This is a genomic window from Miniimonas arenae (assembly GCF_006351005.1).
Lineage (GTDB): Bacteria > Actinomycetota > Actinomycetes > Actinomycetales > Beutenbergiaceae > Miniimonas > Miniimonas arenae.
In genome coordinates this window covers 1-53119 of the sequence record NZ_VENP01000021.1, presented here as the reverse complement: position 1 = coordinate 53119, position 53119 = coordinate 1, and the positions used below count along the sequence as shown (strand labels likewise).

Sequence of the window (53119 nt, the reverse complement as noted above, 5' to 3'; positions counted from 1 at the left end):
TTCCTGGCCATGATTCTCGGATCATCTCGCTTCCCCAGCACCAGGTGCCGGATTCAGCGTGTCCAAGATCCGGGGTCAGGCCCCGACGACGCGCCGATCTACATCGGCGACCGTGTCATGTTCGGGCCGCCCGTCACGATCACCACGGCAGGCCATCCGGTGCTGCCCGAGCTTCGTGGGCTCGGCGCGCAGTTCAACCTTTCCGGTCACGATCGGCAGCAAAGTGTGGATCGGTTCGGGAGCGACCGTCATGCCGAGGTGTCGATCGGGGGAGCTCGGTGATCGGCGCCGGCAGCATCGTCACCAGAGACATCCCCGCGAACGTCGTGGCCGTGGGAGCGCGGTGTCGCGTCCTCCGTGGGATCGGCGAGCACGACGCCGAGTTCCACTGGCGCGATCGGCGAGCACGACGCCGAGTTCTACTGGCGCGATCGGCGTATCGACATCGACGCTGAGCAGTTCCGGCTGGCGAGGCCTGACCAGGCATAGCACTCCGTTCACCGCGCGGCGCGACGTCAGGGGAGTCGACACCGCCATGCCGATCTCGGCGCCCCTGCGCGCGTCAGAGGCCGGGGCAGGGGCGCCGCGAAAGCCCGGAACCTACGCCTTGGGCGCCTTGCGCGCCACTTCGATGTACGGCTGAAGGAGCTCGAGGAACGCGTGCGCCTCGCTGTCGGTGAGGTCGATCTCGTACCGGGCCGATCCCACGCCGAACGTGACGAGCCGGTCCGCCTTCTGGCCGCTGAGGTCGGACAGCGTCTCCACGATCGTGCGAGTACCCATGGAGCGGGAGCCTACGGGGCGCGCGGACCCTGGCGATAGCGGGACAGCACCGCAGATCCGGAGCGCGCGACGACCGCATCGACCTCAGCGGCTCCACGTCTCGCCCGCAGTTCCAGTCTTTACCCCACGGGGGGTCTTGCCGCAAGACCCCCCTGTCAGGGAAGGATCGCCGGCTCGAGGGCGAATGCTGCACCGCGCAGCACCCCAGCCCTCGCCGATCTGGGGGAGCACATGCCATTCACGTTCGACCTGCCCAACCGTCTGCGGGCCAAGGCGGCCCCGGAGCTCGTCGTCGACGACGAGTCGCACTTCGCGAGGATCGCTCGCAGCCTCGAGGAGCAGAAGACGCAGCTCCAGACCCGGCTGGATGCGGCGCGGGCGCGGCCCGCCGGAACCGGTCAGTCGGCGATGGACCGGGACACGGAGGTCCACCGGCTCAGCGCGCGACTGCGCACGCTCAGCCGCTACAGCCTCGACCTGTGCCTGGGGCGCATGGTGACCGACTCGGGCGACACGGTCTACATCGGCCGGCTCGGCCTGCTGGACGCGAGCGACGAGCGCCTGCTCGTCGACTGGCGCTCGCCTGCCGCCGAGCCGTTCTTCGCCGCCACGCACCAGGACCCCCGCGGCCTGGTCAGCCGACGCCGCTACCGCTGGGAGGGCGGACGCGTCATCGACTACTGGGACGAGGTGTACGTCGGCACTGACGAGGCGAACCCGGCCGCTCTCGACGACCAGTCCGCCTTCATCGCCTCGCTCGGCGCCAGTCGCTCCGCGCAGATGCGTTACGTGCTGGGCACCATCGCCGCCGACCAGGACGCCATCGTCCGGGCCCCCGCGCGCGGGGCGCTCGTCGTCGACGGCGGTCCCGGCACCGGCAAGACGGTCGTCGCGCTGCACCGCACGGCCTACCTCCTGTACGCCGACGCCCAGGTGGGCCGACGCGCGGGAGGCGTGCTCGTCGTCGGGCCGCACGCCCCGTACCTCGCGTACGTCGCCGACGTTCTGCCGAGCCTCGGCGAGGAGGGCGTGCGGACGTGCACCCTGCGCGAGATGGTCCCGGGCGCCGAGGCATTCCCGGACGAGCCCGAGCCGGACGTCGCGAAGCTCAAGGCCGACGTGCGGATGGTGGCCGCGATCGAGCCGGCGGTCGCGTTCTACGAGGAGGCGCCGACCGAGGGCATGGAGATCGCCCTGCCCGAGGGAACAGTACGGGTGAGCCCGGGCGACTGGGCGGAGGCGATCGCGTCGGTGGAACCCGGCACGCCGCACAACGACGCTCGCGACCGCGTGTGGTCAGCGCTGCTCGAGATCCTCGCCGACAAGCGGGTGTCCGACGGCGAGGGTCAGGATCCGCTCGACGCCTGGGGCGACGAGGGGGGCGAGGGCGTGGAGGACGAGGGCGAGGCGGAGTTCGACGCCTACGGACTCGACCGGGACGACGGCGCGGCCGACAGGCGTGCGCTGGAGTCCAGCGCGGAGCTCGCTGACGCGTTCGGGCGGGTGTGGCCACGGCTGAGGGCGCAGGACGTCGTGGGTGACCTGTGGGAGGTGCCGGCGTACCTGCGCCGGTGCGCGCCGTGGCTCACGCCGTCGGAGGCCGCCAAGCTGCGGCGGAGGCGATCGCACGCGTGGACGACGGCGGACCTCCCGCTGCTCGACGCCGCCCGGCGCCGGCTCGGCGACCCCGACGCATGGCGTCGCAGGCAGCGGCAGCAGGCCGAGGCGAGGGCCGAGGCACGCGACCGCGCCGACGTGACCGCGCAGCTCATCGCCACCGACGACTCCGAGCTGCACGTGATGTCCATGCTGCGCGGGCAGGACTTGCGCCACGCGCTGCAGGCGGACGTGGCATTGTCCGACGCCGACCCCCTGGCCGGGCCGTTCGCGCACATCGTGGTCGACGAGGCCCAGGAGCTCACCGACGCGGAGTGGCAGATGCTGCTGAGCCGGTGCCCGCAGGGGAACTTGACGATCGTCGGCGACCGCGCGCAGGCCCGGCACGGGTTCACCGAGTCGTGGACCGACCGCCTGGCACGGGTCGGCCTGAGTCGTGTCGCGGTGCGGACGCTGAGCGTGAACTACCGCACGCCGTCGGAGGTGATGGCCGAGGCCGAACCGGTCATCCGCGCGGCGATCCCCAACGTGACCGTGCCCACCTCGATCCGCGCGTCGGGGGTGCCGGTCACCCACGCGTCCGTCGACGAGCTGGACGACCTCCTGGCCGGCTGGCTGGCCGAGCACGAAGAGGGGACCGCCTGCACCATCAGCACGCGGCTCGGGCAGGAGGAGACCCACGGTCGGGTGCGACGCCTGCGGCCCGAGCACGCCAAGGGGCTGGAGTTCGACCTCGTGGTGCTCGTCGACCCCGACACCTTCGGCGGCGGCATCACGGGGGCGGTGGACCGGTACGTCGCGATGACCCGTGCCACGCAGCAGCTGGTGGTCCTCAGGTCATGAGACGACCTGAGCGGTGGATCGTCCATACCAGCCTCGCCAACCTCCATTCCCGCACCGGCCGTCTGCTGCCTACGGTCGACCCATGACTGTGCCGTCGCTTGAGGTCGTGCCCGACGCATCTGCGCAGGACCGCTGGCACCTCAGCCTCGCCGGGGAGTGGACGTGCGCGCTCGACCCCGACGGAGTGGGGGAGCGGGAGGCGTGGTTCCGCCACGGTGTGGCGAACGGTGCGGCGTCCGCCGCTGGGATGGCCACGACCCCCGTGACCCTGCCCGGCTCGATCCAGCACCAGGGACTCGGCGACGAGATCGCCCTCGACACGCCCTGGACCGGCAGCATCGTCGACCGCTCGTTCTTCACCGACGAGCGCTACGCGCCCTACCGGCGGCCCGGCAACATCGCGGTGCCGTTCTGGCTCCAGCCGCGGCGCTACTACCGCGGCGCCGCGTGGTTCACGCGCACCGTCGCGATCCCGCCGGAGTGGGCGGGCCGGCGCGTGCGCCTGTCGCTCGAGCGCGTGCACTGGGAGTCCACGGTGTGGCTCGACGGCGAGCGCGCCGGCTGCGCCGACAGCCTCTGCACGCCGCACGAGGTCGACCTCGCACCTCTCGCGCCGGGCCCGCACGTGCTCACCGTGCGGATCGACAACCGCACCGTCGTCGACGTCGGCCCGAACGCGCACAGCGTCTCCGACCACACGCAGGGGAACTGGAACGGCGCGATCGGCGCGCTCACGCTCACGGCGTTGCCCGACGTCGTCATCTCGCGCGTGCGCACGTTCCCCGACGTCGCCGCGCGCCGCGTCGAGGTCCGTGTCGATCTCGCGGGCACGACGGCGGGCACCGGCCGCGGCGTCGTGCGCGCCACCGCGCGCCTCGTGTCCCCGGGCGCGCCTCCTGAGGCAGGCGCGCCCTCCGCGAACGCTCCCGACGGCGAGGCGTCACCTTCCGCGAGCACGCCCCCGAGCACGCCCGGCTCGCCGTCGGCCGACGGCGCCACCGCCGCCGCGCCGTCGGCCACGACCGCGACCACCCCGACCGCGACTGCCGAGGCGTCCTTCGACGAGGTCTACGAGGTCGACCTGCGCGAGCGCGGCCTCACCGCCTCGCGCGCCGGCGTCGACCTCGTGCTCGACCTCGGCCCCGACGCCCGCACCTGGGACGAGTTCGACCCGGCGCTGTACGAGCTGACGGTCGAACTCAGCACGCGGGTGGACGACGTCGAGCACACTGACACCCACCGCACCCGGTTCGGCCTGCGCGAGATCGCGGTCCGCGAGGGCCGCCTGGAGATCAACGGCCGCCCGGCGTTCTTCCGCGGCACGCTCGAGTGCGCCGTCTTCCCCCTCACCGGCTTCCCGCCCACGGACGTCGCCGCCTGGCGCCGCATCGTCGAGGTCTGCCGCGCGCACGGCCTCAACCTCGTCCGGTTCCACTCGTGGTGCCCGCCCGAGGCGGCGTTCGTCGCGGCCGACGAGGCGGGCATGTACCTGCAGGTCGAGGGCCCGCTGTGGGCGAACCAGGGCGCCGCGATCGGCGAGGGCCGGCCCGTCGACGCGTTCCTGCACGCCGAGACCCGCCGCATCCTCGACACGTTCGGCAACCACCCCTCGTTCGTCGTGATGGCGCACGGCAACGAGCCCGCGGGTCGCGACGCGGAGCTCCTCGGCGGCTGGCTGCGCTGGTGCCAGCGCCTGGACCCGCGCCGCCTCTACACGAGCGCCGCGGGCTGGCCCGCGATCGAGGAGAACGACCTCGACAACGTCCCGGCCCCCCGCGCCCACCAGTGGGGCGACGGCCTGGCCTCACGGCTCAACGCCCTGCCGCCGGAGACGCGGACGGACTACCGCGACGCCGTCGCGGCCTCGCCCCGACCGGTGGTGAGCCACGAGATCGGCCAGTGGTGCGCCTACCCGGACCTCACCGAACGCGCGCGCTACACCGGCCTCATGCAGCCGCGGAACTTCGACGTGTTCGCGGACTTCCTCGCCTGGGCCGGCCTCGCCGACCTCGCCCCGGACCTGCTGCGCGTCTCCGGCCGGCTGCAGACCCTCTGCTACAAGGAGGAGGTCGAGTCGGCGCTGCGCACCGAGGGCTTCGGCGGCTTCCACCTGCTCGGGCTCAGCGACTTCCCGGGCCAGGGCACCGCCACCGTCGGGGTGCTCAACGCGTTCTGGGAGTCCAAGGGCTACTGCAGCCCCGAGGAGTTCTCCCGGTTCTGCGGGCCCACGGTGCCGCTCGCGCTCCTGCCCCAGCGGGTCTGGACGGCGGGGGAGGACCTCACGTTCGACGTCGTGATCGCGCACTTCGGCGCGGCGCCGCTGCGCGCGCGAGTCACGTGGAGCCTGCGGGACGACGCAGGCGGGGTGGTGCACGACGGCGAGGTGGCCGACGGCGTGCACGTCGCCCTGGGCAACGGGAACCGGCTGGGCCCGGTGACCGTGCCGATCGCGGCTCGCGCGCGGGCCGAGCGGCTCACGCTGTGGCTCACCGTGACCGCCGACGACGGGTCGGTGCACGAGAACGACTGGCCGCTGTGGTTCCTGCCGGCGCCGACCGCGACCGCCGCGCTGCCGGCGACGTCCGCGCTGCCGGCGACGCCCGCGCTGCCCGTGACGCCGGGCTCGCCCGAGGCGTCCGGGTCCGCAGGTCCCGGCGGCGCGACCCCCGCCCTGCCGCCGGCCGAGCGCGCGACCCGGGCTGCGCCGTCGTGCGTGGTGGGTACCCACGAGGTGACCGAGGCGATCGCAGCCGCGGAGGCGGGCGCTGCGGTGCTGCTCGAGCTGCCGAGCGCAAGCATCGGCAACGACGTGGCGCTGGGGTTCACGCCGGTGTTCTGGAACACGGCGTGGACGTCGGGGCAGGCGCCGCACACGCTCGGCCTGCTGATCGACGCCACGCACCCGGTATTCGAGGACTTCCCGACGCAGGACCACACCGACTGGCTGTGGTGGGACCTGCTGCACGGCGCACGCGCGATGCTCGCCGACGGTCTGCCGTCGGCCCTCACCCCGATCGTCCGGCCGATCGACACGTGGTTCTCCGCGCGTCGGCTCACCGCGCTGTTCGAGGCGCGCCTCGGAGCGGGGCGGATCATCGTGACGTCGCTGGCGCTCGGCGCGGACCGGCCGGCGCCGGCGCACCTGCGCCGGGGCGTGCTCGCGCACCTGGGTCGCGCGGATCGGGTGCCCGCGGCGCGGATCACGGCGCAGGAGCTGCGCAGCGTGCTGCGCTGATCCGCGCGAGGGCACGCCGCTAGGCTCGGCACCGATCCTGGTGACGCAGCTGCCGGCACTCGTGGTGACGCTGCGGTCGGGAGGGGCCGGAAGGCGAACGAGGCTCCGGCGGCGAGGCCGGCCCGCGGCTAGGGTTCTTCGGGTGACTCGCCCGCCACATCTTCGCCCCGGGGCCCGCACGACGCGCAACGCCGCGCTGCGCTCCGCCGACCTCACGACCGCCGCGGCAGCGTTCGCCGGCCCGCCGTCGGACGCCCGCCCCATGGTCCGGTGGTGGTGGTTCGGCCCCGCACAGACCGAGGCGATGATCGACCACGACCTGACCGCGATGTCCGCGGCCGGCCTCGCCGGAGCCGAGCTCGCCGTCGTGTATCCCTTGGCCGACGGCGCGGGCGAGCCCGAGACGTACTCCTTCGGATCCCCGGAGCTGCTCGCGCGCGTCGGGTACGCGGCCGAGCAGGCACACGCGCTCGGGCTGCGGCTCGACCTCACGCTGAGCGGCGGGTGGTCCTACGGCGGGCCGCACATCACGCGCGAGCGCGGGGCCAAGCGGCTGCGCTGGGAGACCACCGAGCTCGCGCCGACCGAGCGGTCGTTCGCGGTGCCGGCGGCGACCCCGGGCGAGACGCTCGTGGCCGCCTACCTCGGGCCGGGCACGCTCGAGTCGTTCCCGCCCGACCTGCCGGTGCTCGACGGCGCAGCGCCGGGTCGGGTGATCGACCTCCCGCCGCACCCGGGGCCGCGCGTGCTCGCGCTCGCGTGGTGCACCCCGACGGGGCAGACCGTGAAGCGCGCTCCGCTGGGCGGCGAGGGCTACGTGCTGGACCACTACGACGCCGAGGCCACCCGGCTGCACCTCGACGCGGTGGCCGTCCCCCTGCTCGACGCCGCGCAGGCCGGCGGACCCGACCGCGTGACGGCCGTGTTCTGCGACAGCCTCGAGGTGCACGGTGCGGACTGGACGCCGGACCTGCCCGCCCAGGTCGAGCAGCGCTGCGGGTACGACCCCGTGCCCCTGCTGCCACGGCTCTTCCGGGCGCAGCGGCACCCCTGGTCGACGGACGAGGAGGTGCGCCGGCTGCGCCGGGACCTCGGCCGCACCCTCACCGCGCTGTACGAGGAGCGGTTCGTGGGGCCGCTGCACGCGTTCGCCGCCGAGCGCGACGTGCTGCTGCGCCTGCAGGGGTACGGCAAGCCGCCCGCGGCGATGCGCAGCTACGCCGACGCCGACCTCGTCGAGGGGGAGTCCTGGGGCTGGGACGAGCTGCCGCCCACCCGGTGGGCCTCGTCCGCGGCGCACGCGCTGGGCGAGAACGTCGTCTCCGCCGAGGCGTGGACGTGGGTCGCCTCGCCGTCCTACGGCGCGACACCGCTGGACCTGCAGGCCGAGGCCGTGGAGCACCTCTCGCTCGGCGTCACGCAGCTGATCGGGCACGGCTGGCCCTCGAGCCCGCCCGCCGTGCCGGACCCGGGCTGGATCTTCTACGCTGCGGGCGCCCTCACCGACCGCAACCCGTGGTGGCCCGTGATGCCCGCGCTCACCACGTGGCTCGCGCGGCTGGGAGCGGTGGCCCGCCTCGGTGAGGCGGTCCGGCCGGTCGGCGTGCACGTCGCCGACGGAGTCGCGTACGCCGCCCTGCGGCCCGCCTCGGGCGAGCTGATCGCGCCCGTGGATCTGTGGCGAGCCACGCACGAGCTGGTCGGGGCGGACGTGCTCGGGGCGCTGCGCTCCGCAGGCCTGGACCTCTCGGTGCTCGACGACGCCGCGCTCGCGACGGCGCACGAGCGGCACCGGGTGGTGGTGCGGGTCGGGGGTGCGGGCTCGGTTGCGGGTGCGGATGCGGGGCTCGGCGAGGGTGACGGGCTTGGCGCGGGTGGGGGGCTTGGTGCGGGCGGCGGGCTTGGTGCGGGCGACGCGGCGCTGCGCGCGCACGGCGTGAGGCTCGTCCCTGCCGAGGCGAGTGACCTCGTGGAGCGGGTGCTCGCCGTCGTGCGTCCGGTGGTCGAGACCGACGCGCCGACGCTGCTGCCGGTGCACCGCCGGCTCGCCGACGGCGAGCTCGTGCTGCTGATCAACGTCGCGTCCGAGCCGGCGACGGCGCGGGTGGCCGCGGGCGAGGACGGCTGGCAGGTGTGGGACCCGCGCGACGGCTCGCGAGCGGCGCTCGCGGGCGACGTCACGGTGCCGCCGCACGGCGCGCTCGTGCTGGCGACCGGGTCGGGGCTGCCCGCGCCCGAGGGCGGGGCGGGTGTGGTCGAGCCGGCGGGGTGTGTGTCGGGGCCGATGCCGGTGCCGGTCGAGTGGCGGGACGAGGACGGCGCCGTCGCGGCGTTCCCGCTGCTCGCGGACTGGCGCACGCCGCCCGGCTCGCGCACGGTGCGCGCGGAGGTGGACGTGCCCGACGGCGTCGCGCGTCTCGAGGTCGACCTCGGCGACGGCGTGAGCACCGGTCCGGTGACGCGGTCCGGGGACGGCGGCGGCCCGGCCTATCGCACGCCCTACCGGCCGCCGGCGGGGACGGCGGTGGTGCTCGCCGTCGACGGCGCGCCTGTCGGCGCTCTGTGGGCGCCGCCGTACCGGATCGCGGTGCCCGTGTCGCCCGGCCGGCACACGGTCGAGGTGAGGAGCCTCGGAAGCCTGGTGGGCGCCGTCGTCGGCAACGCGGAGCTGGTCGCGCGGCAGGAGGCGCTGACCGAGCGCTACGGGCAGCGGTTCGTACTGCAGGAGGTCGACCGCGGACCGACGGATCTGGTGCTCGGCCTGCGCACGGAGCCGGTGCTCCGCCTCCCCTGAAGTCGCGAGAGGTTCTTCGTCCTTTCGCGAGAGGATGTCCGTCCTTTCGCGAGAGGATCTCGAGGGCGCGGCCCGCTCGGCTCGGCTCAACCGTTCGCGACGGCGAGCGTGCGCATCAGCTCCTCGGCCGCGGCGGCGTCCGTGTACTCGCCGAACTCCTTCTCGTCCAGCGAGTTCACCTCGAGCACGACGGCTGCGAGCGCGTCCTCGTCGACGTAGAGCGCCTCGACCTTGCCCGCGGGCTCGCCGTTGATTGCGGTGCGCGTGACCGAGACCGAGGCGCCGTGCGACGTCTGGTCGCTGTGCGTCACGGTGTTGGTGCTGCTCGACGCGCCCACGAAGTCGGCGACCAGTCCGTCGAGCGCCGCGGCATCGCCCGCCTGGTACAGGCGCAGCGAGCCGGCGTAGAGGTCGGGCGCCCAGAACCGGCAGTCGTAGCCGTAGGAGTCGGGGTCGGTGGCGTCCCCGAGCGTCAGGAAGCCGACGTCGGTCGTCTCCGGCCCGGCGTCGAGCGGGTTCGGTGGGTCGCCGAGGAGGCACGTGTCGCGCGCGTACACGGGGATGCTCGAGCCGAACGAGTCGGAGTCCGGCCAGGCCTTCGCGGTGCTCGTCCGCCAGTCGTCCGGGACACCGGTGACATCGGCGTCCGGATCACCGCCCGACGGCGAGCACCCCGTCAGCGCGCACGTCGCCACCACGAGGGCGGCGGTCGCGAGGGCGGGTGCCGGGGTCGGACGGAGGCGGGGGTGCCGTGCTCGGAGCCGATCGGTGCGCATGTCTCTCCCTCGGACGAGTGCGGCCACGGTACCCGGCGCCCGCCGACGCTCCGGGTGACCCCCGCCGTCGTGCGGGAGGCGGGGCTCGCCGTCTTGCGCGGGCCGGGAGTCTCTCGCGAAAGGACCGAGAACCTCTCGCGAAAGGACGGAAACCCTCTCGCGAAAGGACCGAGAACCTCTCGCGAAAGGACCGAGAACCTCTCGCGAAAGGACGGAAACCCTCTCGCGAAAGGACGGAAACCCTCTCGCGAAAGGACGGAAACCCTCTCGCGAACGGGGCGGAAGGGCAGACAGGGGGTCAGGCGCCCTCGGCCACGCCCTCGCGCCAGTAGCCCATGAACGCCACGGTGCGGCGGTCCACGCCCAGATCACCCACGAGCGCGCGGCGCAGCGTGCGGATCGAGCCCGCCTCACCGGCCATCCACGCGTACATCGTGGTCGAGCGCAGCGCGGCGCCACCGCGCGCCCGGCGCGGCACCTCCCAGATGAGCTCGTCGGCGGGGATCTCCTCGACCGTGTGGGGCTCGCCCGCGGGTGCGAGCTCGCGCGCCGCGCGCACGCCCTCCTCGACCAGGTGCCGCCCGCGCTCGCCGGCCGCGCGCGCGAAGACCCGCACCTCGAACCCCGGGTGCTCGGGCAGGTAGGCGGCGTCGGCGAGGCTCGGCAGCTCGAGCACCGCGATGCCGCGCGCCGTGGCGGGCAGGTGCTCCAGCATCACGGCGATCGCGGGCGCCGCGGTCTCGTCGCCCACCAGCAGGTGGCACGAGGTCTGCGCGGGCGGCAGGAAGTCGACTCCGCCGGACTCGCCCTCGGTCCACTCGGCGTTCGGCCCGAGCACCACGACCTCGTCACCGGCCCTCGCCTGCGCGATCCACGCCGAGGCGGGGCCGAGCACGGGCTGGTGCACCACCATGTCGATGTCGATCGAGGCCTCCGCGCCGTCCCGCGCCGGCCGCACCGCGCGCGTCGTGTAGGTGCGGAACTCGTGCCGCTCTGCGGCGTCGCGCTCGCGCCACCGCTGGTACCAGTCGTTCCCGCGGGGGAGCGCGCCGAAGTCGAGCGTGGGGTGCGGCAGCACCACCTTGATCCGCTGGTCCCAGCCCGGGTCGGCGAACAGGTGCGCCTCCGGACCGGTCAGCGTCACGCGCCGGAACGACGGCGTGAGGTCGGTGACGCGCTCGACGCGCAGGTCGAAGAAGCGGAAGGGGGAGACCGCCGGGGGAGTCAGGGTGCTCATGGGCGCTCCAGGACGTCGGAGGTGGGGGAGAGGGCGGAGGAGAGAGCGGGGGCGAGCGAGGCGGCGGCCGAGCTCGGGTCAGCGACGCCGTCGAGAGCCCCACCGGGCGCGATCCCCACGTGGTGCCGCCCGCGCGGCAGCACCATCGGCGCGCCCGAGACGGGGTCGGGCACCACGAGGGAGTCCAGCGCGAACACCTCGCGCACGAGCTCGGCGGTCACGACGGCGTGCGGCGGCCCGTCCGCGACGACGCGCCCCGCGCGCAGCGCGACCATGTGGTCGGCGTAGCGCGCGGCGAGGTTGATGTCGTGCAGCACCATGACGATCGTCGTGCCGCGCGTGCGGTTGAGGTCGGTGAGCAGGTCGAGCACCTCGATCTGGTGGGACACGTCGAGGAAAGTGGTCGGCTCGTCGAGCAGCAGGACGTCGGTCGACTGCGCGAGCGCCATCGCGATCCAGACCCGCTGACGCTGCCCGCCGGACAGCTCGTCGACGGCGCGGTCGGCGAGGTCGAGCACGCCCGCCGCGGCCATCGCGCTCGTCACGGCCTGGTCGTCCGCGGTGGTCCACGGCCGGAACAGCTTCTGGTGCGGGTGCCGCCCGCGCCCCACGAGGTCGGTGACCACGATCCCCTCGGGTGCCACGGGCTGCTGCGGGAGCAGGCCGAGCGTGCGCGCCAGCTCCTTCGTCGGGATGGTGTCGATGCGCCGCCCGTCGAGCACCACGGCGCCGTCCTGCGCGGGCAGGAGCCGCGCGATCGTCTTGAGCAGCGTCGACTTCCCGCACGCGTTCGCCCCAACGATCACGCTGATCCGACCCGAGGGGACCACGAGGTCGACGCCGTCGACGACGACCCTCGCGCCGTACCCGGACCGCAGCTGCTCGGTGCGGATCTCGTGCTGTGCGCTCATGCGGAACCCCCGCGGCGGCTCGTGCGGACAAGGAGGTAGATGAGGTATGGCGCACCGAGGATCCCCGTGATGACGCCGACCGGGAACTTCGTGTCGAACGCGAACTGGCCGAGCAGGTCGGCGGCGAGCACGAGGCACGCGCCGGTCAGTGCGGCGGGCAGCACCACCGACGAGCCCGGCCCGACGATCCGGGCCGCGATCGGCCCGGCAAGGAAGGCGACGAACGCGATCGGACCGGTGGTCGCCGTCGCGACGCACGCGAGGGCGACGGCGGCGACGACGAGCAGCACGCGGGTGCGGTCCACCCGCACGCCGAGGGCGGTGGCCCACGAGTCGCCCAGCTCGAGCGCGCCGAGGTCGCGCGCGAGGAACAGCACGATCGGCACGAGCACGACGACGGCGATCGCCAGCGGGAGGATGTCCTCCATCCGCGACCCGTTGAGGCTGCCCGTCATCCACCGGGTCGCGACCGCGAGGTCCCACACGGCGGCCTTGAGCAGCAGGTAGGCGACGACGGAGTCGAGCATCGCGCCGACCCCGATGCCGATGAGGATGAGGCGCCCGCCCGTGGAGTCGCCGCCGCGCGCCGCGAGGTAGATGACGAGCGCCGTGAGGATGCCCACCGCCAGCGACAGTCCCATCGTGGCGGTGCCGGACCACTTGAGCACGACGATCGACAGCACCGCCGCGGCGCTCGCGCCCGACGTGATGCCGATGACGTCGGGGCTGGCCAGGGGGTTGCGCAGCATCGTCTGGAACGTCGAGCCGGCCACGCCGAACGCGGCGCCCGCGAGCACCGCCGTGAGCGCGCGAGGCAGGCGCAGGGTCCCGACGGCGAACGAGGCTCCCGAGACGTCCTCGCCGCGGAGCACCGCGAGGACGTCGGAGACCGGGTAGATCGTGTTCCCGAGCATGAGCATCGCGGCGAACAGTGCGACGGCGAGCACCGACAGCACGACGAGCGCCACGGTCCGCCGACGCGAGCGACGGCGGCGACCCGCGCGGACGCGCTCGACATCGGCGTCGGAGACGGCGGGCAGGGAGTCCAGGAGCGCGGCCATCACAGGGCCTTCATTCGGGTGCGGCGGGCGATGGCGATGAGCACGGGCGCTCCGAGGAACGCGGTGATGATGCCGGCCTCGACCTCGCCGGGGGAGCCGATGACGCGCCCGATCGTGTCCGCGAGCGTGAGCAGCACGGCCCCGCCGAGCGCCGACAGCGGCAGCAGCCAGCGCTGGTCCGTGCCGGCCACCAGCCGCACGGCATGCGGCACCATCAGCCCGACGAACCCGATGGGGCCGGCGATCGCGGTGACGGCCGCGCACAGCCCGACTCCGGCCACGGCGGCCACCACTCGGATCCGGCCGACGTGCACGCCGAGCCCGACGGCGACGTCGTCGCCCAGAGCGAGCGCGTTGAGCGCGGAGGCGCACAGCAGCGCGACGATCGTGCCGATCACGAGCACGGGCAGCACGACGCCGAGGGAGCCCCAGTCCGCGCGGCCCACGTTGCCGACCTGCCAGTAGCGGAACTCGTCCATCACGGCCTGACGCGGCAGGAGGATCGCGGCGACGAGCGAGGAGAGCGCGGCCGTCGTGGCGGCGCCGGCGAGCGCGAGCTTGATCGGCGTCGTGCCGCCGGGCCCGACCGAGCCCACGAAGTACACGAAGAACGCCGTGACGAACGCGCCGATCAGCGCGAGGACGAGGTAGCCGGCCGCGCTCGACAGTCCGAAGAACGCGATGCCGATCACGACGGCGAGCGCGGCTCCCGTGTTCACCCCGAGGATCCCGGGGTCGGCCAGGGGGTTGCGGGTGATCGCCTGCATGAGCGCGCCGGACAGCGCGAGCGCGCTCCCGGCGAGCAGTGCGACCACCGTGCGGGGGATGCGGCTCTGCACCGCGATCGCGCCGATGTCGGTGGGCGTCTCGCCCCGCAGCCAGGTCGTGATGCCCTCGACGACCTGGTCGACCGTCACCGGGCGCGACCCGAACGCGAGCGAGAGCAGCACCGCGAGGAGCACCGCGACGACGGCGACCACCAGCGCGACGACGCGACGCCGCGCGCCCGCTGAGGCAGCGGGCGCGCGGCGCGGTGTCGCGAGGGTGGCGGTCACGACGGGGTCACTGGGCCTTCGCGGCGGCGTCGGTGAGCGCGGCGACGTAGTCGTCGAGCACCCACGGGATCGACAGCGCGGTCGGGGTGACCGCAGCGCTGAACGCGTCGCCCTCGCCGACGGCCACGACTGCGCCGTTCTGGACGGCCGGCAGCGTGCTCCACAGCGGGTCGGCCTGCATCGCGGCCAGCAGCGTGTCGTCGCCGTAGCTGACGATCACGTCGACGTCGGCGAGCTGGTCGGCGTTCTCGGCGCTGAAGTCCTGGTAGAACGCGTCCTGCTCCGCGAGGTCGGTGGCGACCTGCGGCAGGTCGAAGCCGAGGTCCTGCAGGAACGCGGTGCGCGCGTCGCCCGCGCTGTACAGCGAGATCGTCGAGAGGTCGGTGGGGCTGGCGTAGAGGAACGCCGCGGTCTTGCCTTCGAAGCCGGCGTCGGCCGTGGCGGCGGCGATCTGGTCCTCGAGGTCCGCGACGAGCGCCTCACCCTCGGACTTCAGCCCGAGCGCCTCGGCGTTGATCGTGATCTGGTCGCGCCACGGCGTGAACCACGGCACCGTCGGGTAGGCGACGGTGGGCGCGATGTCGCTGAGCGTCGCGTAGTCCTCCGCGCTCATGCCCGACTGCGCGGCGAGGATGACATCGGGCGTCGTGTCGGAGATGGCCTCGAAGTCGATGCCGTCGGTCACGTCGAACAGGACCGGCATGTCCGCGCCGAGCTCGTCGAGCTTCTCGCTCGTCCAGTCGTAGACGCCCGGCTCGGCGGCGCCGGTCCAGGCCCAGACCTGCGAGTCCATCCCGACGGGCACGACGCCGAGCGCCAGCGCGACGTCCTGGTTGCCCCAGGAGATGGTGGCCACGCGCTCGGGCTTGGCCTCGATGGTGGTGTCGCCGTGGGCGTTGGTGATCGTGACCGGGAACGCGTCCGCGTCGCCCCCGGCGCCTCCGTCCGTGGCGGTGGTGGCGTCCGCGGAGTCGTCGGCCGTGGCGTCGTCGGACGCGTCGTCGGACGAGGCGCACGCGGCGAGGCCGAGGGTGAGGGCAAGGGCGGTGGGCAGGGCAAGGGCGCGTCGGAGTCGCACGGGGCAACCTTCCTGTGGCGGGTGCGGGGGGAGACGGCAGTTCCGCCGTCGTCCGAGGGGTAAGCGTAGGCGATCCTTACCTGTGCCGGGACGGCGTGGACCGGACGAGTTTCGCGTCGGGGAGTGGCGTGCCTCACGTCACGGCCGCAGTCCGTGCCACGCTGGGCCCATGTCGAGCACGAAGCGCTGGGTGGTCCGACTGGTCGCGCTCACCCTGTTCAACATCGCGGTGGTCCTCGCGATCGTCCTGATCGTCCCGCAGGTCACCGGCGGCGTCCTGGCGATGATCGGCGCCGGCGTCGTGCTGGCGCTCGCGACGGTGTGGATCCGCCCCGCGCTCTCGCGCTACGCCACGCGAAAGGCGCAGGCGGGAGCCCCGCGGCGCAGCCCCGGTACGCAGCGCCTGGTGGCAGCGCTCGCGGTGTTCGCCGTCGCGGTGGTGATCTGGGTGCTCGTGGTGCTGCTGACCGACATCGACGTGCACGGCTGGTTCTGGGGCTACGTGGTGCCGCCGCTGGTGCTGCTGGTCGCCTGGTGGATTTACGCGCAGGTGGTGGACTCCCTCGAGGCGAAGGTGGCCAGCGCGTACGACGCTGCGGACCGCAAACTCACCTGACGCCTGACGCCTGACGCCTGACGCCTGACGCCTGACGCCTGACGCCCCGCCGAGTGCCGACGTCACGGCGCGGCGAGCGCCGCCTCGACCGCCGCCCGCAGCGTCTCCCGCGCCCGACCGGCCGCCGCGAGCACGGTGTCCGCGTCCACCGGGGCGGTGGCGAAGGAGAGGTCCGAGACGACGCTGAGCCCGGCCACCCGCAGGCCGAGCGCCCGCGCCACGAGCGCCTCGTGCACGGTCGACATGCCCACCACCTCCACGCCCGACGCCGCGAGCAGCCGCGTCTCGGCCATTGTCTGGTACTCCGGCCCGCGCAGCTGCGCGTAGACGGCCTCGCCGCGCACGCCGACGATCGCCCCGACCGCCGAGCGCAGCCCGGTGTCCCACGTGTCGCGCGGGTCCAGGAACACCGTGCCGTCGAACGGCGAGGATCCGGTGAGGTTGGCGTGGTCGCCGATCGCGACGACGTCGCCGAGTGCGCGCTCGACGAGGCAGCCGTTGGCGTTCGTGAGCACCACGCGCCCGACCCCCGCGGCCGCGGCGACGCGCACCAGTGCGGTCACCGCGCGCCGCGGGACGCCCTCGTACAGGTGCGTGCGGCCGAGCGTCACGAGCGTGCGACGGCCGCCGACGGCGAGCGAGAGCCAGCGGTCGACGTGACCGTCCGCGGTGGGCGCCAGCACCCCGGGCAGGTCCGAGAGCCGACCCGAGCTCGCGGTCGGGTCCGCCTGCGCCCAGGCGTCGGCGAGCGGGGCGACGCCCGACCCGAGCACGACGAGCGCGTCGTGCCGGGCCGTGCCCGTGGCGGCGGCGAGGTGCTCCGCTGCGGCGCGATCCTCGCCGTCGAGCAGGGCGTCGCGGAACTGCTCGGGCGTCATCGCGGGGAGGATGCGGTGTCGGCAGCGCCCGCCGGGCCCGCGGTGCCCGCAGTGCCGAACGACACGAGCGACCCGGTCTCCTCCTGGTGCCGGACACGGCCGCGGCACAGCAGCAGGTAGCCGACGAAGCCGATGACCAGCGCGAACAGCACGCCGAGGTTGGCCCACGCCCAGTCGCCCTCCTTACCGCCGACGGCGCCCAGCAGGTAGCCCTGCCAGCCCAGCCAGCCGGCGTAGGTGTTGACCACGAAGCCCCAGCCCACGACGGTCGCGACCGCGAGGACGGCCATCGCGCGGCCGTTGACGGCGCCGTAGACGCCGCGCGTGGTGAACAGGTCGGCCTCGGCGTAGTCGCGCCGGCGCAGCGCGATGTCGGCCAGCATGATGCCGGCCCAGCCGGCGATGACCACGCCGAGCGTGATGAGGAAGCCCTGGAACGGCACGAAGAAGCTGTCGGTGAAGAAGACGATGACGATCGTGCCGAGCGTCATGATCGTGCCGTCGATCGCCGTCGCGACCGGGCGCGCGACGGGCAGGCCGGTCGCGAGCAGCGAGAGGCCGGAGGAGTAGATGTCGAGGATGATCCCGCCGATCAGGCCGAGGATCGCGACGACGGCGAACGGCACGAGGAACCAGGTGGGCAGGATCGTGGTGAGGGCGCCGATCGGGTCGCTCTGGATCGCAGCGCCGAGGTCGGGGTCGGAGCCGACGAGCAGGAGCCCGAACACGACCAGGGCGACGCACGGCAGCGCCGAGCCGAACGTCGTCCAGCCGACCACCCCGCGCGTGGAGGCGGACCGGGGCAGGTAGCGGGAGTAGTCGGCGCCCGCGTTCACCCAGCCGAGGCCGAAGCCCGTGAGCACCATGACGAACGCGCCGACCACCGCCGTCGCGCTGCCCGCCGGGAGGGCGGTGACGACGTCGAGGTCGATCCGTGGGAGGACGAGGACGAGGTAGACGATCGTGAGCGCGGCCGTGATCCACGTGATCCAGGTCTGCACCTTCATGAGCGTGTCGAACCCGAGTACGCCGGCGCCGCCCGCGACGAGCACCACGACGACGAGCGCGACCACCTGTGCCGCGGTGTGGTTGCCGAACCCGAGCGCCTCCATGACGGTCGCGGCCGCGAGCGTCGCCATGACGCACAGGAACGTCTCCCAGCCGACCGTGAGGATCCACGAGATCGCCGCGGACACGCGGTTGCCGTTGTAGCCGAACGCCGCGCGCGAGAGCACGAGCGTGGGCGCGGACCCGCGCTTGCCCGCGATCGCGATGAGGCCGACGAGCACGAAGCTCGCGACGACGCCGACCACCGAGGCGAGCACCGCCTGCCAGAACGAGATCCCGAAGCCGAGCACGAACGCGCCCCAGGAGATCCCGAACACCGAGATGTTCGCCGCGAACCACGGCATGAACAGGTCCGCGGGCTTTCCCTTGCGCTCGGACTCCGGGATGACGTCGGTGCCCGCCATCTCGACGGTGAGCGTGCGGGCGGCCGGCTCGGGGCCGGGAGCGGGGGGCGGTGCCGGCGAGGCAGCGGGGGTGGCCATGGCGCTCAACCTAGGCAGCGCGTCGGGACGTGTCGAGGAACACCGCCGCCGCTCGCCCGCCCAGGCTCGCCGAGCCCTTGTCTGGGTCCAACGTCGCACGGGGGCCCACCCCCCGACCCGCCATGATGGGCCCATGATCATCGGAGTCCCTCGCGCGACGGTGCACGGGGCCAGCACCGTCGCCGCGACCCCCACGACGGTGCGCGCGCTGCGCGCGCTGGGCTACGACGTCGCCGTCGAGCACGACGCCGGCGCCCGCGCCAGCCTGCTGGACCCGGACTACGAGGCGGCCGGCGCGCGCCTCGTCGGTCCCGAGGAGGCGTGGCAGGCCGACGTCGTGATCCTCGTCCACACCCCGACGCTCTCCGACGTGGCGCGCGTGCGGCCCGGCGCGGTGCTCGTCTCGATGGTCGCCCCCGCGCAGCATCCCGACCTCGTACAGGCGCTCGCCGAGCGCGGTGTGACCTCGCTCGCGCTGGACGCGGTGCCGCGGCTGTCGCGCGCGCAGGCGCTCGACGTGCTGTCCACGCAGTCGAACATCGCCGGGTACCGCGCCGTCATCGAGGCCGCCGAGGAGTACGGCGGGATGTTCTCCGGCCAGGTCACCGCGGCCGGCAAGACCGACCCCGCCACCGTCTTCGTGATCGGCGCGGGCGTCGCGGGGCTCGCGGCGATCGGCGCCGCGTCCAGCCTCGGCGCCCGGGTGCGCGCGTTCGACGTGCGTCCGGAGGCCGGCGAGCAGATCGCGTCGATGGGCGGGACGCCCGTCGTGGCCCCGCAGGCGCAGCAGGAGATCGCGGCCGACGGCTACGCCAAGCCGCTCACGCCCGAGCAGCAGGCCGCCGCGATGGACGTGTACGCCGTCGAGACCGAGCTGGCCGACGTCGTCATCACCACCGCGCTCGTGCGCGGCACGGCTCCCACGACGATCTCCCACGCGATGGTCGCCGCGATGCGGCCCGGCAGCGTGATCGTCGACCTCGCCGCGTCCGGCGGCGGGAACTGCGAGGACACCGTGCCGGGGGAGCGCGTCGTCACCGCGAACGGCGTCTCGGTGCTCGGCGAGACCGACCTCACCGCGCGCATGCCGCGGCACACCTCCCAGCTGCTCGGCACCAACATCGTCAACTTGCTCCAGCTGCTCACGCCGGGCAAGGACGGCACGCTCGTGCTCGACCTCGACGATGTCGTGCAGCGCGGCATGACCGTCGCGCACGCCGGGCAGATCCTCTGGCCGCCGCCGCCCGTGCAGGTGTCCGCGGCGCCCGCCGCGCCGGCCGGGCCGCCCGCACCGCCGCCGCCCACCCCGGCGGAGGTCGCCGCGCGTGCGGCGGCCGCCGCGGAGGAGGCACGACGGCGCGGCACCCGTCGCGTCGTCGGCTACGCCCTGGGTGCGGTGCTCCTCGGCCTGGCCCTAACCCTCGCACCCGTCGCGTTCCTGGGTCACATGACCGTGTTCGCGCTCGCCGTCGTGATCGGGTTCTACGTCATCTCGAACGTGAGCCACGCGCTGCACACACCGCTCATGGCGCAGACCAACGCCATCTCGGGGATCATCCTGGTCGGCGCGATGCTGCAGCTCGGCAGCTCCGACTGGCTCGTGACCGGGCTCGCGTTCGTCGCAGCGGCCGTGGCCAGCATCAACATCTTCGGTGGCTTCCTCGTGACCCACCGCATGATCGGCATGTTCCAGAAGGGCGCTGACGCATGAGGATCCAGATGACCACGCTCGCGCAGGTCGCCTACCTCGCGGCGGCGATCCTCTTCATCCTCTCCCTCGCGGGCCTGTCCAAGCAGACGACGGCGCGGCGGGGCACCGTGCTCGGCATGGTCGGCATGGGCCTCGCGCTCGCCGCGACGATCGTGCTGTCGCTCGAGGGCTCCGAGCGCAACGTGCTCGTCACGGGGCTGCTCATCGCGCTCGTGCTGCTCATCGGCATCGTGGTGGGGACGTGGCGCGCCCGCACGGTCGAGATGACCCAGATGCCCGAGCTCATCGCGATCCTGCACTCCTTCGTGGGCCTCGCGGCGGTGCTCGTGGGCTACAACTCCTTCCTCACCGAGGAGCCGGACGCGGTGCACCTCGTGGAGGTGTTCCTCGGCGTCTTCATCGGTGCGCTGACGTTCACCGGCTCGATCGTCGCCTACCTCAAGCTGTCCGCCCGGATCCCCTCCAAGGCCCTGCGGCTGCCGGGCAAGCAGGTCCTCAACGTCGCGATCCTCGTGGCCTCGGTGGCCCTGGGGGTCTGGTTCGTCGACGGCCACTCGATCTTGCCGCTGCTGGGGATGACGCTGCTGTCGCTCGCGCTCGGCTGGCACCTCGTCGCCTCGATCGGCGGCGGGGACATGCCGGTCGTGGTGTCGATGCTCAACTCCTACTCGGGCTGGGCGGCGGCCGCGGCGGGCTTCATGCTCGGCAACGACCTGCTCATCGTCACCGGTGCGCTCGTCGGCTCCTCCGGTGCGATCCTGTCCTACCTCATGTGCAAGGCCATGAACCGCTCGTTCGTCTCGGTCATCCTCGGCGGCTTCGGCGAGGGGTCGCCGGCCGCAGCGGCTGGCGCCGGGCCGGCGGGGGAGCACCGCGAGACGACGGCGCAGGACGTCGCCGCCGAGCTCCTCGCGGCCCGCACGGTCGTCATCACGCCGGGCTACGGCATGGCGGTCGCAAAGGCGCAGTACCCCGTCGCTGAGCTCGTCGCCAAGCTGCGCGAGCGCGGCGTCGACGTGCGGTTCGGCGTGCACCCGGTGGCCGGGCGCCTGCCGGGCCACATGAACGTGCTGCTGGCCGAGGCCAAGGTGCCCTACGACGTCGTGCTCGAGATGGACGAGGTGAACGACGACCTCGCGGCGACCGACGTGGTGCTGGTGATCGGTGCGAACGACACGGTGAACCCGGCGGCGCAGGACGACCCGACGTCGCCGATCGCGGGGATGCCCGTGCTGCGGGTGTGGGAGGCGGGTCACGTCGTGGTGTTCAAGCGGTCGATGGCCACGGGCTACGCGGGTGTGCAGAACCCGCTGTTCTTCCGCGACAACACCTCGATGCTGTTCGGTGACGCGAAGCAGCGGGTGGAGGACATCGTCAGGGCGCTGTGACCGGGCGAGGTCATGCTGGCCGGCCCGCACCCGCGTAGCGTTGCGGGTGAGGCGCTCGCTCGCGAGGGTGCCTTTGGGAGCCGACGATCGATTGCACATCACTTCCTTTAGCGGAAGACTAGTGAAATGATCTCGGTCGAGGAGGCCGCCCGGCACCTGGGGCGCAGTGAGCGATGGGTCCGCGCGATGCTCGCCGACGGACGGCTCGACGGCGAGCGCATCGCCGGGTGCTGGCTGGTGGACCCCGCGTCGCTCCCCGTGGTTCCCGTGCGTGCGGGCAGGACCGCCGGCGTCGAGATGGCGTGGTCGCTCATCGCGCTCTCGGACGGTGACCGTCTTGACGGTCTCTCGGCTGTCGCGCGCCACCGCCTCCGTCGCCGGTTCGACGAGCTGCTCGCGAGCCCCGACCCTCTGCCCCTGCTCCGTGCGCTGCTGGACTCGCGCGCCGAGCGCCACCGGCTCCACGTGGACGAGCCCGAGGCGCTCCTCGTGGAGGATGCGTTCATCGCGTCGGGACGCAGCGACCCCCGCTCGGGGATGTACGGTCCCGACTTCGCCGAGGGGTACGTCCGGCCCGAAGACTTGCGGGCAGTCCGACGCCGGCACCTCGCGGTCGAGGCCAAGGCAGGCGAGCGGCACAACCTCGTGGTTCACGTCGGCAATGTCCCCGAAGGACTGCGCGCGCCGGTGCCGCTGCTGCTCGTGGCCGCCGACCTGGCGCAGGCCGGCTCCCGCGAGGCGCAACAGGCCGAGATCATCCTGAGAGACCTGGGCAGGTACTGGGGGGTCGAACGTGACGGGTGAGCCCACCGTGATCCCGGTGCTCGGTCGTGCACAGGAGAGCGGCTGGATCGGCCTGCTCGAGCTGTTCGAGCGACTCCCGCGACACTGGACCTTGGTGGGCGGCCAACTGGTGCACTACTGGTGCGCGGTCCGCGGCCGGTGGCCCGAGCGAGCCACTGACGACGCCGACACCGTGCTGGACGTCCGCGGCGAGCCTCATGCGCTACTCCTGGTCACTGGCGTTCTGCGCGACCTCGGCTTCGCCGCGACCGGGACGACACCCACCGGGCACCAGCACCGCTGGCAGCGGGGGGACGCCGTGATCGACCTGCTCATTCCACGCCACCTCGGGGCCCGTGCCGACAGTCGGACCGGCGTCAGCGGCGGGACCACCCTGGCTACTCCCGGCGCCCAGAAGGTCATCGATCGCTCCAGCATTGCGCCGGTGAAGGTGGGGAAGCGGACGGGCGCGATCCTGCGCCCCTCACTGATCGGTGCGCTCGTCGGAAAGGCGGCTGCGCGCAGCGTCGCCCTCGACCGCCACCGCGACCGCCACCTGATCGACTTCGGCGTCCTCTGCTCGCTGCTCGACCCGAGCGACGGTGTGGAGGCCGAGACGCTGGACCGCAGTGAGCGCGGACGACTGACGTGGATGGTTTCCGAGATGCGCACCAACCGCCCCGCCTGGGCTTTCGTGGGCGGGGCCGACAGGGGACTCGGCCGACTCGAGCTCATCCTCGACGACCAGGACTGACGCTCCACGCCAACACCTCGACGCTGTCCGGCAACGCGAAGCAGCGGGGTGGAGGAGCTCGTCAGGGCGTTGTGACCAGGCTGGGCGGCGCCGCCTCCAGCAGGTCGAGCATGTCCGCGGACCACCGGTGGACCACGTCGAGCCGGTCGGCGAACGCCGGGTCGACCTGCGCGGTCCCGGTGTACCAGAGGTCGAACGCGACCTGTCGCGCCGCGATGTAGTCGTCGAGGTGGGTCGTGTCGATCGGCCGGACCTTGCGGTAGGCGGTGAGGAGGGCGTCGCGCAGCATCGGGTACTCCGGCTCGTCGCGCCGCTCCCACAGGGCGACCGCGAGGTCGTACACCCTCGGGCCGGTGCCGGAGTCGTCGAAGTCGATGAGGCTGATCGTGCGGTCGTGGTGCACGACGTTGCCGAGATGCAGGTCGGCGTGTATCAGGCCGACGTCGGCGTCGTTCGCCATGACCGGACCTAGCCGGTCGCGGACGGCGTCGAAGCGTTCGGCCAGCGCTCGCGGCAGAAGCTCCCAGCATTCGGAGGCGCGCAGCGTGCCGTAGACCATGACGTCTCCGAAGAACGCCTCGTGGTCCCAGGTCAGGCGTGCGAACCCGGGGAGTGGGGTCCACGTGTCGGCCTGGTGATGCAGCGTGGCCATCGCCCGGCCGAGCCGCGCGAAGTGGACCGGGTGCGTGAAGTCCTCGATGATCCGCCCCTCGACCCAGCGCAGTACGGAGCACACCCGGGTCCAGTCGCCCCCCGCGCCCGTCGCCGTGAGCGAGCCGTCGCGCGTCTCGATCGGCTCGGGGACGCCGACGTCGGCGCCCGACGCGATCGCGCGCAGCCAGGTGAGCTCCGATCCGATCGCGACGTGGGGGTCGAGCGACCGGCCGTGCCGCAACGGGCGGTGCACGCGCACGAGGAAGCGGCCGTCGTCGCAGTCGAGGCGGAACGTCGTGTTCTCCCCGTGCGTGAGGAACGTCAGGCGCCCCGGCGGCATCGGGTACTCCCGCAGCGCGGACGTCGCCACCGCGCGGGCCCGTGCGAGCTGGGCGCGCCGGGGGAGCATCTCAGGGCCGACGATCGAGCTGGTCCACGCGGACAGTGTCCGCGCGCCGGAGCGTCGTCGGCAAGGGTCGTGGCGCTCGGTCTGCCAGGCTTCGGGGGTGCCCCCGCAGCTCCTCGTGCTCCTGGCCGCGGTCTGCTTCGGCACGACCGGCACGGCGCAGGCGTTCGCGCCCGACGGCGCCACGTCCGTCTCGCTCGGCAGCGCGCGCCTGGTCCTGGGTGGGCTCGGGCTGGCGCTGGTGGCGTGGGTCGCCCGGGCGCGAGCCGGGCGGGATGTTGCGTTCCCGAAGGCGACGCCTGACGGCCCCGGGCAGGGCGTGCTCGCGCGGGTGCCGACCTGGCTCGTCGTGCTGGTCGCGGCGGCGGGCGTGCTCGCCTACCAGCCGACCTTCTTCGGCGGGACCCGCGCCAACGGGGTCGCCGTCGGCACCGTCCTGGCGCTCGGCTCGGCGCCCCTCTTAACGGGCCTGCTGGAGTGGACCCTGCTCGGCCGCCGACCCGGGCGGGTGTGGCTGGGGGCGACGGCGCTCGCCGTCGTCGGCATCGGGCTGCTCGCCTCGGGGGAGGGCGACGCGGGCGGCGGCCCGGGTGGGCTGCTGCTCTCCCTCGGTGCGGGCACGTCGTACGCGCTCTACGCCGTGGGGGTGAAGGTCCTGCTGGACCGCGGCTGGGCGTCGGCGGACGCGGTCGGGGCGGTGTTCGGCGTCGGCGGCGTGCTCGCGCTGCCCCTGCTGCTGGCGACGGACACGGCCTGGCTCGCCACGCCGTCGGGCCTCGCGATGGTGGCGTGGCTCGGCGTGGTGACCGTCATCGTCGCCTACCTCCTGTTCGGGGCGGGCCTGCGGCACCTGCCCGCGGCCACGGTCTCGACCCTCACGCTGGCCGAGCCCGCGACCGCGGCGCTGCTCGGGCTGCTCGTGCTCGACGAGCGGCTCGCGCCGCTCGCGTGGGCGGGCGTCGCGGTGGTGGCGCTCGCCGTCGTGCTGCTCAGCGTCACGCCGACGCCGGGCATGAGGCTCGCGCGCACCCGGCGCTAGAGCTCGCGCACCGTCTGCGTGAACAGCGCCGAGTAGGCGTTGAGCGCGGGCTGGCCGCCGAGGTGGGCGTAAAGGATGTTCGAGCCGGGCTCGATGCGGCCCGTGCGGACGAGGTCGATCAGCCCCGCCATCGACTTGCCCTCGTACACGGGGTCGAGGATCACGCCCTCGAGCTGACCGACGAGCCGGATCGCCCGCAGCGTCGAGTCCACCGGGATGCCGTACTCGTCCCCGGCCCAGCCCTCGAGCACCGTGATCTCGTCCTCGCGCAGGTCGCGCGGCACGCCGATCAGCGCTGCGGTGCGCCGGGCGATCCGCTCGACCTGCTCGCGGGTCTGCGCGAGCGTCGCCGAGGCGTCGATGCCCAGGACGGTGCGCCGTCGTCCGCCCGCGGCCTCGAGGTCGGCGAAGCCGGCGATCATGCCCGCGTGCGTCGACCCGGTCACCGTGCACACCACGATCGTGTCGAAGAAGACGCCGAGCTCGGCCTCCTGCGCCGCGACCTCGTGCGCCCAGCCGGCGAAGCCGAGTCCGCCGAGGCGGTGGTCGGACGCGCCGGCGGGGATCGCGTAGGGCGTGCCGCCGCGTCGCTCGACGTCCTCGATCGCCTGGCGCCAGGAGTCGCGGAAGCCGATGTCGAAGCCCGAGGCGTCGAGGCGGACCTCGGCGCCCATGACGCGGGAGAGCAGGATGTTGCCCACGCGGTCGTTGACGCTGTCCGGCCAGTCCACCCACCGCTCCTGGACGAGCACCGCCTGCATCCCCAGGTGCGCGGCGACCGCGGCGACCTGCCGTGTGTGGTTGGACTGCACGCCGCCGATGCTCACGAGCGTGTCCGCACCCGAGGCGATCGCGTCCGGCACGAGGTACTCGAGCTTGCGCACCTTGTTGCCGCCGTAGGCCAGTCCGGAGCTGCAGTCCTCGCGCTTGGCCCAGATCCGCGGTCCGCCGAGGTGGGCCGAGAGGCGGTCGAGAGGGTGCACCGGGCTCGGGCCGAAGGTGAGCGGGTAGCGCGGGAAGTCGGACAGCGGCACGGGGGCTCCTTGGTGGTGGTGTGGTCGGACGGACGGGCAAACGGAGGGGGCCGGGCAAACGGATGGACCGGCAAACAGGCGTGAACACACCGGGTGACGCCGACGCCGATGCCGCCGCCAACAGCGTTCTGTTTGCGGAACATCTGCGCCCACCGTAGCGCCTGCTGTTCCGTAAACGGAACGATAGGCTCGCCCCCATGACGGACACCACCGCGGAAGCGCTGGCGGGACGGGTGGGCGAGCGCGTGCGCGCGCTGCGCGCCGCCCGGAACCTGAGCCTCTCGGCGCTGGCCGAGGCGTCCGGGGTGGGCAAGGGGTCGCTCTCGGAGCTCGAGAACGGCACCCGCAACCCGACGCTCGCCACGCTGTACTCCATCGCAGGCCCGCTCGGCGTCCCGCTCGCGGCGCTGCTCGCCGATGCCGGCGCCGGCGCCGACAGCGACGGCGTCGCCGTGACGCTGCTCGAGGCCCGCCGCGAGGGCGCGGTGGTGCGTGAGGTCTACGCCCTCCAGCTCGCGCCCGGCGCGCACCGGGTGTCGCCGCCGCACGGCCCGGGGGTCGTGGAGCACCTGCTCGTCACGGCGGGCGAGGCGCGGGTCGGCGCCGCCGACGCGGAACGGACGCTCGCCGTCGGGCACTGTCACGCCTGGGCGAGCGACGTCGAGCACACCTACGCCGGCGGGCCTGCCGGCGCGAGCGGCGTCCTCACGATCACGACGCCCGAGTCCGAGCCAGCCCGTACCCTGGGGCGGTGACAGACGCTCCGATCCGGCTGGTGGCCTTCGACCTCGACGACACCCTGGCCCCCTCGAAGTCCCCCCTCCCGGACCCCGTGGCCGACCTGCTGCGCCGGCTGCTCGCGCGCGTGCCCGTCTGCGTGATCTCGGGCGGGCAGTACGCGCAGTTCCGCCACCAGGTGCTGGACCGGCTCGAGCTCACGCCCGAGCTCGCGGCCCGCCTCCACCTCATGCCCACGTGCGGGACGCAGTACTACCGCTGGGACGGCACCGAGTTCGCGCAGGTCTACGCCGAGACGCTCACCGAAGCCGAGCGCGACGCCGCGCTCGCCGCGCTCGAGGAGCAGGCCCGCGCGCTGGGCCTGTGGGAGACGCAGACGTGGGGGCCGGTCCTGGAGGACCGCGGCTCCCAGATCACCTTCTCGGCGCTCGGCCAGGCCGCGCCCGTCGACGCGAAGGCGGCCTGGGACCCGACCGGTGCGCGCAAGGGCGCGCTGCGGGACGCGGTGGCCGTGCTGCTGCCCGACCTCGAGGTGCGCTCCGGCGGCTCCACGTCCGTGGACATCACGCGCAAGGGAATCGACAAGGCGTACGGCATGCGCGCCCTCGTCGACCTCGCGGGCGTGCCGCTGGCGGAGATGTTCTTCGTGGGCGACCGCCTCGACGAGGGGGGCAACGACCGGCCGGTCCTCGACCTCGGCGTGCGCTGCCACGCCGTCGACGGCTGGGAGGGCACCGTCGCCTACCTGCGCGACGAGCTTCTGCCGCTGCTGGACGCCCAGGGCTAGGCCGTGCACCGGCGTCTCCGGCTGGCGACTGCCGCGCTGGCGCTCGCCGTCGGCGCGCTCACCGCGTGCTCCGGCTTCGCCGAGCTGCCCGCCGACCCCGCCGCGAGCGCAAGCCCGGGCGCGCTGGTCGCCGGCGACCTGCCCGACGTCATCCTGTCCGGCGACACGGCCGGCACCCTCGCCGTCTCCGCCAGCCAGGAGTTCTTCACCACGGCCGGGATCGTCGTCCTCACGCCCGCCGACGAGGCGTCCCAGGTGCGCGCCGCGTCGATCGCGATGCTGCTCGGCGTGCCGGCCCTGGTCATGGGCGACGGCGCCGACGACGCCGTGGCGACCGAGCTCACGCGGCTCGGCACGCACACGGTGCTCGTGGTCGACGGCGCCGAGGTGCCCGAGCTCGGCGAGGACCGCCCGCTGCTGCGCGCGGTGCAGGCGCCGCGCGAGCTGAGCGCGCTCCAGGTGGTGCTCGGCCACGATCTCGCGGGCGAGGAGGTGATCCAGCCCGAGGACGCGGTGGAGGCCATCGCCGATGCGCAGGCCCCGTTCGACTGGCTGCTCACCACCGAGTCGACGCAGACGCCGAGCCCGGACGCCAGTGCGCCCGCGCTCGCGGACCTGCCGGGGCTGCCGCCCGTGCTCGCGACGGCGCGCCTCGCCGACACGGTGACGGTCTCCGACGGCGGAGCGCACCAGGTCGCCGCGCTCGGCACCGCGCGTGCCGCGGGCTCCGCCGTCGTGGTGACCGACGAGCCCGTCCTCGCCGACAGCGCCGCGAGCGCGCAGATCTACGGGCTGCAGCCGACCCGCGCCGTCGGCGTCGGCGACGTGGGCACGCTCGAGGCGCTCTCCTACGAGGTCGCGGTGGCGGCCACCGGCACGCAGCTGCCCGGCGGCGGCCAGCTCCTCCTGCCGGGCTCGGTCTACGTGGGGGTGCGCGGCACGGCCGGTTCCGGGTTCCCCGACTGGGACGCGCTCGCCTCGACGGCGGGGCAGATCGCCGACGGCGAGGGCGTGCCGACGGCGGAGGTGATCACCACGGTCGTCACCTCCTCCCGAGGGCGCTCGGGCACCTACAGCGCGCGTGCGGAGCTCGCCGCGATCCGCGACGTCGTGGCCGACGCGCAGGAGCGCGGGGTGATGGTGCTCCTCGCGTTCCAGCCGGGTCGGGAGTCGTTCCTGGATCAGGTGCAGGCGTACGCGGACGTGCTCGGCTCGCCCAACGTCGGGCTCGTGCTCGAGCCGCGCTGGCGGCTGGCGGAGTCCGAGACCCCCGAGTCGCACAGCGGCACCTTCGGCGACGCCGAGGTGGCGGGGGTCGTGGACTGGCTCGCGGACCTCACGCGCGACGCCGCGCTCCCGCCGAAGCTCGTCGTCGTGCGCTCGCCCGTGGACGCCTCGGCGATGGTGACGTCGCGGCCCGAGGTGAACCTTGTGGTCCAGGTCGACGGTGGAGCGGTCACGCCTGCCTCCGACGTGCCGGGTGCGCCGGCGGCGGTGTCGGCCGGACAGGTGTGGGAGGGCGCCGTGGTGCCGGGACCCGCGTGGTGGGGCTGGTGGCAGGGCGCGAACGCCGTCTCGCTCGGGGAGCTGCAGGCGCTGAACCCGGCGCCGGTGGTGGTGACGTCGGGGTCGTAGCAGGCCGACGGTGTCACCGTGACACCGCATTCGGGTAGGTGACACCGAAGGGGTGACATCTGGTGTCATGGTGTGTCACCATGGTGTCATGACCTTCGACGACCACGTGCGCACCGTGCGCGACCAGCTCACCGTCCTCGGCGCCTCGACCGGTGGCCCGGTGGAGGAGGCCGCGATACGGCTCTCGCTCGCCGTCGAGCCCGCCGTCCGCCTCGCTCTCCAGGGCGTCCTCGAGGACGCCGCCCGCACGCTCGACGACCAGCTCGGAGCGGTGGCCGACGTCGAGGTGCGCCTGCAGGAGGGCGAGCCCGTGCTCGTCGCCCGGCTCCGCACCGAGGCGTTCGGGCCGACGGCGGCGTTGGAGCCGACGGACGCGCTCGACCCCACCGCGGTGCTCGACACCTCGCCCTACGGCACGCCTTCCGCGTGGCCCGCCGGGTCGGCCGGGGGGCCCGTGGACTCCCCGGTCGACGGTTCCGGCGATGCGGCGGGCGGCGACGGCGGGGGCGGTGACGGCGGGGCCACGCGGTTCACGCTCCGCATCCCCGACGCGCTCAAGGCGCGGGTCGATGCCGCGGCCGCCGCGGCCGGCCAGTCCACCAACACCTGGTTCGTCCAGGCCGCCGAGCTCCGCCTGCGCGCGGGGTGGCAGGCCGGCCCGGCCGGGCAGCAGGGGCCGCCGCCGCGTCGCGGTCACCGCCTCACCGGCTGGGTCGGCTGACCGCCGGCTCGCACCACCGCCACCGCCCCGAATCGCGTCCAACCCCAGAACGAGGAGATCACCATGACCACCGACACCCCCACCGGCTCGAACCTCCACCGCGTCGAGGAGGGGCCGGCCGCACTGCCCTACGCCGCCCGGCTCGACCTGCGCCACGCCGCCGCGACCGTCACCGCGGTCGAGGACCTCGCGCAGGCTCGCGTCGCCGTGACGGCGACGGGACCGCGCGCACAGCAGCTCGCCGACTCCGTCGTCGTGCACCTCGACGAGCACGGGCTCGTGGTCGAGGTTCCCGCCCAGGTCACGCTGTTCGGCCTCGGCGGCTCGGTACGCCTCGACGTGCACGTGCCGGCCGGCAGCGACGCGCGCGTGGTGTCGGGCTCCGGCGGCGTCGACCTGCGCGGTCGCCTGCTCGACGTGGACGCACGGTCCGGTTCGGGCGTGCTCACGCTCGAGTCGGCCGCCTCCGCCGTGGTGCGGTCGGGTTCGGGGCGCGTGCGCATCGACGCCGTCGAGGACCTCTCGCTCACGTCCGGGTCAGGAGCGGTCGAGGTGGGCCGGACCGGGCGCCTCGTGGCCAAGTCCGGCAGCGGCAGCCTGCGGGTCGGCGCGATCGCCGGGGAGAGCAGGCTCGTGTCGGGGTCGGGCGCCGTCTCGATCGACGAGGTCTCGGGCGACCTCGAGCTGCGCGCGGGATCCGGCGCCGTGCGGATCGGAGAGCTGACCGGGCGGGTCGCTGCCACGACCGGCTCGGGCTCGTTCGCGGTCGCGAAGGCGACCTCGGGGCGGGTCGAGGGCGTGAGCGGCTCGGGCTCGTCGACGATCGGCGTGCCGTACGGCACCGCGGTGCTCGTGGACGCCGAGTCACGCTCCGGCCGGGTGCGCAGCGAGCTGGAGAGCGTGCCGGGCGCCGAGGGGTTCGAGCGCACGCTCGAGGTGCACGTGCGCGCGGGCAGCGGCAGCGTGACGCTGCGCCGCGTGAGCTGACCTGCGCCCGACCAGTCAGAGCGTCCGGGCCGTCCCCTGCGCGGAGTGCAAGCGGCCGCGGGCTGAGCCGACCCGCCGGGTCGGCTCAGCCGCGGCCGGCCATCCGGCGGGAGTCGTCGCGGATCTCGCCCACGAGCTCCTCGAGCACGTCCTCCAACGTCACCACGCCGATCGGGCGGTCGCCGTCGCCCTCGTGCACCGCGGCGAGGTGGCTGCTCGTGCGCTGCATCGACTGCATCACCGCGCGCAGGCTGTCCGACGCGGAGACCCGCGGCAGCGGACGCACGAGCGCCGGGTCGATCGGCACCCAGCGCTCCTGCTCGCTCACGCCGATGATGTCCTTGATGTGGAGGTAGCCGACGAGCCGCCCGTCGGCATCCGCGAGCGGGAACCGGGAGAAGCCCTGGACCGAGGCCGCCTCGGCGCCGGCCGGGGTGACGTCGGGCCGTAGTGTCCGCACGCGGGACAGCGGCAGGACCACCGAGGAGATGTCGCGCTCGGTGAACTGCAGCGCCCCGAGGAGCAGCTTCTCGTCGTTGAGCTCGATGAGCCCGCCCTCGTGCGACTCCTCGACGAGCTCGGCGACCTCGTCGCGGGTGAACGCGCTGGTCACCTCGTCCTTCGGGGTCACGCGCAGCATGCGCAGCGTGATGTTCGCGATGCCGTTGAGCAGCCAGAGCACGGGGTAGAGCAGCCAGACGATGACGACGAGGAACGGCGCGAGGCCCATCGCCATCCGGTCCGGGCCGGCGAGCGCGATGTTCTTCGGCACCATCTCGCCGAACACGACGTGCAGGTAGGTCACCAGCGAGAGCGCGATGACGAGCGCGATCGGGTGCTGCCAGGCGTCGGGCACGCCGATCGCGTGCATCGGCGCCTCGATGAGGTGCGCGATCGCGGGCTCGGAGATCGAGCCGAGGGCGAGGGAGCAGATCGTGATGCCGAGCTGCGCGCCGGCCATCATGAGCGACACGTGCTCCATCGCGTAGAGCGTGATGCGTGCGACGGGGTTGCCCTCCGCGGCACGCGGCTCGATCTTCGTGCGCCGCGCCGAGATGAGCGCGAACTCCGCGCCCACGAAGAACGCGTTGAGCACGAGCAGCAGGGCGGTGAGGCCGAGGCCGGCGACGTCGCTCATCGCTCCTCCTCCGTCCGCGAGTCGGCCGGGCCCGCGTCACGGGAGCCGCCTGCGTCGGCGCCGGGCTCGACGCCCACGACCAGGCTCCGCACGTCGCCCAGCTCGGGACCCGTGGCGTCGCCGAGGCGAGAGTCCTGCGGGTCGCGAGGCTCGCCGTCGAGCGCGTCGTGCGCGTCGCTCGCGTCGGCGCCACGCGTGTCGCCGTCGTCCTCGTTCTCGTCCTTCTCGTCGTCACCCTCCGCGCGCAGCGGCACGACCTCGACCTTGAGCAGCTCGACCCGCCGTCCGTCGAGCTCGAGCACCTCGAACCGCAGCAGGCTGTCGTCGACCCCGGGCACGTGCGCGCTCGTCACCTCGGCGACGTCGCCGACGTCGGGGAAGCGCTCGAGGTGAGCCGTGACGAGCCCGCCGAGGGTCTCCCACGCCTCGTCCTCGGGGACGGCGACGTCGAGGATCTCGGTGGCCTCGTCGGTGCGCATGAGGCCGGGCAACGTCCACACGCCCGCGCCGTCGGAGGAGGGGGCGCGCTCGTCCTCGTCGTGCTCGTCGCGCACCTCCCCGACGATCTCCTCGACGAGGTCCTCGAGCGTGACGAGGCCGGCGATCGAGTCGAACTCGTCGATCAGGACGGCCATCTGCAGGCCGCCGGCCCGCAGGTCGTCCATGAGCTCGTCGAGCGGGATGGAGTCCGGGCAGATGATGGCGGGCCGCACGAACGGGCCGATGAGGGTCGTCGCGCGCTCGTCGTAGGGGACGGCGAGGGCGGCGCGGATGTGCGCGATGCCGCGCACCTCGGCCTCGGAGTGACCCTCCTCGTCCTCGGTGATGTCGATGACGGGGAAGCGGGAGTGGCCCGAGGAGCACGCGCGGTCGATGAGCTCGGCGACGGTGTCGGTCGAGTCGAGCGCGATCATCCTCGAGCGCGGCGTCATGGCGTCGCGCGCGCGCCGGTCGCCGAACGCGAGGCTGCGCTCGACGAGCTCGGCCGTCTCCAGCGCGAGCGTGCCCTCCTTGGCGGAGTGCTTGACGAGGGCGGACAGCTCCTCGGCGCTGCGGGCCGACGCGAGCTCCTCCTGGGGCTCGATGCCGACCGCGCGCAGGAGCCGGTTCGCGGTGCCGTTGAACAGGCGGATGGGCCAGGCGACGGCGCGCGTGAAGCCGCGCTGGAAGCCCGCCACGGCCTTGGCCGTGCCCATCGGACGGGCGATCGCGAGGTTCTTGGGCACGAGCTCGCCGAAGACCATCGTGATCACGGTCGCGGCGACGAGGCCGATCGTCACGGCCCAGGTGGACACCGCCGACTCGCTCACGCCCCAGTCCAGGAGCACGGGGCGGATGAGCTCGGCGATCGCGGGCTCGGCGAGGAAACCGATCGCGAGGTTCGTGACGGTGATGCCGACCTGGGCACCCGAGAGCTGCGTCGAGAGGGTGCGCAGCGCGGCGAGCACACCCACCGCGCGGCGGTCCCCGCGCTGGGCCTGCGACTCCACCTGGGCGCGGCCCACGGTGATGAACGAGAACTCGGCGGCGACGAACGCACCGCACGCGGCGACGAGCGCCATCGCGAGCAGCAGGAGCAGGACCTGGGTCATCGGGGCTCACCACCGCTCAGGCGGGAAGCGCGGCCGGGTGGCCGGAGGGGGAGGAACGGCCGGGTGGGACTGTCGCCCTCCGGGTCGTCGTCACCGAGCGGGGTGGGGGTCAGGCAGGTGGCGGCGCTATGGTCGCCGGCGCTGGAGGCGCGCATCGTCTCCGTCCGAGTTAGGTCGAGGTGCCCGCGGAGGCCGGGGCGAGGCTCCAGGATAAGGGACGGGGCGGCACGTGCCACGAGCGCGCGTGACAATGGTCGCGATGACCGCACCAGACCCCGTCCGCAACCCCGTCGCCCGCTGGTGGCACGGCCTGCGCCCCGCGACGCGCCGCGCGACGCGACAGACGCTCGCGGTGCTGGCCGCAGGCGTGTGCGCGTTCCTGTTCGGGCTGCTCACGGCGAGCGCGGACGGTGCGGTGGGCCCGCACGAGGCCCGGCTGTCGACCACCGTCGACCACCAGGTGGTGATCGACCTCGGCCCGCTCGGCTCGGTGATCCTCGACTCCCCGGCGCCCTGGCCGCTCGGCGTGCACGTCGACGTGGGGGAGATCCCGGCGACGCTCACCGAGATCGACGACCCGCTCGCGTCCCTCGGCGGCGACGTCGCCGCCTACGCCCAGTTCTTCTCCGACCCGGCGTCCTCGGTGCGCACGTCCCTGCTCGCGCTCGGTGCCGACGTCGCGCGGCGCACGTTCCTCGCCTGGTCGATCGCGGTGGTCCTGCTCGCGGCGGGGCGCCTGGCCGCCGGTGGTCTGCTGCGCGACGAGGTGCGGCGGAAGCTCTCCCAGCCCGCCGTGGCGACCCTGGTCGTGGTGAGCGTGCTCGCCGTCGTGGCCGTGCCTGTCGTCGGGGCCGTGACGGCGCCCGAGCCGGCGGGTCGGCCGTCCGAGGTGCTCGCCGACCTCGGCGGTCCGCTGGCGGGTGCGCGCGTCACGGGGCGGCTCGGCGGCCTCGTCGACACCTACGGCGAGATGGCGCTCGATGCCGTACGGGCCAACGAGGCGTACTACGACGTCATGGTCGCGAACGCCGCCGCGGCCTACGCGGCCGACCCCGAGCCGCTCGCGCCCGACGTGCTGCCCGGGCCCGTCGCCGTCGAGCCGGGCGACGGCGAGCAGACGGACGCGCAGGCGGGCGACGGCGGGCCGTCGGATGCGCAGGCGGGCGACGGCGGGCAGTCGGACGCGCAGGCGGGCGACGGCGAGCAGTCGAATGCGCAGGCGACAGACGACGCGACCGACGGCTCCACCCCGACGCCGAGCGCGTCGCCGACCCCGGCCGAGCCGGACATCGTCACCGCGATGATCGTCTCGGACAACCACTGCAACACCGGCGCGACCCGCGTGTTCGGCGAGATCGGCCGCCAGGCGGAGGCCGACGTCGTGCTCAACCTCGGCGACACCACGCTCGGCGGCTCGAGCGTGGAGTCGATCTGCGTGAACCAGATGGCCGACGCGCTCAAGGGCTTCCCGGTGGTGGTCGCCGACGGGAACCACGACTCGGCCGAGACCGGTCGCCAGGAGGCCGTGCGCGGCTGGACCGTGCTCGACGGCGGCGTGGTGGAGGTCGAGGGGCTGCGCATCGTCGGCGACCGCGACCCGCGCCTGACGTCGGTGACGCTCGGGAACACCGAGTTCCGCACCAAGACCGACGCGGCGCAGGCGCTCACCGACGCGGCGTGCCCGGGCGTGGATCCGGACGACCCGTCGACGCGGGTGGACATCCTCGCGATCCACGACCCGTACGTGGGCAACCGTGTGATGCCGTCCGGGTGCGTGGTGCTCGAGCTGTCCGGCCACCTGCACCGCCGGATCGGCCCGATCCAGCAGGGCCTCGGGCTGCTCTACGTCAACGGCTCGAGCGGCGGCGCCAAGGAGGGCACGGTGCCGGTCGGGCAGCTGGAGGCGCCGGGCTACGTGTCGGTGCTCCTGTACGACCGCGCGAACCACCGTCCGGTCGCGCTGCGCGAGATCGTCCTCGGCACCGACCAGAGCGTCACGCTGGGGGAGTGGGAACCGTTCCCCGAGCCCCCGACGACGTCGGTGGACGCCGACCTGTCCGTCGCGGCCAACCCGCGCCCCTGACGCGGCCACGCGAAAGGACGCACCGAGGACGCGGCGGCGCCACGCCACATCGGCACCACGACACAGCAGCCCCACAACACACCGGCCCCACGACACGGCAGCGGGCCGGCACGCCGAGGCGTGCCGGCCCGCTGCCGGTGGTGCTGGAGCGCTCAGTGCGAGGCGCGGAACATCCAGGCGTGCTTCTCGAGCCCGAACGCGACCCCGATGAGGAGGTCCTGCGACGGCAGGTCGACCTCGAGCTCGGGCAGCTCCTCCTTGATCCGCTCGGCGGTCGCGGACAGGCGCTCGGCGAACTGCTGGATGACCTTGTCGGAGGCCACGGCACCGGACTCGTACTGCTCGACCGCCGACTCGGCGGCGACTGTCGCGGCGCGGCCGTCCGGCGTGCCGCCGATCGCCACGAGGCGCTCGGCCACGTCGTCGGACCACGTGCGGACGTCGGCCACGACGTCGTCCAGCTGCAGGTGCACCGAGCGGAACTGCGGGCCGCACACGTTCCAGTGGGCCTGCTTGGCCTGGAGCGAGAGGTCGATGAGGTCGACCAGGGCCTGCTGAAGGCTTGAGGTGACGATCTCGGGGGTGCTCACGGTTCCTCCTTGTGTCGCGGTTGGGACCACGGGGAATAACCCCGAGCATGGCCCGGTTGTTCCGACTAGTCCATGCAGATGAATCTAGTGGAGTGAGGGCACCATGGCTCAGGCGGCGAACAACGCAGCGAACCAGTCGGCGGACAACCCGGTGAACGGCGTCACGAACCAGGCAGCGCCGCGCCCCGGCCCCCCGACCGGAGGCGTGCAGATCGGCATCTTCAGCGTCGGCGACGTCACGACCGACCCGACCACCGGCCACACTCCCACCGAGCACGAGCGGCTCACGGCGATGATGACCATCGCGCAGCACGCCGAGGACGTCGGGATGGACGTGTTCGCGACCGGCGAGCACCACAACTCCCCGTTCGTCCCGAGCTCGCCGACCACGATGCTCGGCTACCTCGCCGGGCGCACGTCCCGGATCATCCTGTCGACCTCCACGACCCTCATCACGACCAACGACCCGGTCCGCATCGCCGAGGAGTACGCGATGCTCCAGCACCTCTCGGGCGGGCGGATGGACCTCATGCTCGGTCGCGGCAACACCGCGCCGGTCTATCCCTGGTTCGGCCAGGACGGGCGCAACGCGCTCCCGCTGACGGTCGAGAACTACCAGCTGCTGCGCCGGCTCTGGGACGAGCACACCGTGACGTGGGAGGGGCGGTTCCGCACCCCGCTGCAGTCGTTCACCTCGACACCGCGCCCGCTCGACGGCGTGGCCCCCTTCGTCTGGCACGGCTCGATCCGTACGCCGCAGGTCGCCGAGCTCGCCGCGTACTACGGCGACGGGTTCTTCGCGAACCACATCTTCTGGCCCAAGGAGCACTTCGCGCGCCTGATCGGCCTGTACCGCGAGCGCTACGAGCACTACGGGCACGGCAGCGCCGACCAGGCGATCGTCGGACTCGGTGGCCAGGTGTTCGTGCGCAAGAACTCCCAGGACGCGGTCCGGGAGTTCCGGCCCTACTTCGACAACGCACCGGTCTACGGGCACGGCCCGAGCCTCGAGGACTTCACCGACCTCACCCCGCTCACGGTGGGCTCGCCGCAGGAGGTCATCGACAAGACGCTGACCTTCCGCGAGACCTTCGGGGACTACCAGCGCCAGCTGTTCCTCGTCGACCACGCGGGCCTGCCGCTCAAGACCGTGCTCGAGCAGCTCGACCTGCTCGGCAGCGAGGTCGTCCCGGTGCTGCGCCGCGAGCTCGACGCCGCCCGGCCGGCCCACGTGCCCGGCGGACCCACGCACGCCGCGCGCGTGGGCGCCCGGGACGCGGCGCTCGCCGTCGGGCCCGGTGCTGACGCTGCCGCCGCCGGCGGCGCCGACGAGCCGAACGCCTACGACACCCCGGGGCTCGCGGACGACGACCTCGTCCCCGCCTCGCAGCGGTGAGCGGGACAGGTGAGTGAGACGGCAGCGGGCCGCGAGGGCCCCGCGATGACCGCGGCCCGCACGGGTCAGCCCGGCCTGCGCGCGACGACGACGGCGTGGCGCGAGCTCCTGCGCACCTCGACCGAGCTCATGCGCTGGTTCGAGGAGACCGGCGACTTCGGCGACCTCACGGTGCGCGAGTACGACGTGCTCCGAGCGCTGGCGGAGTCCCGCGACGGTGACGGGGGCGCCCGGCTCGGTCGGCTCGCCGAGGTCACCTACCTCCCGCAGCCCTCGATGAGCCGGCTCGTGGAGCGGCTCGAGCGGCGCGGCCTCGTGAGCCGGTGCTCCGCGCCGCAGGACGGGCGCGGCGTGCTCGTCCGGCTCACGCCCCGGGGCCGCGAGGTCCAGGCCGCGGTGGGCCGGCGGCACGTGCGCTCGATCCACCAGGCCATGGCCGCCGGTCTCGACGCTGCCCAGCTCGAGACCCTCACCGCGCTGCTCGCCACCGTGCGACGCGCGCAGCACACCCCGCCCGCCGTTCGAGCGGGCGCCCGGCAGCAGGCCGACGCGGTCGGCCCGATCGGAGGTCGCTCATGACCGCTCCCGTCCGCCTCGTCGGCCTGTCCGGCGGCGTCGGCACGCCCTCCAGCACGACGGCGGTGCTCGCCGCGGTCCTCGACGCCGCCGCCGCGCAGCTCACCGAGCGCGGGCTCACGGTGACCACCGAGGTGGTCGAGGTCCGCGACGTCGCGCGGGACGCCACCGACGAGGTGCTGGGTGGCCTGCGCTCGAACGCTTTGGACGCCGCACTGCGCACGATCGAGGACGCCGACGGGCTCGTCGTCGCCTCGCCCGTGTTCCGCGGCAGCTACGCCGGGGTGTTCAAGACGGTGCTCGACCTGCTCGAGCCGGGCTCGCTGCGGATGACCCCGACGGTGCTGGCCGCCACGACCGGCACCGTGCGGCACACGCTCGTCACCGAGCACGCCATGCGGCCGCTGCTGTCCTACCTCGGTGCCCTCACGCTGCCCACGACGATCGTCGCCACGCCCGAGGACCTCGTGCTGGGCGTGCGCCCGGTGCCCGCGCTCGCCGAGCGCGTGGCGAGGTCCGCGCGCGAGCTGGCGGACGCCGTCGGGCACGGGCGGTGACATGCCTGGGGGACGTGTCTGGGTGACGCACCTGAGGGTTAGCCGGATGGCGGTGGCGTGGGTAGGCTGACCCCGTGACCCACCTGGAGCTGCTTACCCAGCCGCGCTGACCTCAGCCGGACATCCGTGTCCGTCAGCGCGGCCGACCTCCTGCGACCACCGCGGAGGTCTTTTTGTTGCCTGAGGCGCCCCGCCCGGCGACCAGCAGCCCACCGAAGGAAAGCGCGATGACCACCACGACGTCCGAGCACTCCGGCCCCGCCACCGAGGCGCCACCGTTCCGCTACACCCCCGCGCTGGCGAACGCGATCGAGCTCGCGTGGCAGGACCGCTGGGAGCAGGCGGGCACCTTCGAGGCGCCGAACCCCGTCGGGGACCTCTCGAGCTTTGGTGACGGTGTCGACGACGGTGCTGCCGACGGCGCCGCGGCGGCCGCTGCGGCGGCCGTGCCGGGGGAGTCCTTCTACGTCATGGACATGTTCCCCTACCCCTCCGGCAAGGGGCTGCACGTCGGGCACCCGCTGGGGTACATCGCCACGGACGTGACCGGACGGTTCGAGCGGATGCGCGGCAAGAACGTGCTGCACGCGCTGGGCTACGACGCGTTCGGGCTGCCCGCCGAGCAGTACGCCGTGCAGACGGGGCAGCACCCGGCGATCACCACCGACCAGAACATCGCCGTCATGCGGCGCCAGCTGCGCCGCCTGGGCCTGGCGCACGACCCGCGCCGCAGCTTCGCCACCACGGACCCGGAGTTCGTGCGCTGGACGCAGTGGATCTTCCTGCAGATCTTCTCCTCGTGGTTCGACCCGGACGCGACCGCGCCGGACGGCTCCCGCGGCGCCGCGCGCCCCGTGAGCGAGCTGGTCGGCCGCCTGGCGGCCGGCGAGGTCGCGCTCCCGGCCGCGTTCGAGGGCCGGACCTGGGCCGACCTGACCCCGCGCGAGCGCGAGGACGTCCTGGCCGACCACCGGCTGGCGTTCGTCGCCGACGTGCCGGTGAACTGGTGCCCGGGGCTTGGCACGGTGCTGGCGAACGAGGAGGTCACCGCCGACGGCCGCTCCGAGCGCGGCAACTTCCCGGTGTTCAAGCGGAACCTGCGCCAGTGGGTCATGCGCATCACGTCCTACGCCGACCGCCTGGTCGCCGACCTGGACCCGCTGGACTGGCCGGAGAAGGTCAAGGCCATGCAGCGCAACTGGATCGGGCGGTCCGAGGGCGCGCACGTGCACTTCTCCGTCGCGACTGCCGCGGGCGAGCGTGACCTGACCGTGTTCACCACGCGCCCGGACACGCTGTTCGGCGCTACCTACATGGTGGTGGCTCCCGAGCACCCGCTGGTCGAGGAGCTGCTGGCGAGCGAGGAGCCGTGGGGCGCGGACGTGCCGGCGTCGTGGCGCGGCGCAGCCGCCTCGGGGGCCGACACGCCCGCGGCCGCGGTCCGTGCCTACGTCGCCGCGGCGTCCGCGAAGACGCTCCAGGAGCGCCAGGCCGACGCCGGTGCGAAGACCGGCGTGTTCACCGGCGGGTACGCGGTCAACCCCGTCAACGGCGAGCGGCTGCCGATCTTCGTGGCCGACTACGTGCTCATGGGCTACGGCACGGGCGCGATCATGGCCGTGCCCGCGCACGACGAGCGCGACCACGCCTTCGCGACCGCCTACGGGCTGCCGATCCGCGAGGTGGTCTCGGGCTCGCCGTCGGGCGTGCAGGAGTCCGCGTGGACGGGCGACGGCGTGGCCGTCGCGTCCGCGAACGACGAGGTGAGCCTGAACGGGCTGGCCGTCGCCGAGGCGAAGCACGCGATCGTGACGTGGCTGGAGCGCACCGGACAGGGCGCCGGCACCACGACCTACCGCCTGCGCGACTGGCTGTTCAGCCGCCAGCGGTACTGGGGCGAGCCGTTCCCGGTCGTGTACGACGCCGACGGGCGGGTCGTCCCGATCCCCGAGGACATGCTGCCCGTGGCGCTGCCCGAGGTGGCCGACTTCTCCCCGCGCACGTTCGACGTCGACGACGCGGCGTCCTCCCCGGAGTCGCCGCTGTCGCGCGCGACGGACTGGGTGAACGTCGAGCTCGACCTGGGCGAGGGCCTGCAGACCTACCGCCGCGACACCAACACGATGCCCAACTGGGCCGGCTCGTGCTGGTACTACCTGCGCTACCTGGACCCGTTCGACGCCGACGCGCCTGTCGACCCGGCGCTCGAGCGGTACTGGATGGGGCCGCAGCCGGGCGGCGCGCGCGGTGAGACCGGTGGCGTGGACCTGTACGTCGGCGGCGTGGAGCACGCGGTGCTGCACCTGCTGTACTCCAGGTTCTGGCACAAGGTGCTGTTCGACCTGGGCCACGTGAGCAGCCGCGAGCCGTTCCACAAGCTGTTCAACCAGGGGTACGTCCAGGCGTACGCCTACACCGACGCGCGCGGCGTGTACGTGCCGGCCGACGAGGTCGAGGAGGTCGCTGCGGGGGCAGCCGGGGCTGATGCGCACGAGGGGCCGACCTTCACCTGGCGCGGCGAGCCCGTCACCCGCGAGTACGGGAAGATGGGCAAGTCGCTCAAGAACATGGTGACGCCCGACGACATGTACGCCGCCTACGGCGCGGACACCTTCCGGGTGTACGAGATGTCGATGGGTCCGCTCGACCAGTCCCGCGCGTGGGAGACCCGCGCCGTGGTCGGCGCGCAGCGGTTCCTGCAGCGGCTGTGGCGCAACGTGGTGTCGGAGGACTCCGGCCTGGTCACGGTGGTCGACGACGCACCCGACGTCGCCACCGCGCGCCTGGTCGCGCGCACGATCGCGGACGTCACCACCGAGTACGCCGCGATGCGGCCCAACACGGCGATCGCGAAGCTCATCACGCTGAACAACCACCTGACGTCGCTGCCGCAGGTGCCGCGCGCGGCGGCCGAGGCGCTGGTGCTCATGGTGGCGCCCGTCGCGCCGCACATCGCCGAGGAGCTGTGGTCGCGGCTGGGGCACGAGAGCTCGCTCGCGCACGAGGCCTTCCCGGTCGCCGACCCGGCGCTGCTGGTGGAGGAGACGGTGACGTGCGTGGTGCAGGTCGCGGGCAAGGTCCGCGACCGGCTGGAGGTCGCACCGTCGATCTCCGATGCCGAGCTCGAGGCGGCCGCGCTGGCGACGCCCGGGGTGCAGCGCGTCCTGGCGGGGGCCACCCCCCGCACGGTGATCGTGCGTGCGCCGCGGCTCGTCAACGTGGTGCCCTGAGCGGTGCCGCCCGGCTGCGCCGACCACGCCTCGTTGACCTCGCCTCCTTGACCTCGCTCGCCCTGCCTCGTTGACCGTTCGCTGACGCCGCCGATCCGCCGTGGACACCTTCCCGCTGCTCCAGGTCCCGCTGTGGATCGAGGTCGTCGCGATCGCGGTCGGCGCACTGGCCGGCGCGGCGGGCGCGGTGCGCCAGCGGTTCGACCTCGTCGGGGTGCTGTTCGTCGCCGTCGTGATGGGACTGGGCGGCGGCGTCGTGCGCGACGTCATGCTCGGCCTGCGCCCGGTCGCCGTGACGAACCAGGCGTACGTCCTCGCCGCCCTCGGCGCGGGCCTCGGCGCCGTCGTGCTGCTGCGCGTGGTGACCCGGTTCGTGCGGCTGTTCGGGCTGTTCGACGCGCTCGCGCTCGGGCTGTTCGTGGTCGTCGGGGTGGAGAAGGCGGTGCTCAACGGCGCGCCGTTCACCGGGGCGCTGCTCATCGGCGTCGTCGCGGGGATCGGCGGTGGGGTGACGCGGGACATGATCTCGGGGCTGCCGGTCCAGGTGCTGCGCCGCGGGGAGTGGAACGCGGCCGCGGCCGCCCTCGGCGCCGCGCTGTTCCTGCTGCTGCGCGAGCTCGGAACGCCGGACCTGCTGCGCGACCTGCTCGCCTTCGCCGTCATCGTCCTCGCGCGCTACGCGTCCCCGCTCTTCGGCTGGCAGACCGTCGAGGCGGGGGACCTGTGGGGGCGCCTGGCGCGCCGGCGCGGGCTGCGGTCCAGGGGCGGGGGCGAGGACGGCTAGCGCTTCCGGGCGGTCCGGACGCTGACCAGTACGGTCCCGTGATGTGAGACGAGCCGAGCGGTCGCCAGTCCGGGTCACGGGCGTGCGTAGCGTCGCGGGTATGACGAGCACCACGACGGCGGACGCCACCGGGACGAGCCCTGAGGCGACCGACACCCCGACGCCCACTGCGACCCACACGGCGACCGACGAGAGCGCCGCGCCCGACGGGCTCCGCGCCGCCGTCGTCGCGCGTGCCGAGGCGCTCGCGGACGAGCTCGACACGTTCTCCCGCGACCTGCACGCCCACCCGGAGGTCGGCTTCGTGGAGTTCCGCTCGGTGGCGGCGATCGAGGCGCTGCTGGCGCGGCACGGCGTCGCGCTCGAGGTCGGGACCGGCGGCCTGCCGACGGCGTTCCGCGCGCGGGCAGGCAGCACCGAGGGACCGCAGGTGGTCATCACCGCGGAGTACGACGCGCTGCCCGGTGTCGGGCACGGCTGCGGCCACAACGTGATCGCGGCCTCCTCGCTCGGGGCCTTCCTCTCGATCGCCCCGCTGGTGCAGGCGGGCGTGGTGCCCGGCGGCGTCACGCTGCTCGGCACGCCCGCCGAGGAGGGCGGCGGCGGCAAGGAGCTGCTCATCCGCGCCGGCGCCCTGGACGGGTTCGACGCGTCCATCATGGTGCACCCGGGCGGCGCCGACGTCGCCGCCGGGCCGTCGGCGGCGAAGCGCCAGGTCGTGGCGACGTTCCAGGGCCGCACCGCGCACGCGGCCGCGAACCCGCACCTGGGCCGGAACGCGCTCGACGCCGCCGTGACCGCCTACCAGTCCGTCGCGCAGCTGCGGCAGCACATCCTGCCCACCGACCGCGTGCACGGGGTGTTCCTCGAGGCCGGGACGCGGCCGAACATCGTGCCCGAGCGGGCCGTGCTCGAGTTCTTCCTGCGCTCGCGGACCGTCGAGGGCCTGGTGGCGCTGTCCGAGCGGGTCGAGGCGGCCTTCCGGGGCGCCGCGCTCGCGGCCGGCGTGGAGGTCGACGTGGTGTGGGACGGCGAGCCGGTCTACCTGCCGCAGCGGATCAACGCGACGCTGGCCGAGGTCTTCGCGGCTCACTCGGCGCCGCGCCGCGAGGTGCTCTCGGTGCAGCGCGAGGCCGAGGCGGTCGGGTCCAGCGACGTCGGCAACGTGAGTCACCTGCTCCCGACCATCCAGCCCACCGTCGCGATCGGTGACCCCGGCATCCCCGGGCACTCGCGCGAGCGCGCCGATTCCACCCTCACGCCGGACGGCCGCCGCGCGATCGTCGACTCCGCGATCGCGCTCGCCCTCACGGCCGCGAGCGTGCTGGACGACCCGGCCCTGCGCGAGGCCGCGTGGGCGGAGTTCCGCGAGGCCGGCGACCCGGTGCGGGTCGACGCGCTGTTCCCCGGCGCGCCGTGGCCCGACCTCCCGACGCCGCCCGTGTCCGCCTGACGTCCCCGCCCAGCCACCCCCGACCTGCACCCGACCACCCGAGGCGCGCTGCGCCGTCGTCCATCCCGCTGGAGGCCCTGATGCCCGCACCGTTCCCGTCCACGCTCGACCACGTCGTGCTCGCCGGACCCGACCTCGCCGAGGCGGTGGCGCACGTCGAGGCGCTCACCGGCGTGCGCGCGGCGCCCGGCGGCGCGCACCCGACCGGGACCGCGAACCACCTCGTCGCGTTCACGGTCCACGGCGAACGCGTGCCGCACTACCTCGAGGTGATCGGTCCGAACCCGGAGACCGGCGCGCGCGCCGAGGACGTCGAGACGTTCGGGATCTCGGGCCGGACGGCGCCCGGCGTCGCCACGTTCGCGGTGCACCCGGACGACATCGACGCGACGGCGAGCGCGGCCGAGGCGGCCGGCGTGCGGGTCGGCCCGGTGTCGCCGCTGTCGCGCCGCACGCCGGACGGGACGCTGCTGGAGTGGCGGCTCACCCGTGGCGAGGGCCGCGACTCCGACCCGGCGGTCCCGTTCCTCATCGACTGGGGCAGCACGCCGCAGCCGGGGCTGTCGGACCTGCCGACGCTCGAGCTCCTCGAGCTGCGGGTCGAGCACCCCGACGCGGAGGCGCTGGCGGAGAAGTACCGCGCGCTCGGGGTCGACATCGTGCCCGAGCCGGGCGACGCCGTCGCCCTCGTGCTCGTGGTGCAGGGGCCGGACGGGCCCGTCGAGCTGCGCTGAGGTCAGTCGGCGCCGAAGTCGAACGAGGCGGAGTCGAGCGCGGTCTCGTCCGCCTCCTCGAGGACGCGCGGGTTGACCGCGATCGGTTGGGCGCCACCCGCCGGCAGCGTGCCGAGCAGCGTGCCGTGCTCGACGAGAAGCTGCCCCTGGTCCAGCGGCTGGCCGGCGTAGAGCTCGAGCTTGGCGCGCGAGTCGGCGATGTCGAGGTTGCGCATCGTGAGCTGGCCGATGCGGTCGGTCGGGCCGAACGCGGCGTTCTCGGTCCGCTCCATCGAGAGCTTGTCCGGGTGGTAGGAGAAGTTGTCGCCGCGGGTGTCGAGGATCGTGAAGTCGTCCCCGCGCCGCAGCCGCAGCGTGACCTGCCCGGTCACGAGCGAGGCGATCCAGCGCTGGATGGACTCGCGCAGCATGAGCGACTGCGGGTCGAGCCAGCGGCCCTCGTAGAGGAGCCGGCCGAGGCGACGTCCCTCGTTGTGGTAGTTGGCGATCGTGTCCTCGTTGTGGATGGCGTTGAGCAGGCGCTCGTACGCGATCCACAGCAGCGCCATGCCGGGCGCCTCGTAGATGCCGCGGGACTTGGCCTCGATGATGCGGTTCTCGATCTGGTCGGACATGCCGAGCCCGTGCCGGCCGCCGATCGCGTTCGCCTCGAGCACGAGGTCGACCGCGGAGGCGTCGTAGCGCACGCCGTTGATCGCGACGGGCCGACCGAGCTCGAAGGCGATCGTCACGTCCTCGGTCTCGATCGCCACGCTCGGGTCCCAGAACTTCACGCCCATGATCGGGTCGACCGTCTCGAGGGAGACGTCGAGGTGCTCGAGCGTCTTCGCCTCGTGCGTGGCGCCCCAGATGTTCGCGTCCGTGGAGTAGGCCTTCTCCTTGGAGTCGCGGTAGGGCAGGTCGCGCTCGGTGAGCCACTGGCTCATCTCGGCGCGGCCGCCGAGCTCGCTGACGAAGTCGGCGTCCAGCCACGGCTTGTAGATCCGCAGCTCGGGGTTGGCGAGCAGGCCGTAGCGGTAGAACCGCTCGATGTCGTTGCCCTTGAACGTCGAGCCGTCGCCCCAGATCGAGACGCCGTCCTCGTGCATCGCGCGGACCAGCAGCGTGCCGGTGACCGCGCGGCCGATCGGCGTGGTGTTGAAGTAGGCCTTGCCGCCGGAGCGGATGTGGAACGCGCCGCACGCGATCGCGCCCAGGCCCTCCTCGACGAGCTGTGCGCGGCAGTCCACCGCGCGGGAGATCTCGGCGCCGTACTCCAGGGCGCGGGCGGGGACGCCGGAGATGTCGGGCTCGTCGTACTGCCCGATGTCCGCCGTGTACGTGCAGGGGATCGCGCCCTTCTCGCGCATCCAGGCCACCGCCACCGAGGTGTCGAGCCCGCCCGAGAACGCGATACCGACCCGCTCGCCCGTGGGGAGGGTCGTGAGAACCTTGGCCATAGGGCGGGACTATACATCAGTCCGTATAGTCATGCACGACGGCGTGGCTCGGGTTCGGGTGGCGCGTTGCCCGGGTGCGGGGTCGCCCCGCCGGGGTCCGGCGCCGACGGCGCGACTCGCGGCGGTGCGCGGGTCGCCCGGGGCTCACCTCCGACGCGTGCCGAAGATCGTCCGCGTGATCTCGCGGCCGAGCTGGGTGCCGGCAGAGCGGAGGAAGTTGTCCAGCGGGGAGGCGTGCGACGCCGAGCGCGAGGACGAGCGCCCCGACCCGGACGACCCCGACGACCGCCCGGACGACCCGCGTGCGCGCTCGGCCTGCTTCTCGAGGTCGCGCTGCATCTTCGCGAGCTCCTTCTCCCGCGCCGCCGCCTCGGAGGCGGCGGCCTTCTCGGCCGCGGCGCGCTGCTCCTCCGCGAGACGTTCGCGGGACTGGTGCTCCACGCGCTCGGCGAGCAGCTCGTACGCCGAGGCGTTGTCGACCCGCGTGCCGTAACGCGCCGCGAGGGGCGAACCCGCCACCGCCGCCTCGAGTGCAGTCGCGGGCGCGGGGTCCATGGACGACTGCGGTGCGCGCACGCGCGTCCAGGCCACCGGTGTCGGCGCCCCGCGCTCGGACATCACCGTGACGACGCACTCGCCCGTGCCCAGCGCCGTGAGCAGCTGCTCGAGGTCGTAGGGCGACTTCGGGTAGGTGCGCACGGCCGCGCGCAGGGCCGAGGCGTCCTGCGGGGTGAAGGCGCGCAGTGCGTGCTGCACGCGGTTGCCGAGCTGCGCCAGGACGTCCGCGGGAACGTCCTGCGGGCTCTGCGTGACGAAGAAGACCCCGACGCCCTTGGACCGGATGAGCCGGACGGTCTGGACGACCTGCGTGAGGAAGTCCTTCGAGGCGCCTGTGAACAGCAAGTGCGCCTCGTCGAAGAAGAACACGAGCCGCGGCCGGTCCTGGTCGCCCACCTCGGGCAGCTCGGAGTAGAGCTCCGCGAGCAGCCACATGAGGAACGTCGAGAACAGCGCCGGCCGGTCGGCGACGGCGGGCAGCTCCAGCGCCGTGATCACGCCCCGCCCGTCCGGCGCGGTCCGGAGCAGTTCGTGCACCCCGAACGCCGGCTCCCCGAAGAACGCGTCCGCGCCCTGCGCCTGCAGCGCGACGATCTCGCGCAGGATGACGCCCGCGGTCGCCGACGAGACGCCGCCGATGCCCTTGAGCTCGGCCTTGCCGTCGTCGGAGGTGAGGTAGGCGATCGTCGACTGCAGGTCCTTGAGGTCCAGGAGCGCGAGTCCCTGCTGGTCCGCCCAGTGCACGATGAGGCCGAGGCTGGACTCCTGGGTCTCGTTGAGGCCGAGCACGCGCGAGAGCAGCAGGGGACCGAAGTCGGTCACCGTCGTGCGCACGGGCGTGCCGGTGCCGAGGCCGCCGAGGGTGAGCAGCTCGACAGGGTAGGTGGTCGCGGACCAGTCCTGGCCGAGCGACTCCGTCCGCGCGAGCAGCTTTTCGCTCGGCGTGCCCGGCGTCAGCAGCCCCGACAGGTCACCCTTCACGTCGGCGAGGAAGACGGGAACGCCGGCGTCCGAGAGGCCCTCCGCCATTGCCTGCAGTGTGCGCGTCTTGCCCGTTCCGGTGGCGCCTGCGACGAGCCCGTGCCGGTTGAGCATGCCGAGCGAGAAGGCGACCTGGCTGCGCGGCTCGGGCTCGCCGTCGACCAGGAGTGCGCCGAGCGGCAGCGTGCCGCCGGGGAAGGCGTACGCCTGCGCGACCTCGGCCGCGTAGCCGGTGAGGCTCGACGCGGTCGTGGTCGCGGTGGTGGCGTCGGGTGCGGGTGCGGGTGCGGGTGTTGGTGCGGGTGCGGGTGTTGGTGCGGGGGCGGGGGGCATGACGGCGTCGCTCGCGGTCGTCGCCGGGTCGCCGTCGGTGGTCGTCGGGTCGGCCGCATCGCGTGCGCCGCGTGCGCCCGCCGTGTCGCCGGCGCCCGCCCCTGTGCCGCCCGCGCTGGCCGTGCTGCCCGTGCTGCCCGTGCTGCCCGTGCTGGCCGCCCCTCCATCGCCGACGACGACGACGGCGTCGGTCGCCGTCGCGGACGCCTCGCCCGAGGTGGTGGCGGGGTCGGGCTGGGCCGCGCTGGCCGCGGCGGCCTCGGCAGCGGCCAGCGCCGCCCGGGCAGCGGCTGCGCGTGCCTCCGCCGCGTCGGCCTCGGCCTGCGCCGCTGCGGCGCGCAGCTGCGCGAGCTCCTGGGCGGACGGTGTGCTCATCCTGGCCTCCCTGCCTGCGTGACCTGCCTGCGTATCCGTGTCTGCGTGACCTGCCTGCGACGGGTGTCGCCCGACCGCGAGGGCGCGGCTGTCGCGGCCCGAGTCGATCGTCGGCCGTGCCCGACTCGGGATCCCGTCCGACCTCGGGGCCCGTCCGTTCACGACCGCGATCGAGTCCCGGGGCAGCCGGCCACGCGTCCTCGCGGTGGCCCGAGCCTAGGGGCCGGGACCGTCGCGGCGCTGGACCATGTGCGGACCGGTTGTCCCCAGCGAGCGCTCTCGTCGCCCGCGCGGGGACCGTCCCCAGCGGCGGGAGCGTCCGGCAGGAGCGCTGCTTAGCGTGATCGGCATGGTGCGTCGTGACATGGTCCAGCGGGCGCGGCTCGCGGCGCTCACCCGCGCGGCCTACGGCACCGCGGACGGCGTCGCGGCGTGGGACCTCGACCCGAGTGACGACGGTGATGGCACGGATCGAGGCGTCTCGGCCGACACCGACCCGACCGGGCGACGACGGCGACGCGCCGGACGCAGCGCCGGTCCACGACGTCGACCCTTCACGGCCCGCACGGCGCTGGCGCTGGTGCTCGCCGCGGTGGCGGTGCTCGCCGTCGTCCTCGTGCGCTCCGCGGCGACGAGCGTCGCGACGACCGTGCTGCCCGACGCGGCGAACGCGTCGGCGAAGGCCGCCGTACCCGATGTGACCGCCGAGGGCGCCCCCACCCAGGACGCCGGCCCCGGCTCCGCGCAAGGTTCCGCACCGCCGGCCGGAGCCGCTGACGCGATGCCGTCGACGGCGGCGTCGCCCACGCCGAGCGGGGTCGTGGTGGTGCACGTCGCGGGGGAGGTGCTCGCGCCAGGGGTGGTGACGCTCCCGGTGGGGTCGCGCGTGCAGGACGCGGTGGCAGCGGCGGGAGGAGCGACGGCGACGGCCGACCTGGACGCCGTGAACCTCGCTCGCCTGCTCGTCGACGGCGAACGCGTGCTGATCGCCGCGCCGGGAGAAGCGGTGACCGAGCCCGACGTTCCGGGGACGGGCTCGGGGTCTGGCCCGGGTGCGGCGGCGTCGGGCGGGGCGGGCTCCGGCGGCCTGGTGAACCTCAACACCGCCGACGCGGCGACACTGGAGGAGCTGCCCGGGATCGGTCCGGCGCTCGCCGCGCGGATCATCGCGTGGCGGGAGCAGCACGGCGGGTTCACGGCGGTGGCCGAGCTGGACGAGGTGTCCGGGATCGGGCCCGCGCTCATGGCGCAGCTCACGCCGTTGGTGACGACGTGACGGGCGGCGACGGGGCCGCTGCCCTGCGCGACCGCGGGCGGACTCTCGACGGTGACGGCCCGGCTCGGGGCCTCGTGTCGGCTCGGGGTCTCGCGCCGGAGGGGCGTGCCGGCGGAGACGTCCTGAAGGCTCCTGCGCCGCTGCGGCCGGACCCACGCCGCTCCCTCGACACCCGGCTCGTCCTCCCGGCAGCGGCGGCATGGGCGACGGCGGCGCTCGCCGTCGGGTGGTCGGGATCGGCACGTGCGGTGGCGGCCCTCGCGCTGCTGGCCGTCGCGATCGCGGCGCTCGTCCGGGCGGCACGAGCGGGTCGTGGACGCCATCGCACCCGCTGGCCCCGCGGGCCGACCGCACTGCTCGCGACGGCCGTCCTCGCGCTGTGCGTGCTCGGGTCGATCGCGGCGCAGGACACCGTGCGGCACGGTCCCGCTGTGACGGCCGGGCTCGACTGGGGCGGCACCGTCACGGCGCTGCTGCGCACCGAGTCGGAGCCGCAGCCGACCACCACCCAGCGAGACGGGTCCCCACGCCTGCGCCTCGACGCGACCCTGCTCGAGGTGGACGTCCGGGGCGAGGCGCGGCGCGCTCGATCGCCGGTGGTCGTCCTCGCCGGCGCGCGGTGGGCGTCGCTCCCGCCCGGGTCCACCGTGTCGGCATCCGTACGTCTCGTCGCGACGGCCGACGGCGAGCGCGCCGTCGCTCTCGTGCTCGCCTCGGGCGACCCCGACGTGCGAGCGCCCCCGCCGTCCTGGCGCGCCGGGATCGTGGCGCTCCGCGACGGGCTGCGCTCCGCCGTCGAGGGCCTGCCACCCCATGCACGGGGTCTGCTGCCGGGGATCGCGGTCGGCGACGACTCCGCCGTGCCGCCTGCGCTCGTGGACGCCATGCGTGCGGCGGGGTTGACACACCTGCTTGCGGTGTCGGGAGCGCACGTCGCGATCGTCGTCGGACTGGTGCTCATCGGCACGGCCGGTGTGCCTCGTGCCGTGCGCCTCGGAGTCTCTGCTGTGGTGCTCGCCGGCCTCGTGCTGCTCGTCGGCGCCGAGCCGAGCGTCGTGCGGGCGGGCGCGATGGGTCTCGTCGCGATGCTCGCGCTCGGCCTGGGGCGCCGCTCCGCCGCGGTGCCGGCGCTCGCCGTCGCCGGCGCGGTGCTGGTGCTGACCGACCCGTGGCTCGCGCGCTCGCCGGGGTTCGCCCTGTCGGTGCTGGCCACGGCCGGGATCGTGCTCTGGTCGCGGCCGTGGGGTGAGGCGATGGCCGCTCGGCTCGGCCGGTTCGCGCCGGTCGCACCGGCGCTGGCGGTGCCGCTCGCCGCGCAGGTCGCCTGCCTTCCCGTGCTCGTCGGGCTGGACGGCGGGCTCGCGACCTACGCCGTGCTTGCGAACGCGCTGGTCGCGCCCGTCGTTCCGCCCGTGACGGTGCTCGCTCTGCTCGCGACGCTCGTGCAGCCGGTGGCGCCACTCGTGGCGCACGGTCTCCTCGTCGTCGCGCAGAGCGGAACGTGGTGGATCGAGGCCGTGGCCACGCGCGCCGCGGCGCTCCCGCTTGCTCGGCTGCCGTGGCCCGGCGGGGCCGGCGGGACGGTGCTGACCGTCGGGCTGGGGGCCGGGGTCTGGCTCCTCGTGAGGCGTGGTGGGCTCTCGGCAGCTGCCCAGGCGCGACTGCGGGTCTGGGCCGCGCCGTCGGTGCTGGGCGTGCTGAGCCTCGTCGTCGTTCTCTCGGTCCTCCCAGCGACTCGTGGGCTGGTCGGGCGTATCGCGCTGGGCTCGGTGCCCGCAGCCGTCCCGGCCGACTGGCGGCTGCTTCAGTGCGACGTCGGGCAGGGGTCCGCGCTGCTGGTCTCGGCCGAGCCCGACGGCGGACCGGGCGCGGCGGTACTCGTGGACACCGGACCCGCAGGCGCGCCGGTGCGCGACTGCCTCGAGGCCGGGGGAGTCCGCGAGCTGGCGGCGCTCGTGCTCACGCACGCTGATGCGGACCACGTGGGGGAGCTGGGGGACGTGCTGGCGGCCGTCCCCGTGCGGCAGGCGCTGGTGCCGCGCGCGCTCGACCCGCGGCTCGTGCGGGTGGTGGGCGCCCTCGAGGAGGCGGACGTGCCCGTGGTCGCGGCGGATGCCGACACGCCGGCGCTCGGTCTCGGCGCGCTCGAGGTGAGCGTGCTGTGGCCGACTTCGCGTGCGGTCGCGCTCCGTGCGCCGCCGGAGGGCGGGCTGATCGGTGGCGGCGAGGGCGGCGGCGGGGCGGTAGGCGTCGTGGCGGGTTCCACGACGGGTACGACGGCGACGGTCGGCTCCGACGAGGCAGCGAGCTCAGAGGAGGAGGCCGAGGGCACCGCGAACGAGCTCAGTCTCTCGCTCTGGATCAGCGCGCCGGAGCTGACGGTGCTCGCACACGGCGACGCGGGTGCGTGGGCTCAGGCCGGGATTACGCGGCAGTGGCCGGCCCTACCCCGTCCTGACGTGCTGGTCGTCGCCCACCACGGGTCGCGTGACCAGGATGAGGCGCTCCTGTCGGCGACGGCCGGTCGGGTCTCGCTCGTGAGCGTCGGTGCCGGAAACCACTACGGGCATCCCGCGGACGACGTAGTCGCTCGGCTCTCGCAGATCGGGATGGTCGCGCGCACCGACCTCTGCGGACGGATCTCGGTCAGCGCGCGGACTGATGGTGCGCTCGTGGTCACGGGTTGTCCGTGAGGAGGGTTGCTCGGGCATCGGTCATCCCTCCGACGGCGTGACGTGGCGCCTTCTTGTTGTGATCCAACGAGGCCCTCGCTCGTCGTCGGTCGCCTGCCCCACGGTCCTCGGTTGTCCTCAGGTGGGTGGGGTGTCGCGGTGTCCACAGGGGCGTGGTGGGGGGTGCGTTTGTCGGTGTTCGGATTTACTCTCGGTACACGCGTTCGATTCGCGTGGGGTTGGCTGACGAGGGGGTGAGCGGGGTGGCGGCAGAGCCGGTT

The 53119-nt window shown here is 74.0% G+C and carries 40 protein-coding genes and 1 pseudogene; 25 read left to right on the top strand and 16 right to left on the bottom strand.

Annotation, left to right across the window (positions count from 1 at the left end; genetic code table 11):
• A pseudogene (locus FH969_RS15450) lies at positions 1–282 on the top strand (hypothetical protein); the annotation flags it as partial.
• 318 nt (positions 283–600) lie between these two features.
• Here FH969_RS15450 and FH969_RS07325 read toward each other — a convergent pair.
• Entirely contained in the window at positions 601–783 is a 183-nt protein-coding gene (locus tag FH969_RS07325; protein ID WP_139986664.1) for an Lsr2 dimerization domain-containing protein, read from the bottom strand.
• 231 nt (positions 784–1014) lie between these two features.
• On the opposite strand from FH969_RS07325, the gene helR reads away from it, so the two are divergent.
• The 3 genes from helR to FH969_RS07310 all read left to right on the top strand — a co-directional run bounded on the left by helR (position 1015) and on the right by FH969_RS07310 (position 9272).
• Positions 1015–3243 (top strand): RNA polymerase recycling motor ATPase HelR, encoded by a 2229-nt coding sequence (gene helR, locus FH969_RS07320; RefSeq protein WP_139986663.1) that lies wholly within the window; start codon positions 1015–1017, stop codon positions 3241–3243.
• Positions 3244–3325: 82 nt separating this feature from the next.
• Entirely contained in the window at positions 3326–6478 is a 3153-nt protein-coding gene (locus tag FH969_RS07315; protein WP_218975284.1) for a glycoside hydrolase family 2 protein, read from the top strand.
• A gap of 142 nt (positions 6479–6620) precedes the next feature.
• Positions 6621–9272, top strand: a complete 2652-nt coding sequence (locus tag FH969_RS07310) for a glycosyl hydrolase (protein WP_139986662.1) — start codon at positions 6621–6623, stop codon at positions 9270–9272.
• Between the two features lie 86 nt (positions 9273–9358).
• Here FH969_RS07310 and FH969_RS07305 read toward each other — a convergent pair whose 3' ends face one another.
• The 6 genes from FH969_RS07305 to FH969_RS07280 form a co-directional block, all read right to left on the bottom strand.
• Positions 9359–10048: a hypothetical protein gene (locus FH969_RS07305; protein ID WP_108717720.1), complete on the bottom strand. Its 690-nt coding sequence runs from the start codon at positions 10046–10048 to the stop codon at positions 9359–9361.
• A 298-nt stretch (positions 10049–10346) separates the two neighbouring features.
• Complete coding sequence (locus FH969_RS07300; protein ID WP_139986661.1) at positions 10347–11285, bottom strand: siderophore-interacting protein; 939 nt, start codon at positions 11283–11285, stop codon at positions 10347–10349.
• Complete coding sequence (locus tag FH969_RS07295; RefSeq protein WP_108717718.1) at positions 11282–12196, bottom strand: ABC transporter ATP-binding protein; 915 nt, start codon at positions 12194–12196, stop codon at positions 11282–11284. The genes FH969_RS07300 and FH969_RS07295 overlap by 4 nt, the downstream gene beginning before the upstream one ends.
• Positions 12193–13257, bottom strand: a complete 1065-nt coding sequence (locus FH969_RS07290) for a FecCD family ABC transporter permease (protein ID WP_139986660.1) — start codon at positions 13255–13257, stop codon at positions 12193–12195. Before FH969_RS07290 ends, FH969_RS07295 begins: the two co-directional genes overlap by 4 nt.
• Positions 13257–14312: a FecCD family ABC transporter permease gene (locus FH969_RS07285; protein ID WP_139986659.1), complete on the bottom strand. Its 1056-nt coding sequence runs from the start codon at positions 14310–14312 to the stop codon at positions 13257–13259. The genes FH969_RS07290 and FH969_RS07285 overlap by 1 nt, the downstream gene beginning before the upstream one ends.
• A 7-nt stretch (positions 14313–14319) precedes the next feature.
• The gene (locus FH969_RS07280) at positions 14320–15390 is read right to left on the bottom strand and encodes an iron-siderophore ABC transporter substrate-binding protein (protein WP_139986658.1); all 1071 of its coding nucleotides are present in this window, start codon (positions 15388–15390) and stop codon (positions 14320–14322) included.
• Positions 15391–15559: 169 nt separating this feature from the next.
• Between FH969_RS07280 and FH969_RS07275 the strand changes: the two genes are divergently transcribed.
• Positions 15560–16006 carry a hypothetical protein gene (locus tag FH969_RS07275; protein WP_139986657.1) on the top strand — a complete coding sequence of 149 codons (447 nt, stop codon included), beginning with the start codon at positions 15560–15562 and terminating at the stop codon, positions 16004–16006.
• 62 nt (positions 16007–16068) lie between these two features.
• On the opposite strand, the gene FH969_RS07270 is transcribed toward FH969_RS07275, so the two are convergent.
• Positions 16069–16884, bottom strand: a complete 816-nt coding sequence (locus FH969_RS07270; protein ID WP_108717714.1) for a purine-nucleoside phosphorylase — start codon at positions 16882–16884, stop codon at positions 16069–16071.
• Entirely contained in the window at positions 16881–18434 is a 1554-nt protein-coding gene (locus FH969_RS07265; RefSeq protein WP_218975283.1) for a purine-cytosine permease family protein, read from the bottom strand. The genes FH969_RS07270 and FH969_RS07265 overlap by 4 nt, the downstream gene beginning before the upstream one ends.
• Before the next feature lie 133 nt (positions 18435–18567).
• Here FH969_RS07265 and FH969_RS07260 point away from each other — a divergent pair, with 133 nt between their 5' ends.
• The 4 genes from FH969_RS07260 (at position 18568) to FH969_RS07245 (ending at position 23070) form a co-directional block, all read left to right on the top strand.
• Positions 18568–20145: a Re/Si-specific NAD(P)(+) transhydrogenase subunit alpha gene (locus FH969_RS07260; RefSeq protein ID WP_139986656.1), complete on the top strand. Its 1578-nt coding sequence runs from the start codon at positions 18568–18570 to the stop codon at positions 20143–20145.
• Complete coding sequence (pntB, locus tag FH969_RS07255) at positions 20142–21533, top strand: Re/Si-specific NAD(P)(+) transhydrogenase subunit beta (protein ID WP_139986655.1); 1392 nt, start codon at positions 20142–20144, stop codon at positions 21531–21533. Before FH969_RS07260 ends, pntB begins: the two co-directional genes overlap by 4 nt.
• A 126-nt stretch (positions 21534–21659) precedes the next feature.
• The gene (locus FH969_RS07250; RefSeq protein ID WP_139986654.1) at positions 21660–22337 is read left to right on the top strand and encodes a helix-turn-helix domain-containing protein; all 678 of its coding nucleotides are present in this window, start codon (positions 21660–21662) and stop codon (positions 22335–22337) included.
• 7 nt (positions 22338–22344) lie between these two features.
• Positions 22345–23070 carry a hypothetical protein gene (locus FH969_RS07245; RefSeq protein WP_139986653.1) on the top strand — a complete coding sequence of 242 codons (726 nt, stop codon included), beginning with the start codon at positions 22345–22347 and terminating at the stop codon, positions 23068–23070.
• 61 nt (positions 23071–23131) lie between these two features.
• Here FH969_RS07245 and FH969_RS07240 read toward each other — a convergent pair whose 3' ends face one another.
• Positions 23132–24133 carry a phosphotransferase enzyme family protein gene (locus tag FH969_RS07240; protein ID WP_108719925.1) on the bottom strand — a complete coding sequence of 334 codons (1002 nt, stop codon included), beginning with the start codon at positions 24131–24133 and terminating at the stop codon, positions 23132–23134.
• A gap of 97 nt (positions 24134–24230) precedes the next feature.
• On the opposite strand from FH969_RS07240, the gene FH969_RS07235 reads away from it, so the two are divergent.
• Positions 24231–25169, top strand: coding sequence for a DMT family transporter (locus tag FH969_RS07235; RefSeq protein ID WP_139986652.1), 939 nt, complete (start codon positions 24231–24233; stop codon positions 25167–25169).
• Here FH969_RS07235 and FH969_RS07230 read toward each other — a convergent pair.
• Entirely contained in the window at positions 25166–26203 is a 1038-nt protein-coding gene (locus FH969_RS07230; RefSeq protein WP_139986651.1) for a 1-aminocyclopropane-1-carboxylate deaminase, read from the bottom strand. The two genes, FH969_RS07235 and FH969_RS07230, sit on opposite strands and share 4 nt — an antisense overlap.
• 197 nt (positions 26204–26400) lie before the next feature.
• On the opposite strand from FH969_RS07230, the gene FH969_RS07225 reads away from it, so the two are divergent.
• From FH969_RS07225 to FH969_RS07205, 5 genes are all read left to right on the top strand, one after another.
• Positions 26401–26958 carry an XRE family transcriptional regulator gene (locus FH969_RS07225; protein ID WP_139986650.1) on the top strand — a complete coding sequence of 186 codons (558 nt, stop codon included), beginning with the start codon at positions 26401–26403 and terminating at the stop codon, positions 26956–26958.
• Entirely contained in the window at positions 26955–27728 is a 774-nt protein-coding gene (locus FH969_RS07220; protein ID WP_139986649.1) for an HAD-IIB family hydrolase, read from the top strand. The genes FH969_RS07225 and FH969_RS07220 overlap by 4 nt, the downstream gene beginning before the upstream one ends.
• A 3-nt stretch (positions 27729–27731) precedes the next feature.
• Positions 27732–29363: a hypothetical protein gene (locus tag FH969_RS07215; protein ID WP_139986648.1), complete on the top strand. Its 1632-nt coding sequence runs from the start codon at positions 27732–27734 to the stop codon at positions 29361–29363.
• A gap of 88 nt (positions 29364–29451) precedes the next feature.
• Positions 29452–30084: a toxin-antitoxin system HicB family antitoxin gene (locus tag FH969_RS07210; protein ID WP_218975282.1), complete on the top strand. Its 633-nt coding sequence runs from the start codon at positions 29452–29454 to the stop codon at positions 30082–30084.
• 63 nt (positions 30085–30147) lie between these two features.
• Complete coding sequence (locus tag FH969_RS07205; protein WP_108717704.1) at positions 30148–31071, top strand: DUF4097 family beta strand repeat-containing protein; 924 nt, start codon at positions 30148–30150, stop codon at positions 31069–31071.
• An 85-nt stretch (positions 31072–31156) separates the two neighbouring features.
• On the opposite strand, the gene FH969_RS07200 is transcribed toward FH969_RS07205, so the two are convergent.
• On the bottom strand, positions 31157–32209 hold the full coding sequence (locus tag FH969_RS07200) for a hemolysin family protein (RefSeq protein WP_108717703.1): 1053 nt from the start codon (positions 32207–32209) through the stop codon (positions 31157–31159).
• Positions 32206–33801, bottom strand: a complete 1596-nt coding sequence (locus FH969_RS07195) for a hemolysin family protein (RefSeq protein ID WP_139986647.1) — start codon at positions 33799–33801, stop codon at positions 32206–32208. Before FH969_RS07195 ends, FH969_RS07200 begins: the two co-directional genes overlap by 4 nt.
• Before the next feature lie 259 nt (positions 33802–34060).
• Between FH969_RS07195 and FH969_RS07190 the strand changes: the two genes are divergently transcribed.
• Positions 34061–35884 (top strand): metallophosphoesterase family protein, encoded by a 1824-nt coding sequence (locus tag FH969_RS07190; protein ID WP_139986646.1) that lies wholly within the window; start codon positions 34061–34063, stop codon positions 35882–35884.
• A 152-nt stretch (positions 35885–36036) separates the two neighbouring features.
• Here the strand turns inward: FH969_RS07190 and FH969_RS07185 are convergent, their stop codons facing one another.
• A complete protein-coding gene (locus FH969_RS07185; RefSeq protein ID WP_139986645.1) occupies positions 36037–36474 on the bottom strand; it encodes a Dps family protein in 438 nt (145 codons plus the stop codon).
• Positions 36475–36679: 205 nt separating this feature from the next.
• Between FH969_RS07185 and FH969_RS07180 the strand changes: the two genes are divergently transcribed.
• From FH969_RS07180 to FH969_RS07150, 7 genes are all read left to right on the top strand, one after another.
• Positions 36680–37870 carry an LLM class flavin-dependent oxidoreductase gene (locus FH969_RS07180; RefSeq protein ID WP_108719923.1) on the top strand — a complete coding sequence of 397 codons (1191 nt, stop codon included), beginning with the start codon at positions 36680–36682 and terminating at the stop codon, positions 37868–37870.
• Between the two features lie 45 nt (positions 37871–37915).
• Entirely contained in the window at positions 37916–38449 is a 534-nt protein-coding gene (locus FH969_RS07175; RefSeq protein ID WP_246071756.1) for a MarR family winged helix-turn-helix transcriptional regulator, read from the top strand.
• Positions 38446–39003 carry a CE1759 family FMN reductase gene (locus FH969_RS07170; RefSeq protein WP_108717699.1) on the top strand — a complete coding sequence of 186 codons (558 nt, stop codon included), beginning with the start codon at positions 38446–38448 and terminating at the stop codon, positions 39001–39003. The genes FH969_RS07175 and FH969_RS07170 overlap by 4 nt, the downstream gene beginning before the upstream one ends.
• A 227-nt stretch (positions 39004–39230) precedes the next feature.
• Positions 39231–42233 carry a leucine--tRNA ligase gene (locus FH969_RS07165; RefSeq protein WP_139986644.1) on the top strand — a complete coding sequence of 1001 codons (3003 nt, stop codon included), beginning with the start codon at positions 39231–39233 and terminating at the stop codon, positions 42231–42233.
• A 100-nt stretch (positions 42234–42333) separates the two neighbouring features.
• Positions 42334–43017, top strand: a complete 684-nt coding sequence (locus tag FH969_RS07160) for a TRIC cation channel family protein (protein WP_139986643.1) — start codon at positions 42334–42336, stop codon at positions 43015–43017.
• A 100-nt stretch (positions 43018–43117) separates the two neighbouring features.
• Complete coding sequence (locus tag FH969_RS07155) at positions 43118–44470, top strand: amidohydrolase (RefSeq protein ID WP_139986642.1); 1353 nt, start codon at positions 43118–43120, stop codon at positions 44468–44470.
• 80 nt (positions 44471–44550) lie between these two features.
• Complete coding sequence (locus FH969_RS07150; protein WP_139986641.1) at positions 44551–45204, top strand: VOC family protein; 654 nt, start codon at positions 44551–44553, stop codon at positions 45202–45204.
• Between the two features lie 2 nt (positions 45205–45206).
• On the opposite strand, the gene argG is transcribed toward FH969_RS07150, so the two are convergent.
• Both argG and FH969_RS07140 read right to left on the bottom strand, forming a co-directional pair.
• Complete coding sequence (gene argG, locus FH969_RS07145) at positions 45207–46643, bottom strand: argininosuccinate synthase (protein WP_139986640.1); 1437 nt, start codon at positions 46641–46643, stop codon at positions 45207–45209.
• Positions 46644–46787: 144 nt separating this feature from the next.
• Complete coding sequence (locus FH969_RS07140) at positions 46788–48890, bottom strand: helicase HerA-like domain-containing protein (protein ID WP_139986639.1); 2103 nt, start codon at positions 48888–48890, stop codon at positions 46788–46790.
• Positions 48891–49239: 349 nt separating this feature from the next.
• On the opposite strand from FH969_RS07140, the gene FH969_RS15690 reads away from it, so the two are divergent.
• Positions 49240–50166, top strand: coding sequence for a ComEA family DNA-binding protein (locus FH969_RS15690; protein WP_246071755.1), 927 nt, complete (start codon positions 49240–49242; stop codon positions 50164–50166).
• A gap of 248 nt (positions 50167–50414) precedes the next feature.
• Positions 50415–52859: a ComEC/Rec2 family competence protein gene (locus FH969_RS07130; protein ID WP_139986638.1), complete on the top strand. Its 2445-nt coding sequence runs from the start codon at positions 50415–50417 to the stop codon at positions 52857–52859.
• Positions 52860–53119: the final 260 nt, after the last annotated feature.

Excerpts from the sequence above, each read along its gene's own strand:
- FH969_RS07325 (WP_139986664.1), bottom strand. The coding sequence starts at position 783 with ATGGGTACTCGCACGATCGTGGAGACGCTGTCCGACCTCAGCGGCCAG.
- helR (WP_139986663.1), top strand. The coding sequence starts at position 1,015 with ATGCCATTCACGTTCGACCTGCCCAACCGTCTGCGGGCCAAGGCGGCC.
- FH969_RS07315 (WP_218975284.1), top strand. The coding sequence starts at position 3,326 with ATGACTGTGCCGTCGCTTGAGGTCGTGCCCGACGCATCTGCGCAGGAC.
- FH969_RS07305 (WP_108717720.1), bottom strand. The coding sequence starts at position 10,048 with ATGCGCACCGATCGGCTCCGAGCACGGCACCCCCGCCTCCGTCCGACC.
- FH969_RS07300 (WP_139986661.1), bottom strand. The coding sequence starts at position 11,285 with ATGAGCACCCTGACTCCCCCGGCGGTCTCCCCCTTCCGCTTCTTCGAC.
- FH969_RS07295 (WP_108717718.1), bottom strand. The coding sequence starts at position 12,196 with ATGAGCGCACAGCACGAGATCCGCACCGAGCAGCTGCGGTCCGGGTAC.
- FH969_RS07290 (WP_139986660.1), bottom strand. The coding sequence starts at position 13,257 with ATGGCCGCGCTCCTGGACTCCCTGCCCGCCGTCTCCGACGCCGATGTC.
- FH969_RS07275 (WP_139986657.1), top strand. The coding sequence starts at position 15,560 with ATGTCGAGCACGAAGCGCTGGGTGGTCCGACTGGTCGCGCTCACCCTG.
- FH969_RS07270 (WP_108717714.1), bottom strand. The coding sequence starts at position 16,884 with ATGACGCCCGAGCAGTTCCGCGACGCCCTGCTCGACGGCGAGGATCGC.
- FH969_RS07265 (WP_218975283.1), bottom strand. The coding sequence starts at position 18,434 with ATGGCCACCCCCGCTGCCTCGCCGGCACCGCCCCCCGCTCCCGGCCCC.
- FH969_RS07260 (WP_139986656.1), top strand. The coding sequence starts at position 18,568 with ATGATCATCGGAGTCCCTCGCGCGACGGTGCACGGGGCCAGCACCGTC.
- pntB (WP_139986655.1), top strand. The coding sequence starts at position 20,142 with ATGAGGATCCAGATGACCACGCTCGCGCAGGTCGCCTACCTCGCGGCG.
- FH969_RS07250 (WP_139986654.1), top strand. The coding sequence starts at position 21,660 with ATGATCTCGGTCGAGGAGGCCGCCCGGCACCTGGGGCGCAGTGAGCGA.
- FH969_RS07240 (WP_108719925.1), bottom strand. The coding sequence starts at position 24,133 with ATGCTCCCCCGGCGCGCCCAGCTCGCACGGGCCCGCGCGGTGGCGACG.
- FH969_RS07225 (WP_139986650.1), top strand. The coding sequence starts at position 26,401 with ATGACGGACACCACCGCGGAAGCGCTGGCGGGACGGGTGGGCGAGCGC.
- FH969_RS07210 (WP_218975282.1), top strand. The coding sequence starts at position 29,452 with ATGACCTTCGACGACCACGTGCGCACCGTGCGCGACCAGCTCACCGTC.
- FH969_RS07205 (WP_108717704.1), top strand. The coding sequence starts at position 30,148 with ATGACCACCGACACCCCCACCGGCTCGAACCTCCACCGCGTCGAGGAG.
- FH969_RS07200 (WP_108717703.1), bottom strand. The coding sequence starts at position 32,209 with ATGAGCGACGTCGCCGGCCTCGGCCTCACCGCCCTGCTGCTCGTGCTC.
- FH969_RS07195 (WP_139986647.1), bottom strand. The coding sequence starts at position 33,801 with ATGACCCAGGTCCTGCTCCTGCTGCTCGCGATGGCGCTCGTCGCCGCG.
- FH969_RS07190 (WP_139986646.1), top strand. The coding sequence starts at position 34,061 with ATGACCGCACCAGACCCCGTCCGCAACCCCGTCGCCCGCTGGTGGCAC.
- FH969_RS07175 (WP_246071756.1), top strand. The coding sequence starts at position 37,916 with ATGACCGCGGCCCGCACGGGTCAGCCCGGCCTGCGCGCGACGACGACG.
- FH969_RS07170 (WP_108717699.1), top strand. The coding sequence starts at position 38,446 with ATGACCGCTCCCGTCCGCCTCGTCGGCCTGTCCGGCGGCGTCGGCACG.
- FH969_RS07165 (WP_139986644.1), top strand. The coding sequence starts at position 39,231 with ATGACCACCACGACGTCCGAGCACTCCGGCCCCGCCACCGAGGCGCCA.
- FH969_RS07155 (WP_139986642.1), top strand. The coding sequence starts at position 43,118 with ATGACGAGCACCACGACGGCGGACGCCACCGGGACGAGCCCTGAGGCG.
- FH969_RS07150 (WP_139986641.1), top strand. The coding sequence starts at position 44,551 with ATGCCCGCACCGTTCCCGTCCACGCTCGACCACGTCGTGCTCGCCGGA.
- argG (WP_139986640.1), bottom strand. The coding sequence starts at position 46,643 with ATGGCCAAGGTTCTCACGACCCTCCCCACGGGCGAGCGGGTCGGTATC.
- FH969_RS07140 (WP_139986639.1), bottom strand. The coding sequence starts at position 48,890 with ATGAGCACACCGTCCGCCCAGGAGCTCGCGCAGCTGCGCGCCGCAGCG.
- FH969_RS15690 (WP_246071755.1), top strand. The coding sequence starts at position 49,240 with ATGGTGCGTCGTGACATGGTCCAGCGGGCGCGGCTCGCGGCGCTCACC.